At 36.7% G+C, this 57,671-nt stretch carries 39 protein-coding genes and 1 other RNA gene (1 of these 40 running past the window's edge); 11 read left to right on the forward strand and 29 right to left on the reverse strand.

Annotated features, from left to right (window positions below):
- Nucleotides 1–2,206 (reverse strand): PKD domain-containing protein (locus K7G76_RS15095; RefSeq protein ID WP_223035049.1); only part of this gene is annotated, 2,206 nt, incomplete at its 3' end.
- 515 nt (nt 2,207–2,721) lie between these two features.
- Between K7G76_RS15095 and K7G76_RS15100 the strand changes: the two genes are divergently transcribed.
- Nucleotides 2,722–3,210 (forward strand): SixA phosphatase family protein, encoded by a 489-nt coding sequence (locus K7G76_RS15100; protein WP_223035050.1) that lies wholly within the window; start codon nt 2,722–2,724, stop codon nt 3,208–3,210.
- Between the two features lie 2 nt (nt 3,211–3,212).
- Here K7G76_RS15100 and K7G76_RS15105 read toward each other — a convergent pair whose 3' ends face one another.
- The 8 genes from K7G76_RS15105 to K7G76_RS15140 all read right to left on the reverse strand — a co-directional run bounded on the left by K7G76_RS15105 (nt 3,213) and on the right by K7G76_RS15140 (nt 27,905).
- On the reverse strand, nt 3,213–4,184 hold the full coding sequence (locus K7G76_RS15105) for a PorP/SprF family type IX secretion system membrane protein (RefSeq protein WP_223035051.1): 972 nt from the start codon (nt 4,182–4,184) through the stop codon (nt 3,213–3,215).
- A 34-nt stretch (nt 4,185–4,218) separates the two neighbouring features.
- Nucleotides 4,219–12,417, reverse strand: a complete 8,199-nt coding sequence (locus tag K7G76_RS15110) for a T9SS type B sorting domain-containing protein (RefSeq protein ID WP_223035052.1) — start codon at nt 12,415–12,417, stop codon at nt 4,219–4,221.
- Nucleotides 12,418–12,541: 124 nt separating this feature from the next.
- Entirely contained in the window at nt 12,542–13,513 is a 972-nt protein-coding gene (locus K7G76_RS15115) for a PorP/SprF family type IX secretion system membrane protein (RefSeq protein ID WP_223035051.1), read from the reverse strand.
- A 34-nt stretch (nt 13,514–13,547) separates the two neighbouring features.
- On the reverse strand, nt 13,548–21,773 hold the full coding sequence (locus tag K7G76_RS15120) for a T9SS type B sorting domain-containing protein (RefSeq protein ID WP_223035053.1): 8,226 nt from the start codon (nt 21,771–21,773) through the stop codon (nt 13,548–13,550).
- A 60-nt stretch (nt 21,774–21,833) separates the two neighbouring features.
- Nucleotides 21,834–24,287 (reverse strand): PorP/SprF family type IX secretion system membrane protein, encoded by a 2,454-nt coding sequence (locus K7G76_RS15125; RefSeq protein ID WP_223035054.1) that lies wholly within the window; start codon nt 24,285–24,287, stop codon nt 21,834–21,836.
- A gap of 1 nt (nt 24,288) precedes the next feature.
- Nucleotides 24,289–25,749 carry a T9SS type B sorting domain-containing protein gene (locus K7G76_RS15130; protein ID WP_223035055.1) on the reverse strand — a complete coding sequence of 487 codons (1,461 nt, stop codon included), beginning with the start codon at nt 25,747–25,749 and terminating at the stop codon, nt 24,289–24,291.
- Between the two features lie 133 nt (nt 25,750–25,882).
- Entirely contained in the window at nt 25,883–27,178 is a 1,296-nt protein-coding gene (locus K7G76_RS15135) for a hypothetical protein (protein WP_223035056.1), read from the reverse strand.
- A 274-nt stretch (nt 27,179–27,452) separates the two neighbouring features.
- A complete protein-coding gene (locus K7G76_RS15140; RefSeq protein ID WP_223035057.1) occupies nt 27,453–27,905 on the reverse strand; it encodes a hypothetical protein in 453 nt (150 codons plus the stop codon).
- A 221-nt stretch (nt 27,906–28,126) separates the two neighbouring features.
- Here K7G76_RS15140 and ppk1 point away from each other — a divergent pair, with 221 nt between their 5' ends.
- The 3 genes from ppk1 (at nt 28,127) to K7G76_RS15155 (ending at nt 31,721) form a co-directional block, all read left to right on the forward strand.
- Entirely contained in the window at nt 28,127–30,187 is a 2,061-nt protein-coding gene (gene ppk1, locus K7G76_RS15145; RefSeq protein ID WP_223035058.1) for a polyphosphate kinase 1, read from the forward strand.
- Complete coding sequence (locus K7G76_RS15150) at nt 30,187–31,092, forward strand: Ppx/GppA phosphatase family protein (RefSeq protein WP_223035059.1); 906 nt, start codon at nt 30,187–30,189, stop codon at nt 31,090–31,092. Before ppk1 ends, K7G76_RS15150 begins: the two co-directional genes overlap by 1 nt.
- Nucleotides 31,093–31,187: 95 nt before the next feature.
- Nucleotides 31,188–31,721, forward strand: a complete 534-nt coding sequence (locus tag K7G76_RS15155) for a porin family protein (protein ID WP_223035060.1) — start codon at nt 31,188–31,190, stop codon at nt 31,719–31,721.
- 60 nt (nt 31,722–31,781) lie between these two features.
- Here K7G76_RS15155 and miaE read toward each other — a convergent pair whose 3' ends face one another.
- From miaE to K7G76_RS15170, 3 genes are read right to left on the reverse strand one after another with little or no spacing between them, the layout of a single operon-like run.
- Entirely contained in the window at nt 31,782–32,363 is a 582-nt protein-coding gene (gene miaE / locus K7G76_RS15160) for a tRNA-(ms[2]io[6]A)-hydroxylase (RefSeq protein ID WP_223035061.1), read from the reverse strand.
- 2 nt (nt 32,364–32,365) lie between these two features.
- On the reverse strand, nt 32,366–32,926 hold the full coding sequence (locus tag K7G76_RS15165) for a hypothetical protein (protein WP_223035062.1): 561 nt from the start codon (nt 32,924–32,926) through the stop codon (nt 32,366–32,368).
- A gap of 9 nt (nt 32,927–32,935) precedes the next feature.
- A complete protein-coding gene (locus K7G76_RS15170; RefSeq protein ID WP_223035063.1) occupies nt 32,936–34,684 on the reverse strand; it encodes a DNA polymerase III subunit gamma/tau in 1,749 nt (582 codons plus the stop codon).
- Between the two features lie 103 nt (nt 34,685–34,787).
- Between K7G76_RS15170 and rnpB the strand changes: the two genes are divergently transcribed.
- Nucleotides 34,788–35,116: RNase P RNA component class A (gene rnpB / locus K7G76_RS15175), an RNA gene on the forward strand.
- A 64-nt stretch (nt 35,117–35,180) separates the two neighbouring features.
- Here rnpB and K7G76_RS15180 read toward each other — a convergent pair.
- From K7G76_RS15180 to K7G76_RS15200, 5 genes are all read right to left on the reverse strand, one after another.
- Entirely contained in the window at nt 35,181–36,074 is an 894-nt protein-coding gene (locus K7G76_RS15180) for an ester cyclase (RefSeq protein WP_223035064.1), read from the reverse strand.
- A gap of 10 nt (nt 36,075–36,084) precedes the next feature.
- Entirely contained in the window at nt 36,085–36,849 is a 765-nt protein-coding gene (locus tag K7G76_RS15185; protein WP_223035065.1) for a hypothetical protein, read from the reverse strand.
- A gap of 178 nt (nt 36,850–37,027) precedes the next feature.
- On the reverse strand, nt 37,028–37,561 hold the full coding sequence (locus tag K7G76_RS15190; RefSeq protein ID WP_223035066.1) for an RsmD family RNA methyltransferase: 534 nt from the start codon (nt 37,559–37,561) through the stop codon (nt 37,028–37,030).
- A complete protein-coding gene (locus K7G76_RS15195; RefSeq protein WP_223035067.1) occupies nt 37,561–38,382 on the reverse strand; it encodes a DUF3822 family protein in 822 nt (273 codons plus the stop codon). The genes K7G76_RS15190 and K7G76_RS15195 overlap by 1 nt, the downstream gene beginning before the upstream one ends.
- A complete protein-coding gene (locus K7G76_RS15200; RefSeq protein ID WP_223035068.1) occupies nt 38,366–39,106 on the reverse strand; it encodes a hypothetical protein in 741 nt (246 codons plus the stop codon). Before K7G76_RS15200 ends, K7G76_RS15195 begins: the two co-directional genes overlap by 17 nt.
- A 121-nt stretch (nt 39,107–39,227) precedes the next feature.
- On the opposite strand from K7G76_RS15200, the gene K7G76_RS15205 reads away from it, so the two are divergent.
- The 5 genes from K7G76_RS15205 to K7G76_RS15225 all read left to right on the forward strand — a co-directional run bounded on the left by K7G76_RS15205 (nt 39,228) and on the right by K7G76_RS15225 (nt 43,872).
- Nucleotides 39,228–40,652, forward strand: coding sequence for an ATP-dependent DNA helicase (locus K7G76_RS15205; protein ID WP_223035069.1), 1,425 nt, complete (start codon nt 39,228–39,230; stop codon nt 40,650–40,652).
- Between the two features lie 69 nt (nt 40,653–40,721).
- Nucleotides 40,722–41,453, forward strand: coding sequence for a 3-deoxy-manno-octulosonate cytidylyltransferase (gene kdsB / locus K7G76_RS15210; RefSeq protein WP_255573050.1), 732 nt, complete (start codon nt 40,722–40,724; stop codon nt 41,451–41,453).
- Nucleotides 41,444–42,145, forward strand: coding sequence for an HAD family hydrolase (locus tag K7G76_RS15215; protein WP_223035070.1), 702 nt, complete (start codon nt 41,444–41,446; stop codon nt 42,143–42,145). The genes kdsB and K7G76_RS15215 overlap by 10 nt, the downstream gene beginning before the upstream one ends.
- Nucleotides 42,146–42,239: 94 nt before the next feature.
- A complete protein-coding gene (locus tag K7G76_RS15220; protein ID WP_223035071.1) occupies nt 42,240–43,322 on the forward strand; it encodes an iron-containing alcohol dehydrogenase family protein in 1,083 nt (360 codons plus the stop codon).
- 1 nt (nt 43,323) lies between these two features.
- A complete protein-coding gene (locus K7G76_RS15225) occupies nt 43,324–43,872 on the forward strand; it encodes a 1-acyl-sn-glycerol-3-phosphate acyltransferase (protein ID WP_223035072.1) in 549 nt (182 codons plus the stop codon).
- 124 nt (nt 43,873–43,996) lie between these two features.
- Here the strand turns inward: K7G76_RS15225 and K7G76_RS15230 are convergent, their stop codons facing one another.
- The 7 genes from K7G76_RS15230 to gcvT form a co-directional block, all read right to left on the reverse strand.
- Nucleotides 43,997–45,481, reverse strand: coding sequence for a carboxypeptidase-like regulatory domain-containing protein (locus tag K7G76_RS15230; RefSeq protein WP_223035073.1), 1,485 nt, complete (start codon nt 45,479–45,481; stop codon nt 43,997–43,999).
- A gap of 107 nt (nt 45,482–45,588) precedes the next feature.
- Nucleotides 45,589–46,335, reverse strand: a complete 747-nt coding sequence (locus tag K7G76_RS15235; protein ID WP_223035074.1) for a YebC/PmpR family DNA-binding transcriptional regulator — start codon at nt 46,333–46,335, stop codon at nt 45,589–45,591.
- A gap of 46 nt (nt 46,336–46,381) precedes the next feature.
- A complete protein-coding gene (locus K7G76_RS15240; RefSeq protein ID WP_223035075.1) occupies nt 46,382–47,419 on the reverse strand; it encodes a hypothetical protein in 1,038 nt (345 codons plus the stop codon).
- A 1-nt stretch (nt 47,420) separates the two neighbouring features.
- The gene (locus K7G76_RS15245; RefSeq protein ID WP_223035076.1) at nt 47,421–49,478 is read right to left on the reverse strand and encodes a S41 family peptidase; all 2,058 of its coding nucleotides are present in this window, start codon (nt 49,476–49,478) and stop codon (nt 47,421–47,423) included.
- Nucleotides 49,479–49,525: 47 nt separating this feature from the next.
- Nucleotides 49,526–49,816 (reverse strand): 4a-hydroxytetrahydrobiopterin dehydratase, encoded by a 291-nt coding sequence (locus tag K7G76_RS15250; RefSeq protein WP_223035077.1) that lies wholly within the window; start codon nt 49,814–49,816, stop codon nt 49,526–49,528.
- A gap of 51 nt (nt 49,817–49,867) precedes the next feature.
- Nucleotides 49,868–50,698, reverse strand: coding sequence for a sugar nucleotide-binding protein (locus K7G76_RS15255; protein ID WP_223035078.1), 831 nt, complete (start codon nt 50,696–50,698; stop codon nt 49,868–49,870).
- A 21-nt stretch (nt 50,699–50,719) separates the two neighbouring features.
- Complete coding sequence (gcvT, locus tag K7G76_RS15260; protein WP_223035079.1) at nt 50,720–51,802, reverse strand: glycine cleavage system aminomethyltransferase GcvT; 1,083 nt, start codon at nt 51,800–51,802, stop codon at nt 50,720–50,722.
- 187 nt (nt 51,803–51,989) lie between these two features.
- Here gcvT and K7G76_RS15265 point away from each other — a divergent pair, with 187 nt between their 5' ends.
- Nucleotides 51,990–53,627, forward strand: a complete 1,638-nt coding sequence (locus tag K7G76_RS15265) for an aminopeptidase P N-terminal domain-containing protein (protein ID WP_223035080.1) — start codon at nt 51,990–51,992, stop codon at nt 53,625–53,627.
- 67 nt (nt 53,628–53,694) lie between these two features.
- On the opposite strand, the gene K7G76_RS15270 is transcribed toward K7G76_RS15265, so the two are convergent.
- The 5 genes in view from K7G76_RS15270 to thrA are tightly spaced (at most 38 nt apart) and all read right to left on the reverse strand, a layout consistent with a single transcriptional unit that may run on beyond the window.
- A complete protein-coding gene (locus K7G76_RS15270) occupies nt 53,695–53,898 on the reverse strand; it encodes a YgaP family membrane protein (RefSeq protein ID WP_103052852.1) in 204 nt (67 codons plus the stop codon).
- Between the two features lie 38 nt (nt 53,899–53,936).
- Nucleotides 53,937–54,452, reverse strand: coding sequence for a GNAT family N-acetyltransferase (locus K7G76_RS15275; RefSeq protein WP_223035081.1), 516 nt, complete (start codon nt 54,450–54,452; stop codon nt 53,937–53,939).
- A gap of 33 nt (nt 54,453–54,485) precedes the next feature.
- Nucleotides 54,486–55,781 (reverse strand): threonine synthase, encoded by a 1,296-nt coding sequence (gene thrC, locus K7G76_RS15280; protein ID WP_223035082.1) that lies wholly within the window; start codon nt 55,779–55,781, stop codon nt 54,486–54,488.
- Nucleotides 55,782–56,705, reverse strand: coding sequence for a homoserine kinase (locus K7G76_RS15285; protein ID WP_223035083.1), 924 nt, complete (start codon nt 56,703–56,705; stop codon nt 55,782–55,784). It abuts the gene before it with no gap.
- A 2-nt stretch (nt 56,706–56,707) separates the two neighbouring features.
- A protein-coding gene (gene thrA / locus K7G76_RS15290; protein ID WP_223035084.1) for a bifunctional aspartate kinase/homoserine dehydrogenase I crosses the window boundary here: on the reverse strand, nt 56,708–57,671 show its final stretch. The gene runs 1,484 nt beyond the window's last position; only the last 964 of its 2,448 coding nucleotides appear in the window; its start codon lies off the right edge, out of view — the gene reads right to left on this strand; it ends in the stop codon at nt 56,708–56,710.

Below are 57,671 nucleotides of genomic sequence, written 5' to 3' on the forward strand. Positions count from 1 at the left end.
GATCCGAACTATCTGTAGAATCAGAACCGGTAACTGTAATATCACCAGCACAGTTATCGTTAGCTGTCAAGTCACCCGGAGCAGGCACATCCGCGATACACTCGTAAGAGGTATCTGCAGGCGCACTAGGAGCCACAGGTGCAATGGTATCAGCCACCGTAATAGTCTGTGATACAGAGCTTGAGTTGTTACAAGCATCGGTAAACGTCCAAGTACGTGTAATAATAATGTTACAAGGATCCGAACTATCTGTAGAATCAGAACCGGTAACTGTAATATCACCAGCACAGTTATCGTTAGCTGTCAAGTCACCCGGAGCAGGCACATCAGCAATACACTCGTAAGAGGTATCTGCAGGCGCACTAGGAGCCACAGGCGCAATGGTATCGGCCACCGTAATAGTCTGAGATACAGAACTTGAGTTGTTACAAGCATCGGTAAACGTCCAAGTACGTGTGATAATAATGTTACAAGGATCCGAACTATCTGTAGAATCAGAACCGGTAACTGTAATATCACCAGCACAGTTATCGTTAGCAGTCAGGTCACCCGGAGCAGGCACATCCGCGATACACTCGTAAGAGGTATCTGCAGGCGTACTAGGAGCCACAGGCGCAATGGTATCGGCCACGGTAATAGTCTGAAATACAGAGCTTGAGTTGTTACAAGCATCGGTAAACGTCCACGTACGTGTGATAATAATGTTACAAGGATCCGAACTATCTGTAGAATCAGAACCGGTAACTGTAATATCACCAGCACAGTTATCGTTAGCTGTTAAGTCACCCGGAGCAGGTACATCCGCAATACACTCGTAAGAGGTATCTGCAGGCGCACTAGGTGTAACAGGTTCTGTAGTATCTTGAATGATTATAGTTTGTGTGTCTGAATTTGTTTTACCACAATCATCAGTTATTGTGAAAGTTCTGGTAACAGTTATTACACAAGTACCTGAACTAATATCTTGATATGTAATTTCATTAATTGATACATCGTCACTAGCATTACCACCTCCATCTAGGGCATTTTGCAATTCTGTTAGTGTAATGGTAACTGGTGTTTCGCTATATGGTAAACTTGTTATTGCAGAGGTATCACATCCTTCAATAGTATAATTTTCTGGAGCTGTGATTTGAGGGGCTTCTGAGTCACCAGCAACCATAACAAGGGTTTCTTGAGCCTCACAACCAGCTGCATCTGTAATAGTAACAGAAATAGAACCAGCACCTGCATTAATAACTACTAATTCAGTACTAGGTGGACCATTTACAAAAGTAGACCCTCCTGTTGTGTTTGAATTTACAGTAAATGTATACGGTGCTGTACCACCCGTAGCTGTAAAAGTTGCCGTTCCATCATTACTAGCACATTGCGCACTAGTGAATGAAGTAGAATTGATTAATATACTTGGAAACGATAAGGTTACACTATATGGGTATAAATTAACATTCCCATTACTGTCTGTAACGGTTAAAGTAGGGTTATAAGGACCTCCATTAATATCATATTCTACAATAGGGCTAGAGGCTGTACCGCCTATGAAATTTCCTCCATCATAATTCCAAGAATATGTGTAAGGAGGTGTTCCACCAATTGTTGTCGATTCAAAAGTAACAGTAGCAATACCATTATTATCAGTACAAGCCGTATAATCATATTGTACGGCTAAAGGTGTTGAAACAATTAAGTCTGAAGGGAACTGACATTGAGAGGAGCTGTAACTTGAACAATTATAAGGATCATTCTCTCCAGGGCCATTATTTTGACTCGTTTTCCAAACTACCAATACATTTTCTAATGTTAGTAATTCACCACAAACCCAATTAAAAGGACCATAAACGAGTCTTTGTGTAAGACCAGAATTAGAAGATGGTAGCGTTCCTAAATACTCACTAATCATTATAGAGGAATCTCCAACCATTAAATCAGCAAAAATCCTACCGTGGTAAACAGCTGAATTTCTGTTACTAGAAATTTCAGCAATCATATAAACCTGTTGTGGTGTACCAGATTCACAGCTAGTATTCGTTAAAGGCGTTCCTGGAACATCTGTTGCACTTAAAAAGACACTTTCTATTGAAAAAGCATTAGAAGTACAGTTGTAGCCACAGTCTCTCAAATCTTGAGAAAAAGCGCTAGTGAGACTAAAAATGAAAATTAAAAAGAAATACTTTCTAAAATTTATTAAATACGTATTTGTTTTCATAAGCCCTTATTTTAATATGGGATTAGTTAATTGATTAATAGCGATATTTTAACAACCTAATTGGTTGAGTTATTTTATAATTATTTGTTTTTTAAACATGGTAAGCATGTAATAAACATATAATAACAAATCAAAATTTTAGAGGGAAATGCATGTTGCCATGCGAATGGATTAAGATATTTCATTTGATTTGGGGTCATAATTGATTATAGCTTACGAGACAAATAAATAGCGATATCTAGTCCAAATCAAAAAAAAATGTCAAATAACTAATAAATTCGATTAAATGATTTTACAAAACACTTCATCGGTAAATTGTTATTTTTAACGAGCACAAATTTCTATGGGTTAATCAGTTAACTCATTGGAGGTAAGTGATATGATGTAGGTTAAATTAATTTTCATATTCTTTAGATTAAATAATAGCATTTGGTTAATTTTATGGAGGCAATGTAAACTATTTAACTGATATAATCAACACTTTATCGATAAAAAATGTATTTAATCGAATTTTTATGAAAAACTTAATTCTTGTACGACATGCAAAATCTTCATGGGAATACGATGTTATAGACCATGAGCGACCACTTAAAACACGTGGAATTACTGATGCAGGCTTGGTTTCATCACATTTTCATGAGTTAAACTTAACGATTGATTTAGTGATAGTTAGTGATGCTATTAGAACTAAATTGACTGCTGAAATTTTTAAAAGTAATTTGAATTTTGATGAAAAAATTATGCATTTCTCTCACAATTTGTACGATTTTTCAGGCGAAAATTTAAATAGAGTAATTACAAACTGTGAAGATTCGATTAAGAATTTGATGGTTTTTGGACATAATTATGCCATAACGAATTTTGCTAATACATTTGGAAGTCAATACTTTGAGAATGTACCTACTTCTGGTTTAGTTTGGCTTCAATTTGATACAAATCAATGGCAAAACATTAAAAATGCAACTACAAAGTTGCATCTGTTTCCTAAAGAATTAAAATCATAATTTTAATGATATCTACCTTCAGTACACGGGCAGTCGCTGATACCTTGTAGGAAGTCGAACCCAATAGTGATCATGTGCGTACCGGAGTTGTATCCTGCCAGGTCGTTAATTGTAATCTGGTACGAGTAGGCAAAGTAGAACTTAGACTTCATGATACCTGCCATGGGCCCAATGTTCAGGGGGTTGAAGAACTGGTCGTTCAGGAACCTGTACGACACGCCGATCCAGTAATAGTCCTCGTTCCTGTTGTACTTTCTGTATTTAAAATTCAGGTCAGTACTGGATCTGTTGTCACTGCTGAATAGTTGGTAGAACACGGATGGTTCGAACTCCACGCGCTTGTTTGACTTGCTCTGCATGATGTAGCCCGTATAAATCTGGTAGTTGCGCAGCAGGTTTGGTTCAATACCCGTAAAGTTGTCAATTTCCTTGTCCAGTATATTGTTGACATTGAAACTGAAGTAGAATCCCTTGTTCCTGTAGAGCACGCCCAGGTCAAAGTTGTTGTTTGATATGGCACGGTCCCCGTCGATATTGGGGTCTATAATCGGGATATCGTAAGTAGGCTCAAAGTTTTCGACATCCACCCTAAAACTGTTCAAGTTGTAAGAAATACCAAAAGAGAGGTACTGTCTTGACGTATAATCCAGAATAATGTGGTGCGAGAACGATGCCTTGATGCCCTGTTGTCGGGTATTTCCGTTCCTGTCGTTATAGAGCGACAGTCCGGCCCCAGACCGGTTAGATATCCTACCGTCGACGTAGAGTGATTGGTTGTCCGGTGCATCCTTGATACCGACCCATTGGGTAAGGCCATTGATCCTGATCCTGACATTGTCCCCAATACCGGCAAAGGTAGGTGAGAGGACAAAGTTGTTGTCGGCCAGGTATTGTGTCCACACCGGCAGGTTCAGCTCTTGCGCAAATCCGTAACCAGTGGTAATAAGCAGGATATATATGATTAATTTTTTCATGACATCAGTTTTAGTTAAGTTTAGTCCTCCGGCATTATCTATAAAGCGTAAAGTTTCCGACAAAATCGCGATTATCGTTTGAGCTGTTCAGGTTCACGACGTACCAGTAATCTCCTGTAGGCAATTCCTTTCCACCGTATTTACCGTCCCATTTTTCGCCTACATTCAGCGTTACGATTTTACGTCCATAACGGTCAAAGATGGAGAACTGTAGGTTAGGATATCCCGTCACACAACCAGGAGCCCAAGTGTCCGCCACGCCATCCCCATTTGGGGTAAAGTAGTTGGGGATACAGATATCCACGTACTCCAAGAAAATAGAGGCTGTTGCAGTACACCCACTGCTATCGGTCACGACCACGACATAGGTTCCGGTTTCAGAAATGACAAATGTATTGTTGCCACCCTGGTTTTCTCCATTGAGTGTAAACTCATAATCACCGGTACCACCTGTAGCCACAGCTATAAATTCGTTTATATCACCTTCATTTAAGACCAGCGTTAACGGTTCGACAGCCTCAATGGTAAAAAATTCTGTAGACTGTACACAACCATTGGTATGTCTAACATCGATAAAGTGGTCAGTTCCAGCAGGAACATCAGTAAAGACGTTGCTCATTTGGTAAGGCCCTCCATTTAGGGAGTAATCCAGGTCATCCGGGTTCAGGCCATCGCCCACCAATACGGTCACGGTATTACCTGGCATGTTGTTCAGACAGTTGTACTCAACAACCACCGTTGGTTCAATGGCAACAGACTCCGGCAGGGAGATGTTCCATTCGGATTCACAGCCCTGACCGTCCCTAACAAATACGGTATGGTCACCACCGCTTAATCCAGAAAAATCAAACTGTGTTTGGTTCGGAGCACCAGTGGAATATGGTCCGTCATAACTATCCAGGCTCACGCTGTACGGTAGAGTACCTCCAGAGATATCAATACTGAACTCGGCATTGAGGTCACCATCGCAGACTTCAGGGACAATGGAATTGGCCACGATGCCCAAGATAACAGGAGCCGGTTCGATGACATCAAAATTATGTATGATATAACAGCCCAGTTCATCCTGAACGATTACATCGTAATTGCCAGGCGCCAGGTTTTCAAAAATATTGGTATCAAAGAACTGGTCCAACTGCGGCGATATGGCGTATTTAATAATACCCGTACCCCCAGATGCAATAATCTCGAGCACTCCGTTGTTGGTGCCACTACAGGTTACATTGGTAACGTTGAACGTGGCATCGAGCACAGTGGACGGTTCGGTTATTGCGATGGTGGCCGAAGTAGCGTTGCAATCGCCACTTTCCACATAGACAACGTAAGTGCCCGCAACCAGTCCGGTAAACACTCCAGGACTGTTTTGGGTAGCTGGAATCGTATTTCCAGCAGTATCTTGTAAAGTGTAAACATAATTGCCCAGGCCGCCCTGTGCCGTAGCCGTAATCGATCCGGTATTATCTCCAGCACAGTTTATGGTAGGATTTACGGAATCCAAAATTATGTCCAAGGTAGGTAATGGATCTATTGTTATTTCATTGGAAACATTAGTGATACAGCCATTGGCATCCCTAACGTAAAAAGAATAAGTGCCCACAGGAACAGGGAAAGTTGTTGATGATGTAAATGAACCCAAAACTGTAGCGAACGAACTGTCATCACTATAAGTATAAGGACCTGTTCCACCTGTGGCACTTAATGTTAATGTTGTTTGGTTTAGACAAGTTTGTGTAGTTTGTACAACCAAATTAGCTTGTATGATAGTAGGCTGTGCAATCACGATATCGACCGAGGTCGCCGTACAATTGTAGCCATCGTTGATTGTAACCGAATAGGTTCCTGCCCCTAAATCACTAAACACATTTGATGTTTGAGGACCGGACGTACTCGGTGTAGGCAATATGGTATTTAAGGTATAGGTATAGTTAGCTCCCTGTCCACCGGTAACATTGGTTACGGTTATGGTAGCATTTTGATCCCCAAAGCACGATAACAATGTGGTGTTGGGTGTAAATGTAGCCGCAATAGGATTGGGCTCCGTTAATGTTACCGTATCAGAGGCTATACATCCAGAGGCATCCCTAACGTTAACGGTATAAGTTCCAGCCGATAAATCCGTAAAAGTTCCGTTAGGCGAGTAAGCTACGGTAGCGGCACCGGTCAATTCATATTCGTACTGTCCCCAGCCACCAGAAGCGATAGCCGTAATGGTCCCTATATTGTTGTCGCAACTAACATTTGAAGTTTCGTTGGCAACAACGTCCAGAGCTTCGGAAGGCGATGCAATGACAAACGTTCCATTTGTAGAACAAAAAGGCGTTTGTGTTTCCGTTAGGGTTACCGAGTAGCTTCCGGAAGTTAGGCCGGTTACCACTATAGGGTTTGTTGTTGTATTGGCCGCAACGGGACCAGTTACCGATGTACCAAAGTTATCAAAAACTTCGTAGGTATAAGTTCCAGAATACCCATTGACAAATAACTCAAACGAACCTGTATTATCCCCAAAACAGGTCAGGGCAGTAGGAGTTAGGGTAAAGGTAGGAGGCGTGGCAGGAGCCAAGGACACACTTACATCTTCGGTACATCCAGTAACCGTATCGGTAATAGTTATGGTGTACAATCCGGAAGGCACGCCCGAGAATACATTGCCGGCCAAGCTTATGGAAGCAGGGTTTGGGCTGATGGTATAGGCATAGTTTCCAGAGCCCCCATTTCCAGTAACGGTAATTTCACCATCGTTGTCGTTACAAGTTGGCAAGGCCGTTACGCTTGGCGTTATGCCCAGAATAGGTTCAATGGTAACGGACACTGAGTTACCACAGCCATTGGCATCATTAACCTCAATGGTATGTGTTCCAGAAAATAAGTTTGAAATGGTAAAAGGCGCTGTCATGGTTTGAAAGGCACCACCATTAATACTAAAGCTATAAGGAGCGATTCCTGTAGATGTTAAAGTTACATCAATCTCGAAATTGCCATCCACGGTCAAACATGGGTTGTTAACTGCAGCAGCAACAACAGGAGCGGGATCCATAGGCAATACTACCACGGGACTGGACACCACACAGCCATAGGCATCAACCACATGGACATAATAGTTTCCGGCATCCAGGTTAAAGGTGCTTGCAGAAGCCCATGAAGGGTCCGTTGCAGCAGGCGATCCAGGAGTGGTGGTCACCTGATATAGGTACGGAGGCGTACCATCGTGACCAATGGCACTTATGATTCCCGAATTGGGGTTACAATTGGCATTTTGGTCAATGTTTACCGTTAAGCTTAAAGGAATGGCCGACTCGGTAATGTTGAAAGGTGCAGTTACAACACCACAGCCAGCATTTGGCCCAGAAGTTTCAGTAATTAGGACATAGTAGTTTCCAAACGGCAATGGTCCCAAATTGGTTACGGATAGTGAGCCACCGGCAGGTACGTTTCCGGTTCCGGTAACACCGGTAGAAGCCAGTGTCAACGAATCGAATATCTCATAGCTGACAGTTGTGCCAACACCATAGATGCTGTTTACGGTAAATGATACATTTCCGTTTGCACTTCCTGTACATGTAATATTATTTGAGCTTACCGCATCGACTGTTAATGTTGAGTTGGTAGGAATAGGTGCAGTGGCAGGCTCATAGTAACTACAGTTGGTAGAAGCATCATAGACAATGAACGTATAGGACACCCCAGGGGTCAAGCCAGTAAATGTAGCCGATTCACTTCCAGGACTATCTTCCGGTACCCATGATCCAGGCGGATTGGGATAAACCGATATAGGGCCTTGGTAGATACTGAAGAAAAACGGTCCACTGCTACTTAAGGTCGTACCAATACTTACAATAGCGGTACCACCGGTTGCACAGTTTACTGACGTTGATATGTTAATATCCAGATCTGTAGGGGGTGAGGCCACCAGTACATCTTGGATAAGGACCGAACAACCATTGGCATCGATGACGTTGATTTGGTACAGTCCAAAATCAACCACATCAAAACTAACCGATGTGGATCCCGTGGCATTCAGTTCAGAGTTATTATAACCATTGGTTCCCGTAACAAAATAGTTGTAGGGAGCGGTACCACCGGTCACACTGTCAATGATGATTGAACCTTGTGACACACCACCGGCAGTACAGGTGATGTCCACGGTATGGTAGTCAACGACAATAGGGTCCGGTTCAGCAATGACGATGGTTTCTGTAGCAGTACAGGATTTGGCATCAGTGATTGTAATGGTATAGGTGCCGGCCGGAAGGCCAGAAGTCTGTGTTCCGTAATTAGTGCCAGTTGTATCGTTATTTACATTAATTGTAAAAGGCGGCGTTCCAACGGTATCATCAATGGTAATATCAATGGCGCCATTGGCATCACCGTTACATAGGATAGGCTGTGTCTGTACTACGGTACTCAAAGCTGGGGGCACGATAGGATTTATGGTATGTACGCCCGATTCAGCGGTACAGTTATTGGCATCGGTAACCTGGAACTGATAGGTTCCGGGAGTTGTTGTTGCATATGTAAAAGGCGAACCGGTAGCCCCTAAATTGACATAGGGCGCCCCATCGATGGAAACGGCAAATGTAAAGGGAGCCACGCCACCAGAGAACGTTCCCGTAATTACGGCATCAGGCGTTGCGGTACAGTCCAAATCTTCGGTCAGGATCGTGTTCAGGGAAAGCACAGGCAAAGGCTCTATGGTATAGGATTCTGAATACACACAATCGTTTTCATCACGAACCTGAAAGGTGTAGGTATCTGGGCCTAAACCAGAAAAGGTATTGGACGTTTGGTACGGAGTGGCTGCCGATGCAGGAGCGATGATCTGGTATTCCAGTACACCGGCACCGCCCGTGGTTCCCGTAATGGTAATGGTAGTGGTATTTGATGGACAGCTTAACGGTGTGTTGCTGAACGTTAAATCCGTAGGAGGATCCAAGGGATCTATGGTAATGGTGTTGGTTATGGCCGTACAGCTGTTGGCGTCCAGTATGGTAATGGTATAGGTACCCGCTGTCAGTCCCGTAAAGGTATCACTGACCTGAAAGGTGACACCGTCAATGCTATAGGCGTAAGGCGGTGTTCCCCCTGTTACGCCGGTTACGGTAATACTGCCACCGGAATTACAGGTATAGTCGGCGCTTAATGTAGCCGTACCGGAAATGGCCGTAGCCGTTGTAATGGTTATGGGCTGTGGGTCTGTCAGACAAACGGAAGTGCCAATGGAATACTGTACCACGACATCGTAAGTACCTGGAGCCAATCCGGTGAAAACATTGGAACTGGTAAACGTCGTGCCGCCATCGATACTGAACTCCAGGCTGTTGCCATTGGCATTGGTAACGTTAACGGTAATGGTCCCGTTGTTGGACCCGGCACAATCGATATTGGTGGCATCGACGGTGAACTCGGGCTCTGGGATCTGGTCAACGGTTATCGTGGTGCTGGCACTACAGTTGTTGGTGTCTACAACGGTGATGTCGTAGACGCCTGGGCCTGTCACGACGACTTCCGGGTCGGTCTGGAAATCGGTGGTGCTGTTAATGAAATAGAAGTAGGGCGGTGTGCCTCCCTCTGGGTATATGGTGATCTGGCCATCGTCGCAGGTAAGCGGTATGGTGACCGCTGCGGTGACCGTTAACAACGGTGGCTCTACTATCACGATGTCTTCGGAATGATAGCAACCATATTCAGTTTCGATTATTACGGTGTAAGTTCCTGGATTAAGGTTTGCGAAGGTGTAATTATTTTCCATAATTGGTCCGACGCTATTTACCAAAGTAGCACCTATATAAAGCGCAAAGAAATACTGTGGGTCTACATCATTTGCTGCTAAATGAATAGAGCCTTTATCTCCATAGCAAAGAGGTTGAGTAATTAATATTGAAGTAGTAAAGTCACGTTCTCTAATTTGAACATCAGGAACTGTAAATATGCAAGGATTTGTTGAAACACCAACTTGTCTTATATATACCGTATATGTGCCAGGAGTTGTAACTGAAAACACATTGCTGGATTGGTAATTAATACCATCAATACTGTACTCATAACCACTTGGAACACCATTTACTGTAATACTTCCTGGTGTTGTACATATAATATCTGTTGCTATAACAGTTGGATTTAGTACATTTTGATAAACGTTAAAGTAAAATTGTGCAAAACATCCGCCTTCAAAATTTATAGTTATTCTAAACTGTCCAGATGTGTTGGCGGTATAATTTGGCCCGGTTCCAACTTGGTTCCAGGTGCAGGCAGAATTTTCATTGGCACAATCTGGGTCTGTAACAGGAGCACAGCTTGACTCGTCCAATTGTTCCCAAATGATTGAAGAAGCTCCAACTATATTAGTAGTAATATCCCTAAAATCGTTTATACCACATAAGAATATGTTTGGTAATAATTTCCCGTCGTTTGGGCAGGTAACAACTTCATCTGCAAAGGGTATAACTGGATTTGTTAAGTTGTTTCCTCCGAAAAACGAAACATTATATTGTTGTACTATTGATTGACAAGGAGCTATTGCGTTATTAAAAGAATAATATGTTCCTGTAGCAGTTGCCGCATACGATTGACCCGTGCCTATAACTGGTGTTCCCGTTGGGCTGGTGGACCAAGAGTAGCTATCGTAACCATTAGCAGCTGTAATTGTAACACTATCGCCACAAAGCGTAATATCTTCAGAGAAATCACAATCAATATTTATTAAAAAATTTGTGGCTTGAGGCGTAATTAAACAACCAGTATTGCTGTCGTAACTAGGGTCGTCAGTTATTTGATAATTAGGGTTGTAATATCCATTATAAGTTGCAAAAGCTTGATTCAAAATAATATTTGAACAAGAATCGGCTAATTGATTACAGTTTTCTACTGTCATAGCTTCAATTCTAATTTCATAAACAGGATCATTTTCTTCAACTAAATAATTCTCGATATTAAAAATAATTTCTCTAGTAATGGGGTTGTAACTTGTTACGGTTACTCCTGGAGGCAAAACTAAATCCGTTGGGTAATTGAATATTATATTGATAGGTAATATATCCCTAATTTGAAAATTTGTAGCGTTATCATTTCCTGTATTTTGAAAGCCAATAACATAGTTTAGAGGTTGTCCAAGTCCAATTCCTTGGCCGCCAATGTTGTTACCAGCATCGTCTTCAACTATTTTTGTAAGCACAATATTGGGTTCAATAATATCTACAGCAAATGCGAAGAAATATTGAAAGTAAACATCCTGATCACTTTCCAATCTCACAATAGCGGAAGTAGCATCGTTGGCAATTACTGTATTCCCTGGATTGGGTACTACCATAACACCAGTGTCAAAACCAAGTGTGTTTGTACTATTTGGATTTCTATTCGTAACAGGAGTAGCATCTAATCGTGTAACTGAACTATTAAAAAAGTTATTAGCAGGTCTATCTGCTGCTGACAAAGGAACATTGTTAAGTACCAACCTGTCGTTTTGTATGGGTTTGTCTCCTTCTAAAGTTGCGAATGCAAAATTTGCTCTAACTGGTGCAGGAGCAGGTACCGTTCTAAAGCCTGAAACTGGAATTTCAACATTTACAGAGCTACTTATGGCACTAAAACCATCAAAGCTTGTTATGGACTTTCCTGGTAGCGTAGGATCTTCATAAACAATAAATAATGACCACCCAGCAGAAAATCCGGTACCATTATAAGGGTTAAATGTTGCTGTTTCACCTAATGCACTGGATACGTTTGCAACAGTGTATGTTCCTAAATCGGTTCCTAAATTTGTTACAATTGATGTAACATCAGCATAGCATGAATAGGGATAACTACTTCCTGTTGCAGTTCCATTTGCTTCATAAATAATTGTACCTGTAATGTCATTATACCCTCCAGTTGGTCCTTTGAATTTAACTTCAGTAATAGGTTCATTACCATTTGTTACGGCTCCCCAATATAATCCGGCGTATCTAATTTTGTAGCAATTTGGATTTGGAATTTCTAAATCTGAACTTGAAGAACTAAAAGTACTAGCATCACCATCAATATCAATATACTGCATATCGACATTGTGGTTGTAGGTGTTGTTATCGTTGAATGCATTATTATCTGGTCCTAAAATGTTATTACCAATTAAAACTATATCTCCTCTCAAGTCATCATTGAACCTTGGCGTAAAGGGAACATAGTTTTGTGCAAACGATTGTAAGTAAACGATAAAAAACGTCGCTATTAAAGCAATTTTTGAAAAAGTAGGTTTTTTCATGGTTCTAGAGAATTATTTGTTTCTGTAGGATCCATAAAATAGAAAAATAGCAAATTTATATTTTCAAGACATTTGTACTACATAACACGGTTTTAAATTATTTTATATTCTTATTATATTTATTTTAATGATATCTACCTTCCGTACACGGGCAGTCGCTGATACCTTGTAGGAAGTCGAACCCAATAGTGATCATGTGCGTACCGGAGTTGTATCCTGCCAGGTCGTTAATTGTAATCTGGTACGAGTAGGCAAAGTAGAACTTAGACTTCATGATACCTGCCATGGGCCCAATGTTCAGGGGGTTGAAGAACTGGTCGTTCAGGAACCTGTACGACACGCCGATCCAGTAATAGTCCTCGTTCCTGTTGTACTTTCTGTATTTAAAATTCAGGTCAGTACTGGATCTGTTGTCACTGCTGAATAGTTGGTAGAACACGGATGGTTCGAACTCCACGCGCTTGTTTGACTTGCTCTGCATGATGTAGCCCGTATAAATCTGGTAGTTGCGCAGCAGGTTTGGTTCAATACCCGTAAAGTTGTCAATTTCCTTGTCCAGTATATTGTTGACATTGAAACTGAAGTAGAATCCCTTGTTCCTGTAGAGCACGCCCAGGTCAAAGTTGTTGTTTGATATGGCACGGTCCCCGTCGATATTGGGGTCTATAATCGGGATATCGTAAGTAGGCTCAAAGTTTTCGACATCCACCCTAAAACTGTTCAAGTTGTAAGAAATACCAAAAGAGAGGTACTGTCTTGACGTATAATCCAGAATAATGTGGTGCGAGAACGATGCCTTGATGCCCTGTTGTCGGGTATTTCCGTTCCTGTCGTTATAGAGCGACAGTCCGGCCCCAGACCGGTTAGATATCCTACCGTCGACGTAGAGTGATTGGTTGTCCGGTGCATCCTTGATACCGACCCATTGGGTAAGGCCATTGATCCTGATCCTGACATTGTCCCCAATACCGGCAAAGGTAGGTGAGAGGACAAAGTTGTTGTCGGCCAGGTATTGTGTCCACACCGGCAGGTTCAGCTCTTGCGCAAATCCGTAACCAGTGGTAATAAGCAGGATATATATGATTAATTTTTTCATGACATCAGTTTTAGTTAAGTTTAGTCCTCCGGCATTATCTATAAAGCGTAAAGTTTCCGACAAAATCGCGATTATCGTTTGAGCTGTTCAGGTTCACGACGTACCAGTAATCTCCTGTAGGCAATTCCTTTCCACCGTATTTACCGTCCCATTTTTCGCCTACATTCAGCGTTACGATTTTACGTCCATAACGGTCAAAGATGGAGAACTGTAGGTTAGGATATCCCGTCACACAACCAGGAGCCCAAGTGTCCGCCACGCCATCCCCATTTGGGGTAAAGTAGTTGGGGATACAGATATCCACGTACTCCAAGAAAATAGAGGCTGTTGCAGTACACCCACTGCTATCGGTCACGACCACGACATAGGTTCCGGTTTCAGAAATGACAAATGTATTGTTGCCACCCTGGTTTTCTCCATTGAGTGTAAACTCATAATCACCGGTACCACCTGTAGCCACAGCTATAAATTCGTTTATATCACCTTCATTTAAGACCAGCGTTAACGGTTCGACAGCCTCAATGGTAAAAAATTCTGTAGACTGTACACAACCATTGGTATGTCTAACATCGATAAAGTGGTCAGTTCCAGCAGGAACATCAGTAAAGACGTTGCTCATTTGGTAAGGCCCTCCATTTAGGGAGTAATCCAGGTCATCCGGGTTCAGGCCATCGCCCACCAATACGGTCACGGTATTACCTGGCATGTTGTTCAGACAGTTGTACTCAACAACCACCGTTGGTTCAATGGCAACAGACTCCGGCAGGGAGATGTTCCATTCGGATTCACAGCCCTGACCGTCCCTAACAAATACGGTATGGTCACCACCGCTTAATCCAGAAAAATCAAACTGTGTTTGGTTCGGAGCACCAGTGGAATATGGTCCGTCATAACTATCCAGGCTCACGCTGTACGGTAGAGTACCTCCAGAGATATCAATACTGAACTCGGCATTGAGGTCACCATCGCAGACTTCAGGGACAATGGAATTGGCCACGATGCCCAAGATAACAGGAGCCGGTTCGATGACATCAAAATTATGTATGATATAACAGCCCAGTTCATCCTGAACGATTACATCGTAATTGCCAGGCGCCAGGTTTTCAAAAATATTGGTATCAAAGAACTGGTCCAACTGCGGCGATATGGCGTATTTAATAATACCCGTACCCCCAGATGCAATAATCTCGAGCACTCCGTTGTTGGTGCCACTACAGGTTACATTGGTAACGTTGAACGTGGCATCGAGCACAGTGGACGGTTCGGTTATTGCGATGGTGGCCGAAGTAGCGTTGCAATCGCCACTTTCCACATAGACAACGTAAGTGCCCGCAACCAGTCCGGTAAACACTCCAGGACTGTTTTGGGTAGCTGGAATCGTATTTCCAGCAGTATCTTGTAAAGTGTAAACATAATTGCCCAGGCCGCCCTGTGCCGTAGCCGTAATCGATCCGGTATTATCTCCAGCACAGTTTATGGTAGGATTTACGGAATCCAAAATTATGTCCAAGGTAGGTAATGGATCTATTGTTATTTCATTGGAAACATTAGTGATACAGCCATTGGCATCCCTAACGTAAAAAGAATAAGTGCCCACAGGAACAGGGAAAGTTGTTGATGATGTAAATGAACCCAAAACTGTAGCGAACGAACTGTCATCACTATAAGTATAAGGACCTGTTCCACCTGTGGCACTTAATGTTAATGTTGTTTGGTTTAGACAAGTTTGTGTAGTTTGTACAACCAAATTAGCTTGTATGATAGTAGGCTGTGCAATCACGATATCGACCGAGGTCGCCGTACAATTGTAGCCATCGTTGATTGTAACCGAATAGGTTCCTGCCCCTAAATCACTAAACACATTTGATGTTTGAGGACCGGACGTACTCGGTGTAGGCAATATGGTATTTAAGGTATAGGTATAGTTAGCTCCCTGTCCACCGGTAACATTGGTTACGGTTATGGTAGCATTTTGATCCCCAAAGCACGATAACAATGTGGTGTTGGGTGTAAATGTAGCCGCAATAGGATTGGGCTCCGTTAATGTTACCGTATCAGAGGCTATACATCCAGAGGCATCCCTAACGTTAACGGTATAAGTTCCAGCCGATAAATCCGTAAAAGTTCCGTTAGGCGAGTAAGCTACGGTAGCGGCACCGGTCAATTCATATTCGTACTGTCCCCAGCCACCAGAAGCGATAGCCGTAATGGTCCCTATATTGTTGTCGCAACTAACATTTGAAGTTTCGTTGGCAACAACGTCCAGAGCTTCGGAAGGCGATGCAATGACAAACGTTCCATTTGTAGAACAAAAAGGCGTTTGTGTTTCCGTTAGGGTTACCGAGTAGCTTCCGGAAGTTAGGCCGGTTACCACTATAGGGTTTGTTGTTGTATTGGCCGCAACGGGACCAGTTACCGATGTACCAAAGTTATCAAAAACTTCGTAGGTATAAGTTCCAGAATACCCATTGACAAATAACTCAAACGAACCTGTATTATCCCCAAAACAGGTCAGGGCAGTAGGAGTTAGGGTAAAGGTAGGAGGCGTGGCAGGAGCCAAGGACACACTTACATCTTCGGTACATCCAGTAACCGTATCGGTAATAGTTATGGTGTACAATCCGGAAGGCACGCCCGAGAATACATTGCCGGCCAAGCTTATGGAAGCAGGGTTTGGGCTGATGGTATAGGCATAGTTTCCAGAGCCCCCATTTCCAGTAACGGTAATTTCACCATCGTTGTCGTTACAAGTTGGCAAGGCCGTTACGCTTGGCGTTATGCCCAGAATAGGTTCAATGGTAACGGACACTGAGTTACCACAGCCATTGGCATCATTAACCTCAATGGTATGTGTTCCAGAAAATAAGTTTGAAATGGTAAAAGGCGCTGTCATGGTTTGAAAGGCACCACCATTAATACTAAAGCTATAAGGAGCGATTCCTGTAGATGTTAAAGTTACATCAATCTCGAAATTGCCATCCACGGTCAAACATGGGTTGTTAACTGCAGCAGCAACAACAGGAGCGGGATCCATAGGCAATACTACCACGGGACTGGACACCACACAGCCATAGGCATCAACCACATGGACATAATAGTTTCCGGCATCCAGGTTAAAGGTGCTTGCAGAAGCCCATGAAGGGTCCGTTGCAGCAGGCGATCCAGGAGTGGTGGTCACCTGATATAGGTACGGAGGCGTACCATCGTGACCAATGGCACTTATGATTCCCGAATTGGGGTTACAATTGGCATTTTGGTCAATGTTTACCGTTAAGCTTAAAGGAATGGCCGACTCGGTAATGTTGAAAGGTGCAGTTACAACACCACAGCCAGCATTTGGCCCAGAAGTTTCAGTAATTAGGACATAGTAGTTTCCAAACGGCAATGGTCCCAAATTGGTTACGGATAGTGAGCCACCGGCAGGTACGTTTCCGGTTCCGGTAACACCGGTAGAAGCCAGTGTCAACGAATCGAATATCTCATAGCTGACAGTTGTGCCAACACCATAGATGCTGTTTACGGTAAATGATACATTTCCGTTTGCACTTCCTGTACATGTAATATTATTTGAGCTTACCGCATCGACTGTTAATGTTGAGTTGGTAGGAATAGGTGCAGTGGCAGGCTCATAGTAACTACAGTTGGTAGAAGCATCATAGACAATGAACGTATAGGACACCCCAGGGGTCAAGCCAGTAAATGTAGCCGATTCACTTCCAGGACTATCTTCCGGTACCCATGATCCAGGCGGATTGGGATAAACCGATATAGGGCCTTGGTAGATACTGAAGAAAAACGGTCCACTGCTACTTAAGGTCGTACCAATACTTACAATAGCGGTACCACCGGTTGCACAGTTTACTGACGTTGATATGTTAATATCCAGATCTGTAGGGGGTGAGGCCACCAGTACATCTTGGATAAGGACCGAACAACCATTGGCATCGATGACGTTGATTTGGTACAGTCCAAAATCAACCACATCAAAACTAACCGATGTGGATCCCGTGGCATTCAGTTCAGAGTTATTATAACCATTGGTTCCCGTAACAAAATAGTTGTAGGGAGCGGTACCACCGGTCACACTGTCAATGATGATTGAACCTTGTGACACACCACCGGCAGTACAGGTGATGTCCACGGTATGGTAGTCAACGACAATAGGGTCCGGTTCAGCAATGACGATGGTTTCTGTAGCAGTACAGGATTTGGCATCAGTGATTGTAATGGTATAGGTGCCGGCCGGAAGGCCAGAAGTCTGTGTTCCGTAATTAGTGCCAGTTGTATCGTTATTTACATTAATTGTAAAAGGCGGCGTTCCAACGGTATCATCAATGGTAATATCAATGGCGCCATTGGCATCACCGTTACATAGGATAGGCTGTGTCTGTACTACGGTACTCAAAGCTGGGGGCACGATAGGATTTATGGTATGTACGCCCGATTCAGCGGTACAGTTATTGGCATCGGTAACCTGGAACTGATAGGTTCCGGGAGTTGTTGTTGCATATGTAAAAGGCGAACCGGTAGCCCCTAAATTGACATAGGGCGCCCCATCGATGGAAACGGCAAATGTAAAGGGAGCCACGCCACCAGAGAACGTTCCCGTAATTACGGCATCAGGCGTTGCGGTACAGTCCAAATCTTCGGTCAGGATCGTGTTCAGGGAAAGCACAGGCAAAGGCTCTATGGTATAGGATTCTGAATACACACAATCGTTTTCATCACGAACCTGAAAGGTGTAGGTATCTGGGCCTAAACCAGAAAAGGTATTGGACGTTTGGTACGGAGTGGCTGCCGATGCAGGAGCGATGATCTGGTATTCCAGTACACCGGCACCGCCCGTGGTTCCCGTAATGGTAATGGTAGTGGTATTTGATGGACAGCTTAACGGTGTGTTGCTGAACGTTAAATCCGTAGGAGGATCCAAGGGATCTATGGTAATGGTGTTGGTTATGGCCGTACAGCTGTTGGCGTCCAGTATGGTAATGGTATAGGTACCCGCTGTCAGTCCCGTAAAGGTATCACTGACCTGAAAGGTGACACCGTCAATGCTATAGGCGTAAGGCGGTGTTCCCCCTGTTACGCCGGTTACGGTAATACTGCCACCGGAATTACAGGTATAGTCGGCGCTTAATGTAGCCGTACCGGAAATGGCCGTAGCCGTTGTAATGGTTATGGGCTGTGGGTCTGTCAGACAAACGGAAGTGCCAATGGAATACTGTACCACGACATCGTAAGTACCTGGAGCCAATCCGGTGAAAACATTGGAACTGGTAAACGTCGTGCCGCCATCGATACTGAACTCCAGGCTGTTGCCATTGGCATTGGTAACGTTAACGGTAATGGTCCCGTTGTTGGACCCGGCACAATCGATATTGGTGGCATCGACGGTGAACTCGGGCTCTGGGATCTGGTCAACGGTTATCGTGGTGCTGGCACTACAGTTGTTGGTGTCTACAACGGTGATGTCGTAGACGCCTGGGCCTGTCACGACGACTTCCGGGTCGGTCTGGAAATCGGTGGTGCTGTTAATGAAATAGAAGTAGGGCGGTGTGCCTCCCTCTGGGTATATGGTGATCTGGCCATCGTCGCAGGTAAGCGGTATGGTGACCGCTGCGGTGACCGTTAACAACGGTGGCTCTACTATCACGATGTCTTCGGTGTAGAAACAGCCATCATCGGTACTAACATTTATAGTATAATTACCAGCGCTTAATGATGAAAATGTATGATCACTATTCATTACAGGACCAACACTATTTACTAAAACACCTCCTTCATAGATGCTAAAGTAATATTGTGGTAAGGCATCGTTGGCCGCAATGCTAATACTGCCGAAACCACCATAACAATCTGGTTGAGTAATATTAGTCGTAACGGTAAAGTCACGCTCCCTTACAAATACTGCAGGCGTTTCAAAAATACATGGGTTGGTATCGACACCTACTTGCTGAATATATATAAAATAATATCCTTGAGATGTAACTGTAAACACATTGCTGGATTGGTAATTAATACCATCAATACTGTACTCATAACCACTTGGAACGCCATTTACTGTAATGCTTCCTGGAGTATCACAAATAATATCTTGAGCAACAGCTGTTGGATTAAGAAGGTTTTGGTATACATTAAAGTAAAATATACTGAAACACCCTCCAGGATAATTAATTACAATTCTAAACTGGCCGGATGTGTTGGCGGTATAATTTGGTCCGGTTCCAACTTGGTTCCAAGTGCAGGCCGAATTTTCATTGGCACAGTCATCAATTCCGATAGGAGGACAGCTTGACTCGTCTAATTGTTCCCAAATAATTGAAGTGGCATCGCTAATTCCGGTTATTATATCTCTGACATCATTTGCACCACATAAAAATATTTTAGGAAGTTCTTTACCATCATTTGGGCAAATAGAAACAACATCCGCAAAAGGTATAACTGGGTTTGTTTGTGTTGTACCATATAAAGAAACGGTTATTACTTCTTGAATAGATATACAAGTTGCAGAGGCTGTATTGGTAACATAATATGTTCCAGTTTCTGTTGCCGTATACGATTGACCCGTGCCTATAACTGGTGTTCCTGTTGGACTGGTGGACCAAGAGTAGCTATCGTAACCATCAGCAGCTGTAATTGTAACACTATCGCCACAAAGTATTTCTTCACGTTCAAAGTTGCAACTAGAGATATCTACTAAAAAATTTGTAGGTTGTGGATCTATAAAGCATTCGAGTTCAACATAACTTGCTTGATCTTCAACTGTAATTCCACTTAATGCCCCTGTATAAGTTCCAAAGGCTTGATTTAATATTTCATTTGAGCATGCTTGACTTAAATCGTAGCAATTAGGAACAATCTGTACTGGGATACGTATAACAAAAACAGGGTCTCCATATTCTACAGAATCATCTGGAATACTGAAAACAACGGTTCTTGTAATAGGATCGTATGAAAGTAGGGTAGCACCTCCTGAATTTGTATAGTCAATAGTTGCTGGATCGAATACTATATTATCCGGTAGTATATCAGTTATGGTAAAATTAGTAATATCTTCATTACCTGTATTTTGGTAACTTATTTCGTAAAATATGTTTTGACCTAATATTACGTCATCTCCGTTAATATCGTTTCCAAATTCGTCTTGAACAGTTTTGACCAAAGTAACTTCTGGTGAAATAACATCAACTGCAAAAGCACTAAAGAAAGCAAAAATAGGGTCAGCTTGTCCACGTGCAACTTGAAGAGTAAATGAAGCATCAGTTGCACCGTTTACAATATATTCAGGTTCTGAGTTAAATATTTCCAACATACCCGTGTCATAACCTAAAGTATTTGTTCCAAACGGATTTCTAGGATGTGCAATTCCATTGTAATTTTCAATTACCGATCCAAAGAATTTATTTGCAGATCTAAAAGGAGTTGTTACCTCTTTATTGTTAATTTCTAATTTTGTTGCTCTTTTTGTTTTATCACCATCTAAAGTAGCGTAAGCAAATTGTAAGTCGATATGTCCAGCAGGAGGTGTTGTAAATCCTGTTACTGGAACTTCTTCGTAATGGTCGTCATAAATATGGCTAAACCCATCAAATGTTGTAAATGATTTTGTATGCAAATCAGGATCTTCATATATAACAAATAATGTCCATCCTGCTGAAAGCCCTGTAGAAAAATTAGTTCCGACACTAGACACAACATTAGCTACAGAATATGTTCCCTCAACATTGGTTAACGCATTTAGCATATCTGTAACTTCTGCATAACATGCGTAAGGTGTATTGCCCGGTTCACCGTCTTCAGAAATAATTGGGTTTACAATAGCGTCATAAATAAGTGTTCCATTAATATCTGTATATGTACTACTTTCAGGCGTTTTAAATTTAATGTTTGTGATATTTGAACGATCACCATCTTGTAGAACAGCGCCCCAATATAATGCTGCATATGCCACAGAATAACACGTTGTAGGTGTGCCATCTTCATGAGGTTGAAAAACAAGATCGGCACTACTTGAACTGAATGTGGAGGCATCACTATCAATATCAATATACTGCATTGTAACATCATCATTATCAATACTGTTGTCATTACATGGTAAATTATCTTGACCAAGAATATTATTACCAATAACAAGCATGCTTCCTTTTACTTCTACATTTCCTCTTACAGACCAGGGTTGGTATGTTTGAGTAAAACCAGTGAAGCCAATCAAGAAGATTAGTATAGCTAAACTATTTTTAAAATAAGTAGGTTTTTTCATGACACTTATATTTATTTCTCCTCTTTTATATGGGGCAATACACAAAAGGATACATTTTTATTAATTCTCAATTTTTACAATTGACATTTTACTTTTATATGGTTTATTATTAGAGTCTAAGGCATTGTTGGCAGATTGAATGCTATCAAACTTATCTTGATATATGTAATATTTACTTGTATTTACATCGTAAAAGAAGTTGATATTTTTATCGCCAGATGCCACTACATTTGTAATAAATTCGTCACGTTTCTTAACATCACTATGAACAGCTAATACAACATAGTATCCATTTTCTTCATTCGCTACATTTTTCACAATTTGTATTTTATTGCTTCGCGCTTCACCAAAATCGAAATCATCTTCAGTCTTGGTTTCTGTACTAATAGGTGTATTTTCCTTAATTAGCTTTAATGTATTGGTATCTTGAGCATATCTGTCTTCTTGATTTTTATATGCTGCACGTTTAATTCTACGTTTTCTTTCAAAATCTGTTGCGATTTTAATTTCTTCTAATTGTATTTCAAGATTAGCTTTAGCTTTTATGGCAGCTTCTTGTTCCGCTTTTAATTCTTTTAATTTTTTTCTATGGAATAAGCTAACTTCATCTAGGTTAATGGTATCTGATTCTTCTCTTTGATTATATAATTCCTCAAGTCTTTTAATTTCCTTATTTCTAGCTTCAATTACTGCATCTAAATCTGTTTGGATAGCTGCTAGTTTTTTGTTTTCTGCAGATATACTTTTAAATGGTTTAGGCTCTAAATAAATACCTTGCTCACTTAAATCATTTTCTTCTTTTAGGTCTTTTAAATCCTTATCCTTGCTTATAACAACTTCTTGTAAACGAATCAATAGGGCCTCTTGAGTTTCTTTAGAGTCTTCAGTAGCCTCTACAAGGGTATTCATGGTTTTTCCTAATTGGTCTTGTGCTTCAGGAATTACATTCTTATTGGCTTCAGCCTCTGCTGCCAAACGTGCTTGTTCTTCAGCTTCCGCTTGAGCTTGTGCTTCTGCAGCCAAACGTGCTTGTTCTTCGGCTTCTACTTGAGCTTGTGCTTCCGCAGCCAAACGTGCTTGTTCTTCAGCTTCCGCTTGAGCTTGTGCTTCTGCAGCTAAACGTGCTTGTTCTTCAGCTTCTGCTTGAGCTTGTGCTTCCGCAGCCAAACGTGCTTGTTCTTCAGCTTCTGCTTGAGCTTGTGCTTCCGCAGCCAAACGTGCTTGATCTTCAGCTTCTGCTTGAGCTTGTGCTTCCGCAGCCAAACGTGCTTGTTCTTCGGCTTCTGCTTGAGCTTGTGCTTCCGCAGCTAAACGCACTTGTTCTTCAGCTTCCGCTTTAGCTTGAGCTTCCGCAGCCAAACGTGCTTGTTCTTCGGCTTCAGCTTGAGCTTGTGTTTCCGCAGCCAAACGTGCTTGTTCTTCAGCTTCTGCTTGAGCTTTTGCTTCCGCAGCTAAACGTGTTTGTTCTTCAGTTTCAGCTTTAGCAAGAGCATTTGCTCTTCTGTTTGCTTCAGCTTTTTCGTTAACTGGTTTGGCTGTATTTTTCTTTTTTGTTGGCTGAATTAGAGAGCCTACTTGATCTTCACGACTATAGCTATAGCGCTGTTTATTGTCAAACTTATAGGCTAAAGTCAGTTCGTGAGACGAGCCAAAGCTGTTTATGTCTCCAGTTGCTTTTTCATAATTATACTCAACAGCAATTTGTTTTGTAATATTAAGACCTACGCCTCCGTGAAAACCATAGAATGTATTGTAACCGACTTGTGCCCAAATTCCTAGTGGAATAGTTAGCATAGCAGTACCAGAAACAATGGTATTATCTTCTTTAAATTCCGCTTTAATCAATCCAGTGAATTTACTTTCATCTAAAAAGCTATTGTTATACATATAACCTGTATACATTAAATGCGCTTGTATTCCACGTTGGGAATTGTCTTTAATCAATTCAGATGCATTGAAATTGTATAAAACGGCATTGTTTATTGATACTCCAATATCGACAAATGCCATTCCATAGTTAATACCTGGGCTAACACTTAATAGGAAATTAGACGGAATATTTTGTAAAGACGGATCTGGAGTATTGGTTACTACTTTTCCATCGTTAACACCGCTACTGTAAGCACCTACATTTAAACCAAAAGTTAAATTACTGTCTGTATTAAGTTGAGCATTATATGCAAAATTCAAAATACCGCCAAATGTTGTAAGCACACCATAGTTTTGTTGGAATAGCCCAACACCAATTCCTATATTTTCTCTAAATCGACCCGAATAACTTGCTAAATAGGTGAGTGGTGCATTGTCAAAAGACACCCATTCTCTTTTATTAGTTATGCTCACATATTTATATTGTTGTCTTACAAAGCTAAACGTTGGGTTTATTGTATATTGATTATAGGTTAATGAATTACGAATAGGTAAGTCAAAAGCCACCACGCCATCGCTCTCTTGAGCGTTGGAAAGCTGAATAAAACAGCATATAAGTGATATGGCTAATACTTTTCGTATCATTTTATTTAAGGACCGTTATGGTTCCTTTTTTAGTTTCGTTGGTTGTTGTTATGACGTAATAGTATAATTGATTAACACTGTTTAAATTCAATTGTTCCTCTGGCCAATTGTTTAAGTAATCATTAGTTTTAAGAACGATTTTACCTTGGTTTGTCATGATTAAAACTTCAGTATTTGAACCACTAACATATTTGGTTGGCAAAATCCAAGTATCATTTATACCATCACCATTTGGACTGATAATATTTGGGATTTTATCTACATCGGGAAAAGGATCGATAGGTTCATTAATTGAGAAATTAAATGTTCTTGATCCCGTACATCCAGAATTATCTGTTACTATTACACTATAATTACCAAACTCATTAGCTATGTATGTGTCTGTGGTAGCTGTTGAAATGATGGAATTGTTTAAGTACCATTCATAACTTGGGCTTACGGCAGTTGATGTAACAGTTACAGTTAATGTTTCTCCAGCTTCCATGGTATTCTCTTCAGGGACGTTAATATTAGCATCAAACAATTCGCTAATTAAATCTATTGATCCAGAAGCACTACAGCTTCCTAAATCAACCTGTACAGAATAAACACCAGATTCATTCGTTTCATACATTTGATTTGTTGCATCAGGAATAATATCTCCATCTTTATACCATTGGTAACTATTTCCACTAATAGTGCTTAAAATTGTAGACCCTTGATCTGGGCAAAATGGGTTGCCAAGACTAGAAGCAATGGTTGCACTAGCTTGTCCTGAAACAACTTCAGTAATAGTTACTCGATTGGAAAATGAATTGGAAGTACAGGTTCCGTAGTTAGTTTCCACAAAATATGTGCCTTCTTGATTAACCTCTAACGTGTTTCCTTCTGCAACAAAAACAGAGGTTGTTGGTCCTGTTTCTCTAAACCAATTGAATGTTAAAGACGGATAGTTTAATGGTGAATCATTATTGCCGTTACCTGGATTATCAATTGTTAATAGGTAACTGCCACCAGAGCAGAATGCTCCGGTAGACACTAAATTATTGATTGTAAATGGGCTGTCTTGAATTTTATAGTAAGCTGCAAATGCTACTGAACGTGAACTAGTTGCAGCCGGAGCTGTACTTTTAACACGTATTTTATAGCCTTCGCCAGCAGTATCTGTAGGTATAGAAAAATTTAAAGTTGCTGGAGATGTCGTTACAGTGCCTGAAGTTGATGTATAAACCACAACAGGATTAGTGAAATCGCCATTGGCGTCAGACATTTCAATAATGAATTGATTGGATGGATCTAAATTTGATTCAGGAGAAAAAACAAATGTTGTGCTATACGTGTTAAACGAAGCACTAGCACAAGCCTGGCTAAAACCTAAATTTGGTGTACCAATAACTATTTGAGTATACCCTCTTTCTGCACAGAATAGAGCTAACAAACAAAGAGTGATTAAAATTTTTTTTGGTAGAGTAGTTTTATGCATTCAAAATTATTTTATCTCAATCAATTATTTAACTTTTAGGGTCTTTCAGCTAAACTTACTTTTTGGTAAGAAGCAGAATAAAAGATCTTTTTGGATTAATTAAGTTGCAGTGCAACTAGGCACTTATTAACTATTAATCGTTAGATGCTATAATTTTATTAATGCGTAATCTAAAATCTGGACGCTTTGGATTTTTTAAATCAATAAATGTTTCTGAATCTGCACCTTTTGAGTAAACATTTTTAAAAACACTATTTCCGTACCAGTTCTCTAAATCATCGTTATTGGAGTCATTTTTAGTAAAAATATTACCGTTGCAGTTGTTGAAATACATTTCAGTAAACTTTATACGATCTAAATTTTCACTATCAACTTTGATTCTATTATCTAAAATCACAGCTGGATTGAAACCAGAAATTACGGTTTTGTTTAGTGAGACCGAAACATCAGGAGCTATATAAAGCGCTTCTTTTACTAGTCCGATTTGAATATCTGAAGCTAAATCATCGCTAACATTAACTAGTGTTAAATTTTCAGCAATGACATCAGTTTTATTTTTAGTTAAATCTACTTCGTCTATTTCATCATATGAAGCTACATACATACATTTTGATCCATTTGCTCCAGATATGTAAGGCGATCTAATGGCCAAAGAGTTTGTAATTTTACATTGTGTGCCAAAATTAAATTCGTAATCGTTACTGCTAGTTCTATACGAAATCATTTTATCTAAATTAATTTCGCCACCTATTACGTTAAAAGAGTTTCCGTAGCAATAGCTAACCATTACATTCGAAATAGTCGTTTCGTTACCAACACCTGCTAATGTAAGTGCGTTAAAATAGCCAAATTCTTTAGTTCTTTTTCCAGCATATTCAATTCGTACATATTTAAATATTCCAGAATCATCATTGGCGTTATCACCTCCATAGCTAATATTATTGTACGATGAAGGTTTTAGACCATAATTAACTGCAGATTCATTGCCAAATTTATTGATTGGAGCGTTTCCAAGAATAAAAACACCACCCCAATCACCTTGTTTTTTAACGCCTCTATTTGAGGTGAAAACAATGGGGTCTGTTTCTAAACCGTTAGCAAAAATTCGAGATCCTCTACTTATTATTAAAGAACCATTGGTTTTAAAATCGCCAATAATTACTGTACCTGGCTCTATAGTTAATGTAGCGCCATCGGTAACAAAAACACTTCCTAATAATAAATAGATGTCTTTCTTGTATAGTTTGGTATCTTCGGAGATATTGCCACTTAAGATTTGCGTTGGCTCTCCATATTCAACTGTATTTGGTGTAAACTCGGTCCATGAGTTTAACCAATTGTCATATCCTATAATTCCTTTTTCCTGCTGTGCGACCAAATTGCTTAGCGCAAAAAGGGTCAAACATATAGTTAGAGTAAAGTTTTTCATAGTAAGTAAGTTTATTGTTCAATTTTGGGGTTTTATTTATCATCACATCAAACATATAAATAAATCCTATGAAATACAAAAAAATATCGACGAAATGCAAAAAAATAAATTATTTGTAGTATTTATATTACAAATAATAATATTTTTCATTGATTTAAGCAAAAAATAGTAGTAATAATATAGATAGTAAAATACTAAAGATTAATATACAATACAAAAAAATCCCTGACTTGTAATCAGGGATTTATATTAATAATTTTATTAGAGTAAAAGTTTAATACTCATTAAATTCATTATATGTATGTAATGATTTTAAAGTTTGCTCATAAAATAAAATTGCAGCAATTAAATTTGTTTTGTCTGAATAGGGTAGAATTTTAGTTTGAAACTCAATAGTATTATCAAAATATTCTGAAGCAGCTTCAATATTTTCTTCTAATGCCTTGCGATGATCTTTAGTGTCTGGAATACCTAAAGCTTGAATTGTTACACCAGGCTTATTGGTAAAAGCAATGTTAGGTAATATTTTAACAATTACTTCAATACGCTCAATATATAGGTCTAATAACTGACCTTTGTTCATCTGATCTAATTCCTCACGATCATGGTATTTTTTTATGGCGACTTTTTGACTGATTATGCCTTGAGGGTCATTTTTCTTTTGGGAAAAAAGAGTGCTTGATGTTATGAAAAAAATAGCACAAAAAACAAGTAGTTTAGTTTTCATATTCATAATTTTAGAATTGTTCCTTGGCAACAAATCTATACATTTTATTAAAATATCCAACTTTATTTTTACTTTTTTTGTCAATTAAGTGTATAATTAATACGATGAAATACTTAATTAGTAAGAAAATTAATACAAAAATACATTTTTTAAGAAATTTCTGTTTAACCATTAATAGCAATTAAAAATGAAATATATTTGTATGGTTACAAAATGGTTTAATGAATAAAGAAGTACTACAAAATTCTTATATAAATAGAGAAGTAAGTTGGCTGCAATTTAATGCTAGGGTACTTCAAGAAGCTGACGATGAAACAGTTCCTTTAATTGAAAGATTACGATTTCTTGGTATTTTCTCAAATAATTTAGATGAATTTTTTAAAGTACGCTATGCTACCGTTAAGCGAATAGTAGAAGCCGGAAAAGGTGGAAAAAGCGAGCTTGGAGGTATTAAAGCTAATGAGTTATTGGACATTATTACACAAATAGTAATAAAACAGCAAAGCGACAGTCTAGACATTTTAAGTCGAATTCAAAAAGAACTAGAAACGGAGCACATATTTATGGTTAATGAAACCCAAATAAGGCCCGAACACCATAGTTTTATTAAAAACTACTTTATTCAGAATGTTAGTCCAGCTCTTGTAACTATTATTTTAAGTGATTCGGTTGATTTACCAAACTTAAAAGATAGTGCGGCTTACCTTGCTGTTAATTTAAAATTAAAAAATAGTAGCAATCAGTATGCTTTAATAGAAATTTCTAAAAGCATGAATCGTTTTGTGGTTTTACCAGAATTAGATGGTAATGATTACATTATCATGCTCGATGATTTATTGCGATATTGCTTAAATGATATTTTCAATATTTTTGATTATCAGAGTATTAGTGCTCACATGATTAAGATTACCAGAGATGGCGAGTTGGATTTAGAAAGTGATTTAAGTAAAAGTTTTATAGAGAAAATTTCAGATAGTGTAAAACATAGACAAGTAGGTGAGCCTGTACGTTTTGTATATGATAAAACCATAGATAAAGAAACTTTATCGTTTTTAATGGACAAAATGGGAATTGAATCTACTGATAGTATTATTCCTGGGGGGCGTTATCATAATAGACGTGATTATATGGGTTTTCCCAGTTTAGGAAGAACAGACTTGCTTTACGATAAAATAGAACCGCTTCCAGTTAAAGGCTTAAGTTTAGAGAAAAGTATTTTTTCCACCATTAAAAACAAAGACTTTTTAATCCATACACCATTCCATACATTTTCATATGTTGTAAAATTTTTAAGAGAGGCTGCGTTAGACCCAAAGGTTACTACTATAAAAATTACCATTTATCGCTTGGCGCAAATTTCTCATGTTGCGAGCTCGCTCATTAATGCAGCAAAAAATGGTAAGAAAGTTACGGTTTCAATAGAAATTCAAGCACGTTTTGACGAGCAGGCAAATATTGATTATGCCGAGCAAATGCAGCAAGAAGGTGTTAATTTAATTTTTGGGGTTCAAGGATTAAAAGTACACAGTAAAATGTGTGTTATTGAACGGGAAGAAAATGAAAAGTCTAAACGTTACGGTTTTATTAGTACAGGGAATTTTAATGAATCTACAGCTAAAATTTATACAGATTACACCCTATTTACAGCTGATCAAAAAATATTAAAGGACGTTAATAAGGTATTCAGCTTTTTTGAAACCAATTACCGTATTTTCAGATATAAACATATTATAACATCACCTCATTATACCGAAAAAGCACTGTTTAAACTTATTGATACTGAAATCATTAAAGTAAAGATTGGTAAACCTGGTAGAATACGATTAAAGATGAATAGCTTATCGAGTTACAAAATGGTCGATAAGTTATATGAAGCTAGTAGAGCAGGAGTTAAGATACAAATGGTTGTACGTGGTATATGTTGTTTAATCCCTGGCGTTCCGGGAATGAGTGAAAATATTGAAGTCATTAGCATCGTTGATAAATTTTTAGAGCATACTAGATTGTATATTTTTGGTGAAGACTCTGATGCCAAGATTTATATTTCTTCAGCAGACTGGATGACGCGAAATATTGAGAATCGTGTTGAAGTCAGTTGTCCAATATATGACACTGATATAAAACAGGAATTAATAGATAACTTTAATATTTATTGGAGTGCCAATGTTAAAGCACGTATATTAAACGAGACTCAAAACAATGAATATAAAAAACGAAAACGACCTATCGTAAGAGCACAATTCGCGACTTATGATTATTATTTAAAAAAACTAAACAGTTAATGCTTTCAATAAAAAAATATGCAGCAATTGATATAGGCTCTAATGCCGTAAGATTATTAATTGCCAATATTATTGAAGAAAAAGGAAAACCACCACGATTTAAAAAAAGCTCATTGGTTCGTGTCCCTATTCGTTTGGGTGCAGATGTGTTTTTAAAGCAAAAAATTTCAAAGCACAATACAGAACGTATGTTGGATACCATGCAAGCATTTAAACTGCTCATGAAATCGCACAATGTAGAAAAGTATAAAGCTTGTGCTACGTCTGCTATGCGTGAGGCAAGTAACGGAAGTAAAATTTCTGCTCAAGTTGAACATGAAACGCAAATAAAGATTGATATCATTAATGGTGAAGAAGAAGCCGCCATAATAGCTGCAACAGATTTACAATCTTACATTGATGTTAATAAAACCTATTTGTATGTTGATGTTGGTGGAGGTAGTACAGAATTTACAGTTTTTCATAATGGTGAAACCGTTACTTCTAAATCATTTAAAATAGGAACAGTTCGCTTATTAAATGATATTGTAAAGAAGGAAACTTGGAATGAATTAGAAGAATGGATTAAAGAAAATACGTCTAAATATGATAAAATTGATGTTTTAGGTTCTGGAGGAAACATCAATAAAATATTTAAAATTTCAGGAAAGGCACTTGGAAAGCCATTGACTTATTTCTATTTAACCAGTTACTACAATATGCTTCAATCGTATTCTTACGAAGAACGTATTACTGAACTGGATTTAAACCAGGATAGAGCCGATGTAATTATACCTGCTACGCGTATTTACCTATCTGCAATGAAATGGAGTGGAGCAAAAGACATTTATGTGCCAAAAATTGGTTTAGCCGATGGTATAATTAAAAGTATATACTATGATACGGTATCGAGCAATACACAGTAAAAATCTAGCACTTTATCTTTTTATTGTACTATATTTAACAAATTAAATTATATTAGCTTTCACTAATTCAATCTATACCTATAAAAACAAGAATTATGAGAAAAACATTACTTTTTTTAGCCTTTATTATCGTAACATCCATGTCATTTGCCCAAAATGCATCTTATGGTGTTCGTGTAGGTTATAATATATCTAATCTGGATTTTGAGCCACATCCAACTTTTGACAATATGCACAGAAATGGTTTTGCTATTGGATTTTTTGGTGAATATGATTTGTCTGCGGCTATAGGATTAGCGCCAGAAATTCAATTTTCTGCTGAAGGAGCAAAAGACAGAGATTTAAGAATAGACTACATACAAATGCCTATTTTGTTTAAATACAGAATTGGAGATAGATTATCAGTAGGTGCAGGTCCTTTAGTTAGTTTAAAGGTGCATGAGTATGAAGATGGATTTAAAAACTTTGGCTTCTCTGGAGTCGGTGGTTTAGAGTTTATGATCTCTGATGAAATTTTTATCGACGCTAGATACCACTACGGATTTACAAATGTGTTGGATGATGATAACCCATCAGGATATGAAGCAACAAACACAAACATTCAATTAGGAATTGGAATAAAAATCTAATTAACTAACCAACTAAATATATTTCAAGAGACTCCAATACTTTTTAGTGTTGGAGTTTTTTTATCCATGAATGGTTTCTTTTTTACCCAAATCCTTCATGATTTCAGCTTCAAAAGTCAAAAGATCCTGCCATTTTTTATCAACTTCTTTTCGGTCTCCATATTGTCTGGCAAAACCTAGAAACATGGTATAATGGTTGGCTTCACTAACCATTAGCTTCTTATAAAATTCAGCCAATTCTTTATCTTCTAATTCTTCAGAAAGTAACCTGAAACGTTCACAGCTTCTAGCCTCAATTAAGGCTGCATACAATAGCCTGTGTACCAACTGTGTGGTTCTGCTACCGCCTTTTGGAAAAAATTTGAGTAGAGCAATAACATAATCATCTTTTCTATCTCGTCCCAATACCCAACCACGCTCAATAATTTTGTCGTGTACCATTTTAAAATGACTAATTTCTTCCTTTACCAAAGCGGTCATTTCTTTTACCAAATCGGTGTATTCTGGAAACGAGACAATTAATGAAATAGCAGTACTGGTTGCTTTTTGCTCACAATACGCATGGTCTGTAAGTATCTCTTCAATGTTCTTTTCTACAATATTTACCCAACGTGGATCTGTGGGAAGTTTTAGGCCTAGCATAGTTAATTAATTATTTGTTCTGTAGAGTATTTAGAATATTTAGTTCTATTTGCTATTAATTTAATAGTAATAGAATCTTTTGCGGCTGGAGAATAGTATTCAAAAAATATACAAGGTATACCAATATGATGTTTGTCATCATTAGTAATCCAATAATCTCTTAAGTAGTACTGATCCAATTCTAAATTTTCCATTTCTACTTTGGCAATTTCATGCTCTTTATTTAATGTAGTAGACAGGATAGTTTTATCATCTTTAATGACTTCAATATCTAAATTAAAATCACGATAGTTAACCTTTTCACCATTTAAGTCTACAGTAATATGGTTTTCCATATCAGTATACATTTTTACATGGACTTTGTATCCGTTGTCAAAAATGGTATCTGTGGTTTTTTCTGCATATTCTTCAGGAATAAAGCGTATTTGTTTTTCTGAAAACGAATCTAATAGTTTATTTTCCTTCAAAACTTCTTGAGGCGTCATACTTAATCGGTCGCGACCATCACAGGCTGTAAAACAGATTGTAATAATAAATAAAGCGGCTAGATAGAATAGTTTCATGGTATTGCGTTAGATATCTAATCCAAACGTTTTTTTGAGTACAGTTATTGCAGGGTTTTTTTCTTTTAGCTTTTCGTATTTCTCTTGAGGCGAGTAGGCATATTGCTTTTCCATTTCCTCGTTAACTGTAATAGAAAGGTTTATGTCGTAATTATTAAGTGCTTTACGAATAAAGCCTAATAATTCATATTGCTGACGTTCAACTTCAACTTTATTTGTAGCGTTTGGAAATTCTAAATGTATAGTGGTGCCTTGTAATTTTGGTGTGTCGATGGATAGGATAGAGGCCAAATTGAATTTACCAGAATCTTGAAGAATTTTTACATAATTGTTCCAGGTTTTTAGCAGCTCTTCTTCGGTAAAAGGGTCTTTTGGTAAATCTTCTTCATCAAGAACAACTTCCATTTGCTTTATTTGATGTTCTTTTTTAGCGCGAATACTACTTAAGGATAGCGCAGAAGTGGATTGCTTACGTACATTTAAACTGATTTTTGGAGGTGGCTCTGCAACGTTAACATGTGATGTTGAATGTTCTAATTCTTCCTTTTCTTCTGTTTCACTATTTGTTTGTTCCTGCTGGTGGATAGTTTGAACAGTATTATTACCATTTTCTTTAGGAACATTAACCTTTATGGTCTCAATTCCTTTAGCTTTAAAATAACTAGCCGGAATTATGTAGTTTTTGCTATTTTTTTTTTCTCCATCAAAAGTGATAGAGGCAAGCTGCATTAGGCAAAGTTCAACTAGTAAGCGTTGATTTTTACTGGTCTTATACTTTAAATCACAATCGTTGGCTAGCTCAATGCCTTTAAAAAGAAAAGTTTGTGATGTTTTTTGTGATTGTTCTAAATACTTGGTTTTGGTTTCCTCGCCAACTTCCAACAATTCAATGGTTTCAGAATTTTTACAAACCAATAGATCTCTAAAGTGAGATGCTAATCCAGCAATATAATGATGGCCGTCAAAACCTTTGGCTAAAATGGAATTAAACTGAATTAACAATTCAGGTATTTTATTGTCAAGTATTAAGTCGGTACTTATAAAATATGTTTCGTAATCTAAAACATTAAGATTTTCGGTAACTGCCTTTCGTGTTAAATTTTTACCGGAGAAACTCACAACCCTATCAAAAATAGAAAGGGCATCACGCATAGCGCCATCAGCTTTTTGGGCAATGATGTGTAGTGCATCGTCTTCAGCTTTCACATCCTGTTCTTCGGCAATATACTTCAAATAGTCTTTTGCATCAGCAACAGTAATACGTTTAAAATCGAATATTTGACAACGTGATAATATTGTTGGTATTATCTTGTGTTTTTCTGTAGTTGCTAAAATAAAAATACAATGTTTGGGTGGCTCTTCCAATGTCTTTAAGAAGGCATTAAAAGCAGCTTGAGAAAGCATGTGTACCTCATCAATAATATAAACTTTGTATTTCCCAACTTGCGGTGGTATGCGAACCTGATCGGTTAACTCCCTTATTTGGTCAACACCATTATTAGAGGCAGCATCCAATTCGAAAACGTTAAAGGCAAAATCTTCGTCTTCCTTTTCAGAACCATCACTATTAATCATTTTAGCTAGAATACGCGCGCAGGTTGTTTTTCCTACACCACGAGGTCCCGTGAATAATAGAGCTTGGGCCAAATGATTATTTTCAATAGCATTAAGTAAGGTATTTGTAATGGCTTGTTGGCCAACAACATCTTTAAATGTTTGTGGTCTGTACTTTCTAGCCGATACTACAAAATGTTCCATTGAAATTTGTTAGAATAACAAAAATATAAAATCAATTCTGAATTCTAAATTCTGAATTCTGAAATTGGAAGGAGTTATTAACAATTATTGAATTACTTTTGCAGTAGTAAATCGCCTTATCGCTGTTACGCTTTTGGCGTAATGGAGGAAAGTCCGAACACCATAGTGCAAACATAGTGGTTAACAGCCACCAGTCGTGAGGCTAGGAAAAGTGCAACAGAAAGAATGTACAGGTTATGCTGTAGTGAAATCAGGTAAACTCTATGTGGTGCAATGTCATGTATACCAATGCTTGAGTGCGGCACGTGCGATTGTTGGAGGGTAGGCAGCTAGAGTGTATTGGCAACAATACATCCAGATAAATGATAAGGTGCAGACAGCTTGCTATTGCTGTTTCTGTAACAGAATTCGGCTTATAGATTTACTAAAAATATAAAACCCTCTTTTTTAGAAGAGGGTTTTTTACAATAATAACTAATTGGTTAGTGTTCGGTTATTATTTTTTTGGTGGTGAAATACCTAATTGATTATATAATGTAAGGTTATCATAGTAGGCATCTTCACTTGTAAACTTTCCATCATTATTCATAGTCCAAACACTAAAACCATGTGATTTCATTTTCTTGCCAGTTGCAGGATTACCCATAAAATCTCCATTATGTGTTCCAGTTACTGTCCAACTAATATAAACTTTATTACCTCTGGTAGCTGTATTGTTAACAGCTACATTAAAGTCAGGAAAAGCGGTAACAAATGTATTCATAAAGCCTTCATATTCGTTAATGTTGTTGATTTCTACATTACCATTTGATGACCGTTTTAAACTCTCAACCGATAAGGCTTTAAGGTTACTGATATCATGGGCATTCCAGCCTTCAACAACTTTATTTACTGCCTGCATTGTCGAGCCAGCTCCATTAATTTCTTGTAGTTCAAGAACTATAGCTGAAGGATCCCACATTCCAACTTCTCGTACTACTTTTCCATCTTTAAATTGATAAGTTAAATGTATTGGCACTAAAAACTCTTTGCCATTAGCTGCTAAAGTCCCTTTCCAATCTAACCAGCAATTGACCCATGTTTGGCCATCATCGGTTTTTACCATTTCATATTCTTGATCTTCATCTAAAAACCCTCTTGATGAATAATTAGCATCGTTTGCTTTGTGATATGCTATAGTTTCAGTTGGAGACATAGCTTCCTTCTTTGTATTGTAAAACGTTTTTGAAGTGTCAGCATATATACTAGCATCATAAGCTTTACTATTATAGTTGCTTATTAAAGTCTTAACAGTTTCTATTTCTGGAGACTGTTGTGTGTATCGCTTTTCAGAATTTTGGCACCCTACAATAAATGATAGTAGTAGTGCATATAAAATTAGTTTTTTCATCTGTTTGGTGTTATTGTTTTGGTTGATAGCTTAAATCTGGTCGTATTCTGCCTTCAATTTTATCATATCTTAAGGCTAGCTGAATTACTTTAAAGAATGTAGCTTGGTCTTCATCTGTAAATGTTTCATCGTTTAGTTTTCCATTCTGTGCTATTTCTAAATTATCTTTTCCAGCTATAGCAACCATATAGTAACTTTCTTCGCAACCAAAACCACTATGGTATACACTATAACCATTTTTGATATTCCTTTTCTCAAACATGGCTTTAACTTCTTGCATGCCTTCTTTCATGGCTTTTCCATTTTTAGGCGCGTAATATAAAAAGTGATATTCACGATGGTTTTTGCCTTCATTGGATCCTTCAGATTCTGGATGATACGACATACTTGGCAAATAATGAATAATGTAGTTACTATGTGAGTCGTAACATTCATTCATTTTATCAAACATAGCATCTGCTTTTTCTTCACCCATTTTTTCATAAAGACCACCCATCATGTTCTTGTCTAAATCACCCATGTTTTTGATAGGTGTGACATAAAAAAATCGCCCATCTTCAGAGCTTAAGGCGGTCCAATTCGAATCTTTAATGTCGTGTTTTTCAAAGTTGCTTTTAAGTTCTTTGGCAACCTCTTCATATTGCATGATTTTGTCAAATTTCACATTGTCCGTATGAACAGTAAACATAGTAGGTTGATTGTCTTGAGCAGAAACACTAAAAAGTGCACATAAAGCTAGTGTGTGGAAAAAAATCCCTTTTTTAAAAAATTTCATAATTGTTGGTTTTGGTTAGTAAAAAATTTTGATAATAGTCAAATGTTAACCATGCCAAAAGCAAAGCGAGTCCAACAAAAAGGGGGTAAAATGTATGCTATTAATTATGTTTTTTCTTTAAGGGAGGTGTCTAAAGTACTGAAAAAAAACGAATTATAAAAATTCGAGCAGTAGGAGGTTATTCAAAAAAGCTAAACATATTGCCACCATAACTCTTGGAAAAACTAAAATGTGGTAAGTGTTCTAGGGATGTATGTTTAGAGTGTTCTATAATTAGCATTCCATTTTCTTCCAACAAACTGTTATTAAAAACCAATTCTGGTATTTTGGAAAAATGTTCGGTTGAAAAATCATAAGGTGGATCGGCAAAAATAATGGTATACTGCTTTGCTGCTGTCTCTAAATACTTATAGACATCGCTTTTTACAGTTTTTAAACCCATGTTAAATCCTTCAGAGGTTTCATTGATGAACTTGACACAACCAAAATTAGCATCAACACATGTAATATCTTGCGTGCCTCTGGAAGCAAATTCGTAGCTTATATTTCCAGTTCCAGAAAACAAATCTAAAACCGATATCTCATCAAAATAGAATTGGTTGTTAATAATATTAAATAAGGCCTCTTTAGCCATATCAGTTGTAGGTCTAACAGGTAGTTTTTTTGGGGCACTTATTCGTCTGCCTTTATATTGTCCAGAAATAATGCGCATTAAAAGCTATGTATTAATGAAAAATCTGAATATTGATTTTTTGGAGCAGTTGAAAAATTGTAACTGGAAGTATGTTTGCCAAATTCAACATGCCTAATGTATTTATACAAAATAGCATATAATTCGTCGTCTTTTTCTATGTCGCCCAGTAAAATTAAATTAATAGTTTCTGGATCTAGTTGTAGTTGTTCGAAAGTAAAAAGAACATAATAAATAAAATCTTCTTTAGTTTGAAACTCGAAAGAATTATAAAGTTTAAGAGCACCTTTATCAACTACTATGATTTGAAAATAACATTCATAAATATTTAAAACTACTTTTGTAGAATTTGATTGTCGTTCACTCTGTAATATCTGGTCGATTAAAATACTGGAAACGTGGTTGTAAGTAAAACTACCAAATTTTTCATATATGTAGTTATTGATGTTTACATAAGGAACATACACGCTTACAGAATTATTGGCTTCAATAGTATCGTAGGTTATAAAATCTGATTTTAATATTTTAGAATTAAATTTTAAATAATCAGCAATTTGGTTCTCGTTGAATAATGCTTTAGGAACTATTGTAGCAAGTTCATTTACATGAACAACTTGAATACTTTGGAAGTTTTGTTGTAATGTTTCTTCTACCAAAAACTGATCTTTAAGTATATCAAGCAATCTAAACGGTGTAACACGTTTGTCAAATTTAATATGATTGAGATACGTGATAGTTTTGTTTGTCAGGTTTAAAACACAAAAAGAAAGTCCATTCAAACTAATTTGAATGGACAAGCTATTATTTGTTGTTTTATTTAATTTGTTATTCGCTATCGCCATAAGTTTTTGGCCAGTTTCCATTGGTTTTTACCTCTGTCATAGAGCCAACTTTTAGAGCATCCCCATTAACACCATCAACAGAAACCACTTCGTTTTCTTGGGCTATTAAATCTTTATCTTGATCATGTAAGATTACAGCTTTTTTTACTGAAGCTTCAAATACTGGTATTTTAACAGCATCTTCTTCTAAAAATCCAGCATCCATTTCAAATTTTGTTCCTTCTGGAGCAGTAGGAACAAACATCATAGATTTATATCTGTCAGATGATTTAAATAAAGAGTCTTTAACAGAAACGAAGTCTAGAGTATCAATTAAAGTAATTTCTTTCATTGTTTCAACGCCACCATATCGTTTTGTCAATTCTTCATCTAAAACCAATGTGTCACGACGTTGTGTAATTGTATATTGTGCCGTATCGATAAATTTAACTAATCCATCAAAGTCTTTAGCAAACTTACCTGTTACTTGTCTGTGGGCTAATTGAGAGTCACGAATATCAACTAAACGCTCAATAACTTGTGCATAACGTTTATTTTTAACTTTGTTGAATTGGATAGGCTCATAAACAGACATAAAAGTTTGGTAACCTAAAAACCCAATCACTACCCAAAGCAAGATTACTAGAACAGGTTTAAATTTAGCAGGTATAAATTTATCAACTAGCCAAACCAAACCAATGGTAATAAGAATTACAGCTACTACTAGGAGAATTATTGTTAACATAGTGTTTAATTAAATTAATTAAGGTTGTACGCAAATCTACAATTTTTTTTTAATCGTAAAAGCCTATGCGACCAAAAATCATTGTTATCTTTGATGAAAATAAAAAAATCAATCAGCTTTAATGAATTCTAGCGAATTTTATTCACTTGTAAAACAGCAATTTCCCTTTCAACCAACATTAAAACAAGACATCGTTTTACAACAATTAGCAGATTTTATTTTTTCAAAAACCAAAAACAGCCTATTTCTATTAAAAGGCTATGCCGGAACGGGTAAAACAACCATAATAGGCAGTATAGTAACTAACTTATGGAAAGCCAAAAAAAGTGCCGTGCTTATGGCGCCAACGGGTCGGGCAGCTAAAGTGATTTCAAACTATTCGGGTAAAGAAGCTTTTACCATTCATAAGAAAATATATTTCCCCAAAAAGGAAAAAAGTGGTGGTGTAAAATTTATTTTACAACCCAACAAGCACAAAAATACCATTTTTATTGTGGATGAAGCCTCTATGATTCCTGATACACCTGGTGAGTCTAAATTGTTTGAAAATGGTTCTTTGCTCGATGATTTAATGCAATATGTTTATTCTGGCCATAATTGCAAATTGTTGTTAATAGGTGATGCAGCCCAACTACCTCCTGTAAAGTTAGATTTAAGTCCTGCTTTAAATGAAAACACTTTAGGTTTAAATTACAACAAGGAAGTAACCAAAATGGAGCTAGACGAAGTTGTTAGGCAAGAATTAGAATCGGGAATACTTGTTAATGCTACTAATTTACGAGAATCACTATCCAACTCCTTTACAGATGGTTTTCAATTTAATTTAAATGGCTACAACGATATTATTAGACTTATTGATGGCCATGAAATAATGGAGGCCATTAATGATGCTTACAGTACATTGGGTAATGAGGAAACAACAATTATAGTAAGAAGTAATAAACGAGCTAATTTATATAATCAGCAAATAAGAGAGCGTATTTTGTTTAATGAAAATGAAATATCTGCTGGCGATTATTTAATGGTGGTTAAGAATAATTATTACTGGATAAAGCCAACTACAGAGGCTGGTTTTATAGCCAATGGCGATATTATTGAGATTCTAGAGATATTCAGCATTAAGGAATTATATGGCTTTCGCTTTGCAGAGGTTAAAGTTAAAATGGTAGATTATCCTAGAATGCGACCTTTTGAAACAGTATTGTTATTAGATACCATAAATGCTGAAACCCCGTCATTAACTTATGAGGACTCAAATAGGTTATACCAAGAGGTGATGAAGGATTTTCAAAATGAAAAAAGCAACTATAAAAAGTTTTTAGGAGTTAAAAACAATAAGTATTTTAATGCTTTACAAGTAAAATTCTCCTATGCAATAACTTGTCATAAGTCGCAAGGAGGTCAATGGCACACTGTTTTTGTAGAACAACCTTACTTGCCCGATGGTATAACAATAGATTATTTAAGATGGTTGTACACTGCAGTAACGAGAGCACAGGAGCGGTTATACTTAATTGGGTTTAAGGATAGCTTTTTTATGGAATAATTTTTTACCCTTTGTAAAAAGGTTCTATTTAAATATTCTATTTTTGAAGTATAAATATAATAGCAAATTATGAAAATAATAGCCATGATACCTGCTCGATATGCAGCCTCGCGTTTTCCTGGGAAACTCATGCAGGATTTAGAAGGGAAACCGGTTATTTTACGTACCTATGAAGCAACTGTAAAAACAGCGTTGTTTGATGATGTTTTTGTGGTTACAGATAGTTCTATTATTTATGATGAAATAGTAAATAATGGAGGACAGGCTATTATGAGCAAGAAAGAGCATGAGTGTGGTAGTGATAGAATAGCAGAAGCTGTGGAGTTTATGAATGACGTTGATATAGTAGTAAACGTTCAAGGTGATGAACCTTTTACTGAAGTTGAGTCGCTCAAGAAGTTAATTGCTGTATTTAAGGATGATGATGATAAGGAAATAGATTTAGCCTCATTAATGGTGCATATTACTGACCAAGATGAGATAAATAACCCAAACACGGTTAAGGTAATTGTTGATAATAACAACTTTGCTTTATATTTTTCAAGAAGCCCAATTCCTTACCCTCGAGATAAGTCGGTAGTGGTAAAATATCATAAACACAAGGGAGTATATGCATTTAGAAGAGAGGCTTTATTAGATTTTTATCGTTTGCCAATGTTGTCTTTAGAAGCTTCAGAGAAAATAGAATGCATTAGATATTTGGAATACAGTAAGAAAATTAAAATGGTAGAAACCCATATTCAAGGTGTGGAAATTGATACACCTGAAGATTTGGAACGGGCAAAAAAATTGTGGAAATAGATTATAAACATATTAAAGTAATAGGTTTTGATGCCGATGATACCCTGTGGGTAAACGAAACCTATTTTCGTGATGCTGAAATAGCTTTTGCAAAGCTGTTGTCACCTTACGAAACCATGAATAAAATAGACCAGGAGCTTTTTAAAATGGAAATGAAAAACCTGTCGCTATATGGTTATGGTGTTAAGGGGTTTGTGTTATCCATGGTTGAAATGGCATTGGAATTATCCAATTATTCAGTATCGAACAAAACTATTGATGCTATTTTAAATATCGGTAAGGACATGATAAATAAACCAGTGGAATTGTTGGAAGGAGTAGAAGAGGTTTTAAAGAATTTGTCGAAAAACTATAGGCTTATTGTTGCCACTAAAGGTGATTTATTAGATCAAGAACGGAAATTAGAAAAGTCAGGATTGTTGGATTATTTTCATCATATAGAGGTGTTGAGTGACAAAAAAGAAGACAATTATTCAAAATTGTTAAATCACCTAGATATAAAGCCGTCAGAATTTTTAATGGTAGGTAATTCATTAAAGTCAGATATTTTACCACTCATTAATATTAAAGCGCATGCCATTCATATTCCGTTTCATACAACTTGGGCACATGAACAAGTGAGCGACGAAGAGAAAAATGGTAAAGCCTATAAAACTATAAATAGTTTGTTGGAATTAAATGAACTTTTGTAGTGTTTATGAAGAATTAAAGAATGTAGAAAACAAAGTTTGAATTAATAAAGGTATATCCAACTATGTTTTTATTTTTGTTAAAGAATACAATTACATGAGTTACAAAAATTACCCTATGGTCTCTCGAGTTATATTTGGAAGAGGCAGTTTTAATCAGTTAGGAGATATTATTGCTCCAAAGCGTCGTAATATTAAAGCGCCTTTTATATTTCTTGTAGATGATGTTTTTAAAGGTAATTCTTGGTTAACCTCAAGGATTCCATTGGCTTATCAAGATAAGTTAATATATGTTCCAACTGAAGAGGAACCAAAAACTTCGCAAGTAGATAAACTAACTGAAGAAATTATACTTTCATTTAACGAAAGACCTTCAGGAATTATAGGAGTTGGAGGTGGTACAACCATGGATTTGGCCAAAGCTGTATCCATTATGTTAACCAATGATGGTTCGGCTAAAGACTATCAAGGGTGGGATTTAGTGAAAAATCCAGCTATTTATCATGTTGGTATTCCTACAATTTCTGGTACAGGAGCAGAGGTTTCTAGAACTACTGTGTTGACAGGACCAGAAAGAAAGTTGGGAATTAACTCAGATTATACACCGTTTGACCAGGTTATTCTTGACCCAGAGTTAACTAAGGATGTCCCTAAAGAACAATGGTTTTTTACGGGTATGGATTGTTATATTCATTGCATTGAATCGTTAAACGGAACGTTTTTAAACGCTTTTAGTAAGAGTTATGGAGAGAAGGCTTTAGAACTTTGTTTAGAAATATTTCTTGAAAATAGTTTAACTGCTGAAGAAGCTCAAGATAAATTAATGATGGCTTCTTGGCATGGCGGCATGAGTATAGCGTATTCTCAAGTAGGAGTAGCTCATGCCATGAGTTATGGATTAGGGTACTTATTGGGAACCAAACATGGTATTGGAAACTGTATAGTTTTTGATCATTTAGAAGAATATTACCCAGAAGGTGTCAAGATTTTTAAGGATATGAAAGCTAAACATGATATTGAATTGCCGCAAGGCCTTTGTGCCGATTTAAGTGATGCAGAATTCGATATTATGATTGATGTCGCTTTAAGCTTGGAACCTTTGTGGGAAAATGCCATTGGTAAAAATTGGAAAAAGAAAGTTACAAGAGAGAAATTAAAATCACTTTACTCAAAAATGTAATATGAGACGGTTGGCCAAATTCATCTATTTTAAACTATTGGGTTGGAAGGTAGTTGGCAACACAAATATGTCTCAAGACACAATAAAAAAAGCTGTTTTAATAGCCGTGCCACACACCAGTTGGCATGATTTTTATATTGGACTTCTTTTACGCCAAGTAATTGGAGTTAAAGCAAATTTCATAGGAAAGAAAGAGCTGTTCGTTGGACCATTTGGCTGGTATTTAAAATCCATTGGTGGAGCTCCTGTTGATAGAAGTTCAAATGAAAATAAAGTTGATGCTATAGCAAAATTATTTCAAGAACGCGATGAGTTTCGTTTAGCACTTGCTCCTGAAGGTACACGGAAAAAAGTAGAAAAATGGCGTACAGGATTTTATTATATAGCTAAAGTAGCTAAAGTGCCTATAATTATGTTTACCCTTGATTTTGGAAAAAAACAAAATAAAATTTCAGAGCCATTTTATCCTACAAATGATATGGAAGCCGATTTTGCTTTTATGAAAAAATTCTACGAAGGCGTTAAAGGTAAAATTCCAGAGTATTCGTAACAATTTGGCATAAAATTTGTCAAATATAGTATAAGGATAAATGAAACATAAAGTAAACTTTTTTGTCCCTAAAAAGAAACATTTATCCAAAAGAAAAGCTACTTAACAAGTAGCTTTTTCGTTTTTATTCCTCAACTTTAAAGTTTTTCATATCTTCTAGAGGTTCCAATACATTGTAATCGGACCAAATTGAAGGGTCGTATTTTTTAATATTTTGAAATTCAATAGCTTTGGTTTGTACAGCATTTTGGTAATCCGAAGAAATAATATCATCAATCTCCATAGTTAGCATTTCAGAGCGCTCTTTAAAAACACCCTCAATTTTAAAATTAAACGCTACTTTATTATTGCTGTTATCATTATCAATAAACTTAATAGGTCTGTTAACATAAAAATACCGGTCAACCTGCTCACTAATGTAATAGGGGTAGTATAAGCCATTATCTCGTTTTTTGTATGATATGGATCCCGACTTGTTTTGCTCGACATATTTTATACCTAAAATAAGACGTAAATTCAGTTTCTCACCAACACGCCCTTCATAAAACTTATAATCTGCTCGTATTATGGCAAATGTTTCATTGGAAATATATAATGTTCCCACATATTTTGCCGAACCTCGTTTAGGCTTAAAATTTATGATGTAAACTATTTCATTATTTAAAAAAGTAAGGTCTTTTAGTTCATATTTATATTTTTTGCTTTCAGTTACGAAATCCAATTCAGGTTCGTCACCAGAGAAAATGCTATTTTTTATCATGCCAAATGTGGCGTTTTTTACATTGTTTGCTGAGTTTATGCTGTCACCCATTTTGTCACTTCTATTGTCTAACGATACAGAATCGGAAACTTTAAACCATCCAGACTTTACGGTGTACACTTTATCTCTATCTAAATGATTTAGTACAATGTCATTGCCCTTTTCGGCTAATTTCTCCAAAGATTGGTCGTTTCTTTCGTCTAAAAGCCTTACCGATTTTTCCACATCTAGTTTGGCTTTGTTAGCATTCAAAATATATAGTGTGGCAATGGCATCAGTATACTGCTTGGATTTATTGTTTATTAGTGATTGTTCTAAAGCATCAAAATCTTTGTTAAAGGCTTCAAGTTGTTTTTTCTTAAAGCTTGATGATTTTTCTATTTCAAAATCAGCAGTTTTTCCAACTATATAATCTGTACGCCTTCCAAAGAATTTAATTGCCTGTAAATCTACTTTATAGTTTTTGTTTAAGTTTTTGTTTACATAATACATTATAGAATCTACACCGAGTTTCCGGTCTGTTACATACACTTCAGAAAGTTCATTTAGATGTTCTTTAAGTATATAATCCTGCGATATGAATTCTTGCAGTTGCATTCCTAATTTTTCGTAACCCAGACATGAAATAGTTACAGAGTCTGTAGCTTTAAAATCTGCGGTAGAAATTGAAAAATTACCTTCATCATTAGAAATTACACCATAATTTTCACCAATTTGAATGGTAGCAAATGGAATGGGTTCAGATTTTTCAGAAAGTATTTTGCCAGAAATGCTTTGAGAAAAACTAGATAAGGTAAAGGTTAGTAAAAACAAAAGACTGTAAATTAGGTTAATGTTTCTAAATGTCATGACAAGTTTTGTTAATATAACGTTAGTAATCGTTAATTGTTTCCTATAAAAATAAAAATCCTAAACGAGATGTTTAGGATTTTTTGATTTATTTATCTGGGATTTTTTTAATCTGTAGTTTCTTCCATAGTGTGATACACGTTTTGAACATCATCATCCTCTTCTAGTTTTTCTAGTAATTTTTCAACATCAGCAGCTTGTTCGGCATTTAAAGATTTGGTGACTTGAGGAATACGTTCAAATCCAGAAGATAAAATGTCAATGTTATTTTCTTCTAAATACGATTGTATTTTTCCAAAACTTTCAAAAGGCGCATAGATCATAACGCTATTCACTTGGTTGCCATCAGCATCTTCATCGGTATCTTCAAAAATTTCTTCAACACCAAAATCTATGAGTTCTAACTCCAATTCTTCCAAATCAAGTTCCTCACCTTTAATTTTAAAATTACAGGTATGGTCAAACATAAAAACAACAGAACCTGAAGTACCTAGACTGCCATCGCACTTGTTAAAATAACTTCTAACATTGGCAACGGTTCTTGTATTGTTATCTGTTGCAGTTTCAACTAAAACGGCTATACCGTGCGGAGCATAACCCTCAAAAATTACTTCTTTATAATCGCCTTGGCTTTTATCGCTCGCACGTTTAATAGCACGTTCAATATTGTCCTTTGGCATGTTTACGGCTTTTGCATTTTGTATAACGGCACGTAATCGTGAATTGCTGTCAGGATCAGGGCCGCCTTCTTTAACAGCCATAACAATATCCTTACCAATTCTTGTAAAGGCCTTGCTCATAGCAGACCAACGTTTCATTTTTCGTGCTTTACGAAACTCAAAAGCTCTTCCCATATTCTGTTAATTTTTTAAAAATTCTAGTGACAAATTTAAAAAAAACCTAATCGTTAGGAATATGTCTCGCTAAAAATTTTTCATTAGCCATATTGAGACCATTTAATGCTTTTTGTCTATCACTATTTAAGCTTTGATTAGTGTTATTATAGGTTTTAACACCTTTATTTATTTCTTTTACTTTTTTATTGTAAGTATCTACTTGTTCTTTTGTCCTTTTACGTTCTGGCGTCTTTTCCAAAGTCGTTTTAATAGTTTCAAAGTCTTCATTAAGTATCAGGAAATCTACAAGTTTTGGAATTTGGTTATCAGCTTCGTCTATAAAAAAATTAAAGGCATATTCTGTGGCTTCAACTATAGAATTGTCGTTTTTATAGGTTTCAACCGTTTTTAAAATTTCTAATCCTTCTTTTGCACTTTGGCTTAAAGCATTGGCGCTTTGTTGTATGGCACTGACGTCTTGATTATTGAGGGCATCCATAAGGTATACCTCGTTAATGTAAACCTTAAAATAAATTAAGTACATTTTGTTGTAATGTTGGAATACTTCATTGGAAATGGCCATTTTTTTACCTAAATCGCTTTCACTTTCAATAATGTTTATGTTGTTTTTAGCAGCAAAAGCATAAAAGTTTGTTTCATATTCCATTTGGGATTCTTTCATTTTTTCATCAGCCATTTCTTGAGCTAGTATGTAAGCCTCCATCAAATCGTATGATTGTTCTGCAACCGACTTCATATCAATAATTTCTGCATACTCGTTTTTGAGTAGACTTTCATTTAAGCGCATGTGCTTAAGCACTTGGTTTTTATATTCGTCACCGTCATAACCATCGGCTTTTTGAATTTTTGCAATAGCTTGTTCTGTAGTTTTTATCAATGCTTTACGTTTACTATTAATATTTCTGTCATTTTTACTGTGTGCTAGGGCTTTGGTGTAACGCCACATTTTCTTTGTGATTTCTTCTTGCTCCTCGGCTACAAAATCTAAATATTCAGAAGCATTCGAAAAACTTTGAGAAAAAGAACTAAATGAAATGGTGAATAAACTTATAGCTAATAAAGTTTTGAAAGTGGTTTTCATGTTAATTATTGTTGGTTAGATTAATAATATCGATTAAAATTTGTTGAGCTTCATTGATGTAAATATCTTTTGAAAGTCTTGTTAAATGGTCTTGGTTTTGTTGTTTGTTCTCATCATTGTAACTAATAATTTCATTTGTAGAATTTGTATTGGTTATTATAAAAGCGCCTTCATCTAGTTTTAGCGAATTAAAGGCATTCCAAATGGTTTTAAATTCATTAAAATCATCATAAACATTATTGAGGGTTAATGGGTATTGCTTTTTCTTGTGGATTAACTTGTTTAAAATTGAAGTGTTCAAACTTTTTATTTTTAAAAAGCTGCTGTCTTGTTTTTGTCTTAAATAGCTTTTATTGGCAATATTTTTTAGCGGAATTTTTTTTAAAACTAATGGTTTTAATTGTGGATTTATGGTATCGTTAACTAACGAATAAGGCATGTTTTTTTCACCAGAATCAAAATTATCATAAACCGATGGTAGTTTAATATCAGGTTTTATGCCTTCTTGTTGATGACTTTTTCCAGTAGCGCGATAAAACTTTTCTACGGTCAATTTTACAAATCCATAACTCGAATCATCATTAAGAGGAAGTATTATCTGTGCAGTGGCTTTACCATAGCTATGAGAGCCAACTATGACAGCTCTGTTATAATCTTGCATTGCTCCGGCAAAAAATTCAGACGCAGAAGCACTATAGCCATTTATTAAAATTAACATAGGTTTGTTGAACATGCTTCCTCTTTGCGAGTCTTTAATTGTAAAGCGTTCACCATTATTATATTTAAGAATAGCCAAAGGACCTCTGTTTATAAACATTCCTGATAGATCAATAGCCTCTTTCATTGCACCACCAGAATTGAACCTTAAGTCTATTATTAAACCATTTATTGACTCTTTTTGAAGTTTGTACAGCTCTTTGGCGACATCATTAGCAACTCCTAAACCATTTGGAGATTCCAAATCTGTATAAAATCTTGGAATTTTAATGTAACCAATATTTTTTTCATCATTTTTAATAATATAACCTGTAATATTATTGGTCTCAACATCTGACTTAATTTTTGTAAGCTTAACTTTTTGAATAGTGCCGTTTTGCTTCTTTAATTCTAAACTTACAGTTTTATGTTTGGAATTATTTAAAAAAGCCATAACATCATTATTAGAAACACAATAGGTTTCTAAAATATCACTATTTGATTCTAGGGATTTAACAACATCATTAACTTCTAAAGTACCATGTTTAAAAGCAGAACTTCCAGGTTGTATGTAAGTAATAATAATTTCACCTTTCTTGTTCTTACCCGTAAAAAGCCCAAATGATAATTGACTGTTGGAAACAGAGGTTTCAAATTGTGTTTTTTCAGAAGCATTAAAAAATGTGGAGTTCGGATCTTGATAGTGCAAAAACGCATTTAAGAATATTTCCTTCACGTATCGATCTAGGCCGCCATTTTGATTTAAAAGTTCATCTAAAACACATATCTGCTGTTGAATAATTTTTGGCTTTAATTCTTGTTCCAAGGCATTAAAGTTAGCTTTTGCATCTAAAAGTATTGAATCTTTTTCAATAATATCTGTTATTATCTCATACCGAAGTCTCTTATTCCAATATCTTTTTTGGTGCGCTTCACTTTTAAAATATTTTACTTTTCTGTCTGCATCAAAATATAAAGTATCTTTCCCTGTATAATCCAATACTTGATTCTTGAGGTTCTCAAGTATTGATTTTGATTGAATGATTCGGTTTTCTAGCGTTAAAGTGTATTTGGTGATAAAATTACACTCCTTATTTTTTATATAGTCATCCAAGAGCAATGAGTCTTTACCAAAATTTTGTAAATCTTCTTGGGTAAGAAAAACCTGTCTATCATCTAATTTATTTATGAATAAATGATAGACTGCAGTTGAAAAATCATCATCAATAGGTTTTGGATTATAATGATGCTTGTTTACCATATCATTTACTGCTTCAATTTGCTTGCAGAAAAGGCTATTATTTTGCCCAAAAGCTTGAATGGTAATAAAAAAAAAGGCAAGGCTTCTAATGTTAAAAATCATCAGTGGTTGGTAATTAGAAGCGAAAAATAGTAAAAAAAAGGGAGTTATTATTCCTGTACTTCAACAATCATTTCAATAGCTTCAGCCAGTTTAAAATCTTTATCGGTTACTCCACCAGCATCGTGTGTTGATAATGAAATAGATAGAATGTTATAAACGTTAGTCCAATTTGGATGATGATTTTGGGCTTCGCATTCAAAAGCTATACGGCTCATGGCACTAAAGCAATCTTTAAAATTGTCAAATTCAAATTCGGTGTGTAGTGCATTATCGTAATATTCCCAGTCGGGAAAACGTAATATTTTTTTTTCTATCTCTTGTGGATCTAATTTTTTCATAATTTATTTTTTGGATACCCTAAAATAATGAAATACTTAAGCAAATAAAAACTACAGCTGTATTTCTTTAAGGACCTCTTTGCTTTGTAGTTGTAAATGTTTAGGTAACAAATGGTCTTTTGGTAAAACGGCTAAATATCTATCGTCATTTGTTGTGAAAACACGCTTAAATTTTGCTTTACCCAAGTGTAAGGCATGAGTGATCTCTTCAATAAACTCTTCGTGATGAACCAAATCTTGACTGCCTAAATGATATATGCCGTATTTACTTCGGTTGATGATATAATGTATTTGTTGGGTAACTTTGAAGTCTGAAGTAACATTCATGATTAAATTTGGGAATACTTCAATAGGCTCTTTTGCTTTAAGTAATGTTTTGATTTCTTCAACTCTAGGTGAGTGTTTACCCAATACCATTGGCAGTCTCAATATTGCGACTTGACGTTTTGGCAGTCGCATGAGCATATTCTCCAGTTTAATTTTAAAATATCCATAAACACTGTTGCTGTAGGTTTTATCGTTTTCATAGCTAGGATATTTGCTGTAGGCATCAAAAACATTTGCAGATGATAGAAAAAGCATTTTGGTTTTGTGCAATTTCATATATTCAACCATGTGTGAATGGGCAATAATTTGCGCATTAAAATCACCGCGTAAAGCTGAAATAATAATCGTTGGTTTAACGAGGTCTAATATTTCATAGGTATCGTCTTCTTCAACATTGTAATGAATAAACTGTTTGTTTTTTACAAACTCTTGTTTTGGAGTTCTGTAGGTTCCAAATGTTTTAAAGTAACCGCAAAGCTCTTTGTATATGGCATAGCCTATAAAGCCACTGGCTCCAAATATTAAAATACGATGCTTGTTACTTATCTCCTTCATTAAATCCTTACAAAAAACAAACTACCCTTTATAAAACGGTAATTTTATGACTGTTGCGGGAACAGCATTCTTACGTATTTGTATATGTATTTTGCTTCCAAAATCGCTAAAAACCGGAGCAACATACCCTAAACCAATACCTTTTTTTAGTGAAGGTGACATAGTTCCTGAAGTTACCTTGCCAATAAGCTTACCATTACTGTCAACAATATCATAACCGCTTCTTGGAATTCCTTTTCCATCTAATTCAAAAGCTACAAGTTTGCGTTTTAGAACGCGCTTTTTTTCTTCAGAAAGTTTATCAGAGCTTGTAAATACCTTTGTGAATTTTGTTATCCATCCCAAACCTGCTTCCAAAGGAGAGGTTGTGTCATCAATGTCATTACCGTATAGGCAGTAACCCATTTCCAAACGCAATGTGTCGCGTGCAGCTAAACCAATAGGTTTGATGCCAAAATCAGCTCCAGCTTCAAAAACCTTGTCCCATACTTGTTTAACCTCACTGTTTTTACAGTAAATTTCAAATCCACCACTTCCAGTATAGCCGGTAGCAGAAATAATAACATGTTCTATACCTGCAAAATCACCAACAACAAAATTATAGAACTTAATTTCAGATAAATCATGACTGGTTAAACTTTGCATAGCCTCAATAGCTTTAGGGCCTTGTATTGCTAATAAGGAGTAGTCGTCACTTAAATTACGCATCGTAGCTCCAACATCGTTTTTTGAGCTAATCCAGTTCCAATCTTTTTCAATATTACTGGCATTTACAACTAATAAATACTGATTTTCTTTAATCATGTAGACAATTAAATCGTCTACTATACCACCATTATCGTTGGGGAAGCAACTGTATTGTGCTTTTCCTGGCGAAAGTTTACTGGCATCGTTACTGGTTACTTTTTGCACTAAATCTAAAGCACTAGGTCCTTCAATTAAAAATTCACCCATATGGGACACATCAAAAACACCAACAGCATGTCGAACGGTTTCATGTTCTATATTAACGCCTTCATATTGAACAGGCATATTATATCCAGCAAACGGAACCATTTTGGCGCCTAGAGCAATGTGTGTATCGGTTAAAGTAGTATTTTTCATATCTCTATAAGGGTTATGTAGAAATCGATTAGTTAGACTTTTGTTGTGTCGCAAAAGTATTGAAAATTATCTGTTTTATTTCAGGATTTGGTTGATATTCTACAATTAAAACTTTGTTAATTTTTTTTGATTACACCTTGCTTTTCACAATTAAAAATTAATTTAGAGTTCTTAAAACCAATTCATAATGAGACTAAAATTATTTACCCTTTGTTTATTTCTTTTTCCAATGATTATCACGGCTCAAGATGGTGTTCCTGCCGATTATTTGAGTTCAGATTTCCATAAAGAACGGCGTGAATCATTACGTTCAAAAATGGCAGATAATAGCATTGCGGTATTTTTTGCCAATCCAGTGAGAAATCGTGCCAATGATGTTGATTATGTGTACCATCAAGATCCTAATTTTTATTATTTAACGGGTTATAAAGAGCCACATGCGGTTTTGGTAGTTTTTAAGGAAAACCAAACCGATGATAATGGTAATACGTTTAATGAAGTTTTATATGTACAAGAACGTAACCCTCAAGCTGAGCAGTGGACAGGAAGACGTTTAGGAATTGAAGGGGCTAAAAATGAATTAGGTTTTGATGTGGCTTATAATGGCGCGGAATTTGCTAATTCTGGGATTAATTTTAGTGGTTTTGATAGAGTAATGTTCAACAATTTTAATAATGATTATCGCGATTCTAAACGGAATAAAGCTGATTTATATAGTTTGATAGAAGCGTTTAAAGCCCAATCGAATTACCACAAACTGTTTGTTGAAGAAGATCCAATAAAAAACCATGTTTACGAAATGATTAAAGTAACCGAAGTTGAGAACAGTGCTAATGTTGCCCAGACTATTGGAAAGGCTTTGGAGCGTTTTCCTGAACTGAAAAACGATGAGGTTATTGCTAGTTATGTGAATGCAACTGATGATAAAACCCGTATTGAATTAAAGCAACAGGTTATTAAAATTGAATCGGAAGCACCTAAAAGTAATTTGGATACCAAATCATTATCAACCATTATGGCTAGTTTACGCCAAATTAAAACAGAAGAAGAAATGGTGTTGCTAACCAAGGCTGTTCGTATTTCAGCAATGGGACAGCGTGAAATAATGAAAGCCATGCACCCTGGCATGTCTGAATTGGAAATTCAAGGTATACACGAGTATGTATATAAAAAGTATGGTAGTGAGTATGAAGGTTATCCAAGTATTGTAGGAGCCGGAAATAACGGATGTGTGTTACATTACATAGAAAACTCCAAAATGAAAGTAGAAAACGATTTAGTGCTTATGGATTTAGGTGCTGAATATCACGGTTATTCGGCAGATGTAACAAGAACCATTCCTGCCAATGGGAAATTTACACCAGAGCAAAAAGCCGTTTATGATGTTGTTTATGAAGCTCAAGAAGCTGGCATTGCTGCAAGTGTTGTAGGTAATGCTTTTGGTTCTGTTGATATGGCTTCGCGCGAAGTAATTAATGCTGGGTTGGTGAAGTTAGGTATTGTAGAAAATGAGGCTCAAGCACGTCAATATTTTCCGCATGGGACTTCACATTATTTAGGATTGGATGTACACGACCCGGGTGATTATGGAAAATTACAGGCTAACATGGTTATTACCGTAGAACCTGGTATTTATATTCCTGATGGTAGTCCTTGCGATAAAAAATGGTGGGGAATTGCCGTACGTATAGAAGACGATATTTTAATTACCGATAATGGCCCAGTTAATTTATCTGGTGAAGCACCACGGCAATCTGATGAGATTGAAGCCTTGATGAAAGAAAAAAGTGCTTTGGATGATTTTGTATTGCCGAAGTTGGATTAAAAGAATAGTCCATAATTAAATCAAATTATGGACTATTTTTTTAGATTTTTTGAAGATTAATAGAAGTCTACTTCTTCGAACAAGTATTAATCCCAAGAGGTTTATACAACGGGCAAAAACTCATAAAGCTTGTTAGGGCAAAAACTATAGCCACAACTAGTAACACGATTCCTAATGTTCCTGAAATGTTTCCTGTAAAATACAGTACGGCAATGACTGCAGCAACCAAGAGTCTAATGGTTTTGTCTGCTGTTCCCATGTTTTTTTTCATAATAGAGGTTTTTATTAGTCAAGATACAAAAAAAGGTATTAATATGTCAACAGCATTTGATGATTGGGATTATAATGGGTGTCTGAAATTTTAAAATCGTAACTGCCCACAATTTTAAAACCGGCTTTGTTGTAAAAAGAAATGGCCTTTTGGTTTTCTACCCAGGTGTAAAGCCACATGCCAGACTGTTGGTGGTTTTTAGAAAAAGTCACACAATAATCAAAAAGTTCCAATCCTAATTTAAGATGATGATATTCTTGTAGGACATACAGCCGTTCTAGTTTAGTAGTGGTCTTATTGGGAATGTTTTTACCAGAAACATTTAATACCAATTTGGAATAGCCAATAGGTGTTTCGTTGTGATATAGAATGTGGTAATGGTTTTTGGTTTGCTTGAGCTCACGTTCAAATTCGGCAATAGCAAATTTGGTTTTCACATAATTGGTAATGTCCTTTTTGGAAGCACTGTGTCCGTGGGATTCCAAAAAAGTCTGCTTGCCTAATTCAGAGAGCATTTTGGCATCAATGCCAGTAGCGGTTAGTATGGTTGTCATAAGATAATAGCGTTTACTTAAGTTTCATTTATTTTAATTCATAAGCAGGAATTTCTTTAAGTCTCCATAAGTGGCGATTTTAATACTGTGTTTGTCTTTGCCCATTACATCTTGAATCTGTTTAGGTAAAGTAACTTGGGTGTTTACGGTTTCTTCAACTACATCCAAAAACTTGGTTGGATGCGCGGTTTCCAAAAACACACAATGACTTTGGGGATTGTTTTCTAAAAAGGCTTTACAGCCTAAATAGCCCACGGCTCCGTGAGGGTCGGCTATGTAATTATAATTAGTGTACAGTTCTTTCATGGCTACTCGTGTTTGAACATCCGAAAAACTGAAACCTGAAAGATTATCTTTTAATGTTTGAAAATTGTTGTTGTAAATCTCCAGAATTCGGACAAAATTGCTGGGATTACCAACATCCATAGCATTACTAATGGTTTGTACTGAAGGTTTGGGATTATAACTTTGAGAATTTAAATAATTGGTAACGACGTTGTTTTCATTGTTTGAGGCAATAAAATGCTTGATAGGTAAACCCAACTGTTGTGCCATCATACCTGCACAAATATTACCAAAATTACCACTTGGTACTGAAAAAACGATATCTTGGTGTTTATTATGAAATGCCTTATAAGCAAACATAAAATAGAACATTTGAGGCAACCATCTAGCAACGTTAATGGAGTTGGCAGAGGTCAATTGTTTGTGTTTGGTAATATCTGTATCTAAAAAGGCTTGCTTTACCATATCCTGACAATCGTCAAAAACACCATCTACTTCTAAAGCAGTAATGTTTTGTCCTAAAGTAGTTAACTGTTTTTCTTGGATATCGCTGACTTTTCCGCTAGGATATAGAATAACGACATTAACACCTTTAACACCTAAAAAACCATTGGCGACAGCACCACCAGTATCACCAGACGTGGCAACCAGAACGGTAACTTCGTTGGTATTGTCTTTGTTGAAATAGCCCAAACAACGCGCCATAAATCGAGCGCCCACATCTTTGAATGCCATTGTAGGACCATGAAACAACTCTAGTGTAGAAATTTGATTGTTGATATTGACTATTGGGAAATCAAAGGATAGCGTTTCGTGAATAATTTCTTTTAATACCGTTTCTGGAATGTCTGGCTCAACAAACTGTTTGATGGCTTCAAAAGCTATTTCAGTATGAGAAAGTGTATCAATATTTTCAAGAAACGATTTTGGTAAAGGTGTGATGCTTTCCGGGAAATACAAGCCTTTATCGGGAGCAATGCCTCTGATAACAGCTTCTTTAAATGTAGCTTTATTGGATTTATTGTTTAATGAGTAAAAGTTCATTCAAGTAATTGTTTTAACGCCATCAACGCTAATTTCAGATGTAAAAGTATAAAATTCAATGTCGGTATTCGAATATACTTTGCGCATGGATTCTTCAACGGTTTTGGCTGTTTCAATACCTTTGGACAAGGCAAATATCGTTGGTCCAGCTCCCGAAATGCCAGCTCCCAAAGCACCAGATTGTAGTGCGGTATTTTTAACTGAATCAAAATGGGGAATGAGTTTTTTTCTAACAGGCTCCACAATAACATCTTGTAAAGACCGACTGATAAGGTCGTAATCATTCGAGTAGAGTCCACTGATAAGCCCACCTACATTTGACCATTGGGTAATAGCACTTTTTAATGGAATGTCTTTAGGTAAAACATTTCGTGCATCTTCCGTTTTAATTTCTATCTGTGGATGTAATGCGGTTATAAATAAATCATCCGGAACAGGTAAACTGACGACTTCCAAAGGATCATAACTTCTTATCAACACAAAACCACCAAACAAGGCTGCTGAAACATTATCGGCAATTTGTGAGCCACACGCTGCTTCTTCACCCAGCATAGCGAATTGCACCAATTCGGTTTTTGAAAATGGTTTTCCCAATAATTCGTTGATAGCATAAGCGGTACCAGCAGCACTGGCTGCGCTGGAACCTAATCCGCTTCCAGGCTTAAAACCTTTATAGATTTCTATGTCTAAGCCTAACTGTAAATTCAGTTTTTGGAGCATGGCTTTTATGACGGTTCCAACTAAATTATCATCAATGTCGTAGGGGAGATTGGCGCCTTCAATTTTGGTAATGATTAATTGATTGTCTTGACGTTTTGTAAAAACCATTTTATCACCTTTTCCATTTAAAGCGAGTCCTAAAGCATCAAAACCACAGGAGACATTGGCAACAGTTGCAGGTGAAAAAATTATAATTTTATCCATAATTAGTTATTGCCAATTCTTATAATATCTGAAAACAAACCAGAAGCTGTCACATTGGCTCCAGCACCAGCCCCTTTAATGATCATAGGCTGTTCAGGGTAACGTTGGGTGTAAAACATCACTATGTTGTCCTTGCCTTCTAAATTATAAAAAGGATGACCTTCAGGGATTTCTTTTAGTCCAACTTGTGCTTGACCATTATTGAATTCAGCAACATATTTTAATTGACAATTTTTAGATTTAGCTGATGCGTACAATTCTTGAAAATGAGCTTCATCATTAATCAAAGTCTGATAAAAATCATCGACAGTATCGCTCTCTAAATTTGCTTTAGTTAAGAATGAATTGTTTTGAATATCCTCTAAATTCACGCCTGTGCCGCTTTCTCTTGCCAAAATAAGAATTTTTCGTGCTACATCAACACCGCTTAAATCAATTCTAGGGTCAGGTTCTGTGTAGCCTTCATACTGTGCTTGTTTCACCACATCATGAAATTTGGTTTGATCATTAAAGTTATTGAACACGAAGTTTAAACTTCCAGAAAGCACAGCTTGAATAGAGGTTACTCTATCGCCTGAAGCTATTAAATTATTCAAAGTGTCAATAATCGGTAATCCAGCACCAACATTCGTTTCAAAAAGAAATGGTGCATTGTATTTTCTAGATAAATATTTTAAATTTTGATAGTTCTCTAAATTACTGGAACAAGCAATTTTGTTACAGGCTACCACCGCAATGCTTTCCTTTAAATAAGCTTCATACATATTGGCGACGGCTTCATTGGCAGTTACATCAACAAAAATACTATTACGCAGGTTAAAAATCTTTACACGTTCTAAAAAGTCTTGTAACGTTGCTTGCTCGCCGTTTTCCAAATTTTCTTTCCAATTTTTAAGAGGTAAACCGGAATCATCAAATATCATTTTGCGTGAATTGGATAGACCAATCACCCGTAGATTTATTTTG

It is taken from the genome of Hanstruepera marina, assembly GCF_019880635.1.
In the GTDB taxonomy this organism is placed as follows: domain Bacteria; phylum Bacteroidota; class Bacteroidia; order Flavobacteriales; family Flavobacteriaceae; genus Hanstruepera; species Hanstruepera marina.

Coding starts and splice junctions, on each gene's coding strand:
- thrC (WP_223035082.1), bottom strand. CDS start 55,781: ATGAACTTTTACTCATTAAACAATAAATCCAATAAAGCTACATTTAAA.
- K7G76_RS15180 (WP_223035064.1), bottom strand. CDS start 36,074: ATGAAAAAACTAATTTTATATGCACTACTACTATCATTTATTGTAGGG.
- K7G76_RS15125 (WP_223035054.1), bottom strand. CDS start 24,287: ATGATACGAAAAGTATTAGCCATATCACTTATATGCTGTTTTATTCAG.
- K7G76_RS15115 (WP_223035051.1), bottom strand. CDS start 13,513: ATGAAAAAATTAATCATATATATCCTGCTTATTACCACTGGTTACGGA.
- K7G76_RS15220 (WP_223035071.1), top strand. CDS start 42,240: ATGAGTTACAAAAATTACCCTATGGTCTCTCGAGTTATATTTGGAAGA.
- K7G76_RS15205 (WP_223035069.1), top strand. CDS start 39,228: ATGAATTCTAGCGAATTTTATTCACTTGTAAAACAGCAATTTCCCTTT.
- K7G76_RS15135 (WP_223035056.1), bottom strand. CDS start 27,178: ATGAAAAACTTTACTCTAACTATATGTTTGACCCTTTTTGCGCTAAGC.
- K7G76_RS15250 (WP_223035077.1), bottom strand. CDS start 49,816: ATGAAAAAATTAGATCCACAAGAGATAGAAAAAAAAATATTACGTTTT.
- K7G76_RS15285 (WP_223035083.1), bottom strand. CDS start 56,705: ATGGATAAAATTATAATTTTTTCACCTGCAACTGTTGCCAATGTCTCC.
- K7G76_RS15190 (WP_223035066.1), bottom strand. CDS start 37,561: ATGCGCATTATTTCTGGACAATATAAAGGCAGACGAATAAGTGCCCCA.
- K7G76_RS15255 (WP_223035078.1), bottom strand. CDS start 50,698: ATGAAGGAGATAAGTAACAAGCATCGTATTTTAATATTTGGAGCCAGT.
- K7G76_RS15165 (WP_223035062.1), bottom strand. CDS start 32,926: ATGAAACTATTCTATCTAGCCGCTTTATTTATTATTACAATCTGTTTT.
- K7G76_RS15275 (WP_223035081.1), bottom strand. CDS start 54,452: ATGACAACCATACTAACCGCTACTGGCATTGATGCCAAAATGCTCTCT.
- K7G76_RS15200 (WP_223035068.1), bottom strand. CDS start 39,106: ATGTTAACAATAATTCTCCTAGTAGTAGCTGTAATTCTTATTACCATT.
- K7G76_RS15235 (WP_223035074.1), bottom strand. CDS start 46,335: ATGGGAAGAGCTTTTGAGTTTCGTAAAGCACGAAAAATGAAACGTTGG.
- gcvT (WP_223035079.1), bottom strand. CDS start 51,802: ATGAAAAATACTACTTTAACCGATACACACATTGCTCTAGGCGCCAAA.
- K7G76_RS15245 (WP_223035076.1), bottom strand. CDS start 49,478: ATGATTTTTAACATTAGAAGCCTTGCCTTTTTTTTTATTACCATTCAA.
- miaE (WP_223035061.1), bottom strand. CDS start 32,363: ATGCTAGGCCTAAAACTTCCCACAGATCCACGTTGGGTAAATATTGTA.
- K7G76_RS15110 (WP_223035052.1), bottom strand. CDS start 12,417: ATGAAAAAACCTACTTTTTCAAAAATTGCTTTAATAGCGACGTTTTTT.
- K7G76_RS15120 (WP_223035053.1), bottom strand. CDS start 21,773: ATGAAAAAACCTACTTATTTTAAAAATAGTTTAGCTATACTAATCTTC.
- K7G76_RS15230 (WP_223035073.1), bottom strand. CDS start 45,481: ATGACATTTAGAAACATTAACCTAATTTACAGTCTTTTGTTTTTACTA.
- K7G76_RS15170 (WP_223035063.1), bottom strand. CDS start 34,684: ATGGAACATTTTGTAGTATCGGCTAGAAAGTACAGACCACAAACATTT.
- K7G76_RS15265 (WP_223035080.1), top strand. CDS start 51,990: ATGAGACTAAAATTATTTACCCTTTGTTTATTTCTTTTTCCAATGATT.
- K7G76_RS15195 (WP_223035067.1), bottom strand. CDS start 38,382: ATGGCGATAGCGAATAACAAATTAAATAAAACAACAAATAATAGCTTG.
- K7G76_RS15150 (WP_223035059.1), top strand. CDS start 30,187: ATGCTTTCAATAAAAAAATATGCAGCAATTGATATAGGCTCTAATGCC.
- K7G76_RS15155 (WP_223035060.1), top strand. CDS start 31,188: ATGAGAAAAACATTACTTTTTTTAGCCTTTATTATCGTAACATCCATG.
- K7G76_RS15130 (WP_223035055.1), bottom strand. CDS start 25,749: ATGCATAAAACTACTCTACCAAAAAAAATTTTAATCACTCTTTGTTTG.
- K7G76_RS15105 (WP_223035051.1), bottom strand. CDS start 4,184: ATGAAAAAATTAATCATATATATCCTGCTTATTACCACTGGTTACGGA.
- ppk1 (WP_223035058.1), top strand. CDS start 28,127: ATGAATAAAGAAGTACTACAAAATTCTTATATAAATAGAGAAGTAAGT.
- K7G76_RS15240 (WP_223035075.1), bottom strand. CDS start 47,419: ATGAAAACCACTTTCAAAACTTTATTAGCTATAAGTTTATTCACCATT.
- K7G76_RS15100 (WP_223035050.1), top strand. CDS start 2,722: ATGAAAAACTTAATTCTTGTACGACATGCAAAATCTTCATGGGAATAC.
- kdsB (WP_255573050.1), top strand. CDS start 40,722: ATGAAAATAATAGCCATGATACCTGCTCGATATGCAGCCTCGCGTTTT.
- K7G76_RS15225 (WP_223035072.1), top strand. CDS start 43,324: ATGAGACGGTTGGCCAAATTCATCTATTTTAAACTATTGGGTTGGAAG.
- K7G76_RS15270 (WP_103052852.1), bottom strand. CDS start 53,898: ATGAAAAAAAACATGGGAACAGCAGACAAAACCATTAGACTCTTGGTT.
- K7G76_RS15185 (WP_223035065.1), bottom strand. CDS start 36,849: ATGAAATTTTTTAAAAAAGGGATTTTTTTCCACACACTAGCTTTATGT.
- K7G76_RS15140 (WP_223035057.1), bottom strand. CDS start 27,905: ATGAAAACTAAACTACTTGTTTTTTGTGCTATTTTTTTCATAACATCA.